Origin of the sequence: Streptomyces sp. NPDC044571, from assembly GCF_040647115.1 — a bacterium.
Taxonomy (GTDB): Bacteria; Actinomycetota; Actinomycetes; order Streptomycetales; family Streptomycetaceae; genus Streptomyces.
This window is the reverse complement of sequence record NZ_JBEZBN010000021.1, coordinates 54,488-105,619: the sequence shown is the minus strand read 5'-3', so window position 1 is coordinate 105,619 and position 51,132 is coordinate 54,488. Positions and strand designations below refer to the sequence as shown.

The 51,132-nt window shown below is 73.0% G+C and carries 44 protein-coding genes (1 of these 44 running past the window's edge); 21 read left to right on the top strand and 23 right to left on the bottom strand.

The window, feature by feature from the left end; translation table 11 throughout:
• Nucleotides 1-358: 358 nt before the first annotated feature.
• From AB0B01_RS14190 to AB0B01_RS14170, 5 genes are all read right to left on the bottom strand, one after another.
• Nucleotides 359-844, bottom strand: a complete 486-nt coding sequence (locus AB0B01_RS14190; protein WP_361717393.1) for a hypothetical protein — start codon at nucleotides 842-844, stop codon at nucleotides 359-361.
• A gap of 179 nt (nucleotides 845-1,023) precedes the next feature.
• Nucleotides 1,024-1,866, bottom strand: coding sequence for an arylamine N-acetyltransferase (locus tag AB0B01_RS14185; RefSeq protein ID WP_361717390.1), 843 nt, complete (start codon nucleotides 1,864-1,866; stop codon nucleotides 1,024-1,026).
• Complete coding sequence (locus AB0B01_RS14180; RefSeq protein WP_361717387.1) at nucleotides 1,863-3,254, bottom strand: FAD-binding oxidoreductase; 1,392 nt, start codon at nucleotides 3,252-3,254, stop codon at nucleotides 1,863-1,865. Before AB0B01_RS14180 ends, AB0B01_RS14185 begins: the two co-directional genes overlap by 4 nt.
• A gap of 26 nt (nucleotides 3,255-3,280) precedes the next feature.
• Entirely contained in the window at nucleotides 3,281-4,495 is a 1,215-nt protein-coding gene (locus tag AB0B01_RS14175; protein ID WP_361717384.1) for an MFS transporter, read from the bottom strand.
• A gap of 80 nt (nucleotides 4,496-4,575) precedes the next feature.
• Entirely contained in the window at nucleotides 4,576-6,243 is a 1,668-nt protein-coding gene (locus tag AB0B01_RS14170) for a carboxylesterase family protein (RefSeq protein ID WP_361717381.1), read from the bottom strand.
• Between the two features lie 252 nt (nucleotides 6,244-6,495).
• On the opposite strand from AB0B01_RS14170, the gene AB0B01_RS14165 reads away from it, so the two are divergent.
• From AB0B01_RS14165 to AB0B01_RS14150, 4 genes are all read left to right on the top strand, one after another.
• Nucleotides 6,496-7,296, top strand: coding sequence for an arylamine N-acetyltransferase (locus tag AB0B01_RS14165; protein WP_361717378.1), 801 nt, complete (start codon nucleotides 6,496-6,498; stop codon nucleotides 7,294-7,296).
• 102 nt (nucleotides 7,297-7,398) lie between these two features.
• Nucleotides 7,399-8,502, top strand: coding sequence for an AMP-binding protein (locus AB0B01_RS14160; RefSeq protein ID WP_361717375.1), 1,104 nt, complete (start codon nucleotides 7,399-7,401; stop codon nucleotides 8,500-8,502).
• Nucleotides 8,502-9,893, top strand: coding sequence for an aldehyde dehydrogenase family protein (locus AB0B01_RS14155; RefSeq protein WP_361717372.1), 1,392 nt, complete (start codon nucleotides 8,502-8,504; stop codon nucleotides 9,891-9,893). The genes AB0B01_RS14160 and AB0B01_RS14155 overlap by 1 nt, the downstream gene beginning before the upstream one ends.
• Nucleotides 9,894-10,023: 130 nt before the next feature.
• Nucleotides 10,024-11,235 (top strand): acyltransferase, encoded by a 1,212-nt coding sequence (locus AB0B01_RS14150; RefSeq protein WP_361717369.1) that lies wholly within the window; start codon nucleotides 10,024-10,026, stop codon nucleotides 11,233-11,235.
• A 65-nt stretch (nucleotides 11,236-11,300) separates the two neighbouring features.
• Here the strand turns inward: AB0B01_RS14150 and AB0B01_RS14145 are convergent, their stop codons facing one another.
• The 9 genes from AB0B01_RS14145 to AB0B01_RS14105 form a co-directional block, all read right to left on the bottom strand.
• Entirely contained in the window at nucleotides 11,301-12,521 is a 1,221-nt protein-coding gene (locus AB0B01_RS14145) for an FAD-dependent oxidoreductase (protein WP_361717366.1), read from the bottom strand.
• On the bottom strand, nucleotides 12,518-13,939 hold the full coding sequence (locus tag AB0B01_RS14140; protein ID WP_361717363.1) for an FAD-dependent oxidoreductase: 1,422 nt from the start codon (nucleotides 13,937-13,939) through the stop codon (nucleotides 12,518-12,520). The genes AB0B01_RS14145 and AB0B01_RS14140 overlap by 4 nt, the downstream gene beginning before the upstream one ends.
• On the bottom strand, nucleotides 13,936-16,083 hold the full coding sequence (locus AB0B01_RS14135) for a molybdopterin oxidoreductase family protein (RefSeq protein WP_361717360.1): 2,148 nt from the start codon (nucleotides 16,081-16,083) through the stop codon (nucleotides 13,936-13,938). Before AB0B01_RS14135 ends, AB0B01_RS14140 begins: the two co-directional genes overlap by 4 nt.
• Nucleotides 16,076-17,464 carry a nitrate/nitrite transporter gene (locus AB0B01_RS14130; RefSeq protein WP_361717357.1) on the bottom strand — a complete coding sequence of 463 codons (1,389 nt, stop codon included), beginning with the start codon at nucleotides 17,462-17,464 and terminating at the stop codon, nucleotides 16,076-16,078. Before AB0B01_RS14130 ends, AB0B01_RS14135 begins: the two co-directional genes overlap by 8 nt.
• A 108-nt stretch (nucleotides 17,465-17,572) precedes the next feature.
• Entirely contained in the window at nucleotides 17,573-18,988 is a 1,416-nt protein-coding gene (gene pcaB, locus AB0B01_RS14125; protein ID WP_361717354.1) for a 3-carboxy-cis,cis-muconate cycloisomerase, read from the bottom strand.
• The gene (locus tag AB0B01_RS14120) at nucleotides 18,985-20,973 is read right to left on the bottom strand and encodes an FAD/NAD(P)-binding protein (RefSeq protein WP_361717351.1); all 1,989 of its coding nucleotides are present in this window, start codon (nucleotides 20,971-20,973) and stop codon (nucleotides 18,985-18,987) included. Before AB0B01_RS14120 ends, pcaB begins: the two co-directional genes overlap by 4 nt.
• The gene (locus AB0B01_RS14115) at nucleotides 20,970-22,187 is read right to left on the bottom strand and encodes an FAD-dependent oxidoreductase (RefSeq protein ID WP_361717348.1); all 1,218 of its coding nucleotides are present in this window, start codon (nucleotides 22,185-22,187) and stop codon (nucleotides 20,970-20,972) included. The genes AB0B01_RS14120 and AB0B01_RS14115 overlap by 4 nt, the downstream gene beginning before the upstream one ends.
• The gene (locus tag AB0B01_RS14110; protein ID WP_361717345.1) at nucleotides 22,187-23,779 is read right to left on the bottom strand and encodes an AMP-binding protein; all 1,593 of its coding nucleotides are present in this window, start codon (nucleotides 23,777-23,779) and stop codon (nucleotides 22,187-22,189) included. Before AB0B01_RS14110 ends, AB0B01_RS14115 begins: the two co-directional genes overlap by 1 nt.
• A gap of 57 nt (nucleotides 23,780-23,836) precedes the next feature.
• Nucleotides 23,837-24,388: an SRPBCC family protein gene (locus AB0B01_RS14105; protein WP_361717342.1), complete on the bottom strand. Its 552-nt coding sequence runs from the start codon at nucleotides 24,386-24,388 to the stop codon at nucleotides 23,837-23,839.
• A gap of 164 nt (nucleotides 24,389-24,552) precedes the next feature.
• Here AB0B01_RS14105 and AB0B01_RS14100 point away from each other — a divergent pair, with 164 nt between their 5' ends.
• Nucleotides 24,553-25,209, top strand: coding sequence for a TetR/AcrR family transcriptional regulator (locus tag AB0B01_RS14100; RefSeq protein ID WP_361717340.1), 657 nt, complete (start codon nucleotides 24,553-24,555; stop codon nucleotides 25,207-25,209).
• Between the two features lie 39 nt (nucleotides 25,210-25,248).
• On the top strand, nucleotides 25,249-26,766 hold the full coding sequence (locus AB0B01_RS14095) for a hypothetical protein (protein ID WP_361717337.1): 1,518 nt from the start codon (nucleotides 25,249-25,251) through the stop codon (nucleotides 26,764-26,766).
• A 28-nt stretch (nucleotides 26,767-26,794) separates the two neighbouring features.
• Here AB0B01_RS14095 and AB0B01_RS14090 read toward each other — a convergent pair whose 3' ends face one another.
• Complete coding sequence (locus AB0B01_RS14090; protein ID WP_361717334.1) at nucleotides 26,795-27,688, bottom strand: pirin family protein; 894 nt, start codon at nucleotides 27,686-27,688, stop codon at nucleotides 26,795-26,797.
• 267 nt (nucleotides 27,689-27,955) lie between these two features.
• Here AB0B01_RS14090 and AB0B01_RS14085 point away from each other — a divergent pair, with 267 nt between their 5' ends.
• The 6 genes from AB0B01_RS14085 to AB0B01_RS14060 all read left to right on the top strand — a co-directional run bounded on the left by AB0B01_RS14085 (nucleotide 27,956) and on the right by AB0B01_RS14060 (nucleotide 35,229).
• Nucleotides 27,956-28,534: an NADPH-dependent FMN reductase gene (locus AB0B01_RS14085; RefSeq protein ID WP_361717331.1), complete on the top strand. Its 579-nt coding sequence runs from the start codon at nucleotides 27,956-27,958 to the stop codon at nucleotides 28,532-28,534.
• Between the two features lie 171 nt (nucleotides 28,535-28,705).
• Nucleotides 28,706-29,689, top strand: coding sequence for an NADPH:quinone reductase (locus tag AB0B01_RS14080; protein WP_361717328.1), 984 nt, complete (start codon nucleotides 28,706-28,708; stop codon nucleotides 29,687-29,689).
• 79 nt (nucleotides 29,690-29,768) lie between these two features.
• Entirely contained in the window at nucleotides 29,769-31,235 is a 1,467-nt protein-coding gene (locus AB0B01_RS14075; RefSeq protein WP_361717325.1) for an MFS transporter, read from the top strand.
• Nucleotides 31,236-31,463: 228 nt separating this feature from the next.
• Nucleotides 31,464-32,768 carry a hypothetical protein gene (locus tag AB0B01_RS14070; protein WP_361717323.1) on the top strand — a complete coding sequence of 435 codons (1,305 nt, stop codon included), beginning with the start codon at nucleotides 31,464-31,466 and terminating at the stop codon, nucleotides 32,766-32,768.
• Nucleotides 32,769-33,009: 241 nt separating this feature from the next.
• Entirely contained in the window at nucleotides 33,010-34,902 is a 1,893-nt protein-coding gene (locus AB0B01_RS14065; RefSeq protein ID WP_361717320.1) for a C1 family peptidase, read from the top strand.
• Between the two features lie 18 nt (nucleotides 34,903-34,920).
• On the top strand, nucleotides 34,921-35,229 hold the full coding sequence (locus AB0B01_RS14060) for a protease inhibitor I42 family protein (protein ID WP_361717317.1): 309 nt from the start codon (nucleotides 34,921-34,923) through the stop codon (nucleotides 35,227-35,229).
• Here AB0B01_RS14060 and AB0B01_RS14055 read toward each other — a convergent pair.
• A complete protein-coding gene (locus AB0B01_RS14055; protein WP_361717314.1) occupies nucleotides 35,213-36,391 on the bottom strand; it encodes a DUF418 domain-containing protein in 1,179 nt (392 codons plus the stop codon). The genes AB0B01_RS14060 and AB0B01_RS14055 overlap by 17 nt on opposite strands.
• Before the next feature lie 168 nt (nucleotides 36,392-36,559).
• Between AB0B01_RS14055 and AB0B01_RS14050 the strand changes: the two genes are divergently transcribed.
• Together AB0B01_RS14050 and AB0B01_RS14045 are read left to right on the top strand one after the other, a co-directional pair.
• On the top strand, nucleotides 36,560-37,240 hold the full coding sequence (locus AB0B01_RS14050) for a GntR family transcriptional regulator (RefSeq protein ID WP_361717311.1): 681 nt from the start codon (nucleotides 36,560-36,562) through the stop codon (nucleotides 37,238-37,240).
• Entirely contained in the window at nucleotides 37,230-38,582 is a 1,353-nt protein-coding gene (locus tag AB0B01_RS14045; RefSeq protein WP_361717308.1) for an MFS transporter, read from the top strand. The genes AB0B01_RS14050 and AB0B01_RS14045 overlap by 11 nt, the downstream gene beginning before the upstream one ends.
• An 85-nt stretch (nucleotides 38,583-38,667) precedes the next feature.
• Here AB0B01_RS14045 and AB0B01_RS14040 read toward each other — a convergent pair whose 3' ends face one another.
• Nucleotides 38,668-39,498 carry a maleylpyruvate isomerase family mycothiol-dependent enzyme gene (locus AB0B01_RS14040; RefSeq protein ID WP_361717305.1) on the bottom strand — a complete coding sequence of 277 codons (831 nt, stop codon included), beginning with the start codon at nucleotides 39,496-39,498 and terminating at the stop codon, nucleotides 38,668-38,670.
• A gap of 158 nt (nucleotides 39,499-39,656) precedes the next feature.
• Between AB0B01_RS14040 and AB0B01_RS14035 the strand changes: the two genes are divergently transcribed.
• The 4 genes from AB0B01_RS14035 to AB0B01_RS14020 all read left to right on the top strand — a co-directional run bounded on the left by AB0B01_RS14035 (nucleotide 39,657) and on the right by AB0B01_RS14020 (nucleotide 42,286).
• A complete protein-coding gene (locus AB0B01_RS14035) occupies nucleotides 39,657-40,436 on the top strand; it encodes a carbon-nitrogen family hydrolase (protein WP_361717302.1) in 780 nt (259 codons plus the stop codon).
• 79 nt (nucleotides 40,437-40,515) lie between these two features.
• Entirely contained in the window at nucleotides 40,516-40,842 is a 327-nt protein-coding gene (locus tag AB0B01_RS14030; RefSeq protein WP_361717299.1) for a hypothetical protein, read from the top strand.
• A gap of 81 nt (nucleotides 40,843-40,923) precedes the next feature.
• Nucleotides 40,924-41,730, top strand: coding sequence for a hypothetical protein (locus AB0B01_RS14025; protein ID WP_361717296.1), 807 nt, complete (start codon nucleotides 40,924-40,926; stop codon nucleotides 41,728-41,730).
• A gap of 28 nt (nucleotides 41,731-41,758) precedes the next feature.
• Nucleotides 41,759-42,286 carry a DUF4240 domain-containing protein gene (locus AB0B01_RS14020; protein WP_361717293.1) on the top strand — a complete coding sequence of 176 codons (528 nt, stop codon included), beginning with the start codon at nucleotides 41,759-41,761 and terminating at the stop codon, nucleotides 42,284-42,286.
• Here the strand turns inward: AB0B01_RS14020 and AB0B01_RS14015 are convergent.
• A complete protein-coding gene (locus tag AB0B01_RS14015; RefSeq protein WP_361717291.1) occupies nucleotides 42,283-42,594 on the bottom strand; it encodes a Uma2 family endonuclease in 312 nt (103 codons plus the stop codon). The two genes, AB0B01_RS14020 and AB0B01_RS14015, sit on opposite strands and share 4 nt — an antisense overlap.
• Between AB0B01_RS14015 and AB0B01_RS14010 the strand changes: the two genes are divergently transcribed.
• The gene (locus AB0B01_RS14010) at nucleotides 42,593-44,422 is read left to right on the top strand and encodes an NHL domain-containing thioredoxin family protein (RefSeq protein ID WP_361717288.1); all 1,830 of its coding nucleotides are present in this window, start codon (nucleotides 42,593-42,595) and stop codon (nucleotides 44,420-44,422) included. The genes AB0B01_RS14015 and AB0B01_RS14010 overlap by 2 nt on opposite strands.
• Nucleotides 44,423-44,461: 39 nt before the next feature.
• Here AB0B01_RS14010 and AB0B01_RS14005 read toward each other — a convergent pair whose 3' ends face one another.
• From AB0B01_RS14005 to AB0B01_RS13990, 4 genes are all read right to left on the bottom strand, one after another.
• A complete protein-coding gene (locus AB0B01_RS14005) occupies nucleotides 44,462-45,286 on the bottom strand; it encodes a hypothetical protein (protein WP_361717285.1) in 825 nt (274 codons plus the stop codon).
• A gap of 178 nt (nucleotides 45,287-45,464) precedes the next feature.
• The gene (locus AB0B01_RS14000; protein WP_361717282.1) at nucleotides 45,465-46,757 is read right to left on the bottom strand and encodes a M18 family aminopeptidase; all 1,293 of its coding nucleotides are present in this window, start codon (nucleotides 46,755-46,757) and stop codon (nucleotides 45,465-45,467) included.
• 103 nt (nucleotides 46,758-46,860) lie between these two features.
• The gene (locus tag AB0B01_RS13995) at nucleotides 46,861-47,607 is read right to left on the bottom strand and encodes a hypothetical protein (protein ID WP_356852122.1); all 747 of its coding nucleotides are present in this window, start codon (nucleotides 47,605-47,607) and stop codon (nucleotides 46,861-46,863) included.
• 255 nt (nucleotides 47,608-47,862) lie between these two features.
• A complete protein-coding gene (locus tag AB0B01_RS13990) occupies nucleotides 47,863-49,689 on the bottom strand; it encodes an acyl-CoA dehydrogenase (protein ID WP_361717279.1) in 1,827 nt (608 codons plus the stop codon).
• A gap of 206 nt (nucleotides 49,690-49,895) precedes the next feature.
• On the opposite strand from AB0B01_RS13990, the gene AB0B01_RS13985 reads away from it, so the two are divergent.
• On the top strand, nucleotides 49,896-50,360 hold the full coding sequence (locus tag AB0B01_RS13985; RefSeq protein WP_361717276.1) for an SseB family protein: 465 nt from the start codon (nucleotides 49,896-49,898) through the stop codon (nucleotides 50,358-50,360).
• Nucleotides 50,361-50,523: 163 nt separating this feature from the next.
• Here the strand turns inward: AB0B01_RS13985 and AB0B01_RS13980 are convergent, their stop codons facing one another.
• Nucleotides 50,524-50,904: a hypothetical protein gene (locus AB0B01_RS13980; RefSeq protein ID WP_361717273.1), complete on the bottom strand. Its 381-nt coding sequence runs from the start codon at nucleotides 50,902-50,904 to the stop codon at nucleotides 50,524-50,526.
• 161 nt (nucleotides 50,905-51,065) lie between these two features.
• Here AB0B01_RS13980 and AB0B01_RS13975 point away from each other — a divergent pair, with 161 nt between their 5' ends.
• Nucleotides 51,066-51,132, top strand: partial view of a pirin family protein gene (locus AB0B01_RS13975; protein ID WP_361717270.1) — the start only. 890 nt of this gene lie beyond the right edge of the window; 67 of the gene's 957 nt are visible here — the first part of the coding sequence; the start codon lies at nucleotides 51,066-51,068; the stop codon falls past the right edge of the window.

Here is a 51,132-nt window from a genome sequence, read left to right as displayed (position 1 = left end):
GCACGTACCAGGCGAGGGACAGGGTCAGCGTCACCAGCGTGGCGGTACGCAGGGCCGTGGGGGGGGGGGGGGGGGGCGGCCCGGGGGGGGGGGGGGGGGGGGGGCGGGCGGGGGGGTGCGGCCCGGGCGCGCCCCGCCCCCCCCCCGCCCTCACCCCGCACACTGCGGCGGCGGGGCCCGTCACCTGGTGACGGGCCCCGCTCGCGTTCCCGTACGCACAGCCGCGCACCGCACAGCCGCGCACCGCGCCGCGCCCGCACAGCGCGCGTGCACGCCGAAACAGCCGTACGGGCCCGGCGGGGGGAGCCGGGCCCGTACGGGCGCTGGGGAAGGGGAAAGGGGGGAGGTGCGAGGGGGCCTAGCGCGGCTGGACGGCGATGCGGGTGGCCTTGCCGGTGGAGGCGCCGCCGGTGACGAACGTGCCGTCCAGGTTGTTGATCTGGAAGGCGAAGTCGAAGTTGGCGGTGTTGCGGCCCGTCACCGTGATGTTGGCCTTGAAGGTGATCGTGGAGTTGGCCTTGCCGTCCGTGCCGATCAGGAAGGCGGTGTCGGTGTCGGAGTAGGTGCCGCAGCCGGTCTGCTTCCACTCGCCGTGCGAGGCGGTCGTGGTGTTGTTCGGCGAGGTGAAGTTGACGACGCCGGAGGTGGCGGTCGCGCTGCCGTAGTAGCTGCCGAGGAAGGTGTCGTGGGTGTTGTCGTCGACGACCTTCCAGCTGCCCGGCAGGGTGTAGCAGCTGCTGCCGCCCTCGACGGCCGCGGACGCCGAACCCGTGACGGCCGTCGCGGTGGCCAGCGCGGCGACACCGGCGAATACGGCGACCTTGAGACGGGTGCTCTTCAGCATGTGATTCTCTCCTTGAAAGGGAATGGGGGCGGCTTTCCCTTCCATGATGCCGCCCCTTTCTCCGTGGAGGTATGGACCAGTTGTCGATTCGTCAGGTCGCCCCGGGGGTGGAAATGCAGAAATCCCCGCACCGTACGGTGCGGGGATTTTGCAGGGAATGGAAGAGATAAATGAAAGGGTCAGTCGATCTGCATGACGATGCGGATCGCCGGGTCGATGTCCGGCTGCTTCGGCATGGCGGCCGGGTCGATGACGATGCCGAAGTGCTCCTCGTAAGCGGCACGCAGGGCGGCGTCGTCGGCCAGTTCGACCGTCGTGGTGCCGCCGGCGTCCGTGCGCGTCAGTTCCCGGCCGTTGACGGTGACCCGGCCGGACTCGTTCTGGATCGAGCAGATGAGGTTGTGCAGGAACACCGAGTCCGGTGCCGTGCGGTACCACCACAGGGTCGGGTGGAAGTCGCCGATCCGCACCGGCCGTTCGTCCAGCCGGTACTGGATGTTCCCGTTCAGCTCGACCTGGACGAAGCCGTCCTCGGTCCGGACCACCCGGTAGTCCCCGTGCGGGTCCTTCTGCACCTCGGCCGAGTCGATCTGCAGCGGGAAGCGGCTGTTCTTGCCGAAGCCGGCGTCGACCAGCCAGTCCTGCCCGTCCAGCCGCACCCGCAGCGCCAGGTGGCACAGCGGGGCGCCGAAGGCGCCGCCGAGGAAGACCTGGCCGGCCAGGATCTCCACGGAGAAGCCGAGCGCCTCCAGCAGGTGCCCGAAGGACGGGTTCAGCTCGTAGCAGCCGCCGCCGCGGCGGCGGGTGACGATCTTGTCGTAGAGGAAGTCCTGTTCGAGGCCCAGCTCGGCGCCCTCGACGTGGTAGTCGATGTTCTCGAACGGAACCGACAGCACGTGCCGCTCCTGCAGGTGCCGCAGCGCGTGCAGGTCGGCCCGCTCGGGCCGGCGCGCGCCGATGCGCTCCAGGTACGCGTCCACCATCGCTTCGCTGAGCATGTTCTTCTTCGTCTCCTGTGTCATCGGGACTGCCATCCGGTGGGCGGGATGTTGTGGTTCACGCGGAACACGTTCTGCGGGTCGTACGCGTCCTTGACCGTGACGAGCCGGGCGTACGTCTCCTCGTCGTACGCCGACTTCAGGTGCTGCGGGGAGCTCTCCAGGGCGCTGATGAAGCTCAGGAACGGGCCGCCGATGCGCCAGGGCTCCATCGTCTCGATCAGCCGCTCCTGGAACTCCCGCACGTCCTGGATGTGTTCGGGCCACACGGGGGCGCCGGCGAACAGCGTGTACGCGGTCTCGCGGTGCGGCAGGGCGTTGGCGTGCTCGGGCTGCCGGCCCAGCGCCCCGCCGAGGTGGCGCAGTTCGATGCCGGGGCGTACGGCATCGGCGCCCTCCTTGATCAGCGGCAGCAGGGTGTCGATCGCCGCGTCGTCGAGCTCGCGGATGCGGGTGGAGCGCTCGTAGTAGACGAACGGCACCGTCGGGTCCATGTTGATCTCGGCGACCCGCGTGTACGGCATGTCCGCGACGGTGTCGAGCACCGGCTCGGCGATCTCGCGCAGCGGGCGCACCAGCGCCTCGCCCTCCTCGTTCGAGCCGTTGAACGCGATCCGGATGTGCGCGAGGAAGCGGCCGCGGACCGGCTCCGGGAGCACGTCGATGTCGGGGAAGCGCATCACGGCGATGGAGGACTGCATCTGGTCGGGGACCGTCCGCGTCCAGTCCCGCCAGGTGCGCAGGATCGTGTCGATGTGCTCGCCGGGAAGGAACAGGCCGCCGCCGTAGAGCCGGGCCACCGGGAAGAGGCCGATCTCAAGGGAGGTGACCACGCCGAAGTTGCCCTTGCCGCCGCGCAGCGCCCAGAACAGGTCCGGGTGCTCCTCGGGCGAGACGTGCCGCAGTTCGCCGTCCGCGGTGACCAGGTCGATGTTCTTGACGTGGTCGGCGGAGTAGCCGTACGAGCGGCCCAGCGGGCCGAGGCCGCCGCCGAGGGTGTACGAGACCACGCCGACCCCGGGGGAGGCGCCGTTGAGCGGTGCCAGGCCGAAGGCGGCGGCCTCCTCGATGACCCGGCTCCACTGGACGCCGGGCTCGACGCGGGCGGTGCGCCCGCGCGGGTCGATCCGTACGCCCTTGAGGTTGCGGGTGTTGATCAGTACGGCTCCGTCGGCGGGCAGCGAGACGCCGTGGCCGGTCGCCTGGACCGCGACGGCGATGCCGTGGCGGGTGGCGAAGCGCACGGTGGCGAGGATGTCGGCGGTGCCGTCGGCCACGACCACGGCGGCGGGCCGGCTGTCCGGCAGGATCCGGTTGAAGCCGAGCGTCTCCTCCTTGTAGGCGTCGGTGCCGGGCAGCAGCAGCGGGCCGCGCAGCTCTGCTCCGAGGGCGGAAAAGTCGGGGCTGGTCACAGCGGTTCCTTTCGGTAACGGGGTGCTCACCGGGCGGCCTTGCCGGAGCTGCGCAGGCTCGGGAGGGTGAGCGCGGTGAGCAGGACCACGACCCCGCCCAGCCAGGCCACGGTGATCAGCTCCACCTGGTCGACGATCAGGCCGCCGACGAGCGCGCCGAGCGCGATGGCGAGGTTGAAGACGGACACCCACAGCGCGGAGGCGGCCTCCATCGCGTCGGGCGCGGACTTCAGCATCCAGGTCTGCAGGCTGACGGAGACACCGCCGAAGGCCAGGCCCCACAGGACCAGCAGCGCGATGCCGCCGGCCTGGGTCTTGCCGAGCAGCGGGAAGAGCAGCATCGCGGCGGCCAGGGCGACGATGATGACGGCCATGGTGCGGCCCAGGTTCTTCGCGACGGCCGCGCCGGCGACGAAGTTGCCGATGATGCCGGCGACGCCGAAGCCCAGCAGCAGGACGCTGATCAGGTCCTCGTCGATGCCGGAGACCTGCTGGAGCATCGGGCTGACGTAGGTGTACGCGGCCAGGTGGCCGGTGACGATGAGGGCGGTGGCGATGATGCCGGCCCGCACGCCGCGGTTGGCGAACTGGCCGATCAGCTCGCGCACGCCGACGGGGGCGGTGGCGGGCAGCGCCGGCAGCAGGGCCAGCAGGGCGACGAGCACCGCGAAGGCGAGGACGCCGAGCGTGGCGAACGCGGTGCGCCAGCCGGCCAGCCCGCCGATCAGGGTGCCGGTGGGCACGCCGAGGACGTTGGCGGCGGCGACGCCGCCGAAGATGAGCGCGGTCGCCCGGGGGATCGCCGCGGGCTGGACCAGGCGGAAGGCGAGACCGCCCGCGATGGCCCAGAAGCCGCCGATGGTGATGCCGACGAGCACACGCGAGGCGAGCAGCACGCCGAAGTTGGGCGCGAGGACGGTGACCAGGTTGGCGACCGCCATCACGGTCATCAGGCCGACCAGCAGGAAGCGCCGGTCCAGGCGGCCGACGAGCACCGGGATCAGCGGCGCGGACAGTGCGGCGACGAGGCCGGGCACCGTCACCATGAGTCCGGCGGTGCCCTCGGAGACGTGCAGGGCGGAGCCGACGGAGGTGAGCAGGCCGATCGGCAGCTGCTCGGCGGTGACCAGGGTGAAGATGCCGACCGCGACGGAGACGACGGCGAACCAGGCCTTCAGCGGGGTCCGCTCCGCCACCTCCTGTTCTGCGGCGGTCTCGGCGGTTGTTTCCAGGGTTGCCATGGCAAGAACCTCATTCGTGTCTCTGGGGGCGGGTGCGGCCGCCGCGTCGGGTTTGCCGTCGGGGCGGCCGTCGGAGCAGGTCAGGGGCGGGGGACCCAGCCGGACTCGTCCCAGAACCGCAGCTGCCGGAGCTTCGACGTGGTGGCGGTCCGTGCGATCCGCTCACCGCCGAGGACCAGGGTGCTGGGCCGCTCGGGATCGAAGACCGGCCACTCGGGGGCACCGGGACCGGCGGGCACGCCGTCGCGGGCGAAGGCGGCCACCAGGTCCATGAAGGTCTCGGAGACGGCGCGCTCCTGCGGTCCGTCGTGGAAGAGGGGCGTGCTCTCCGGGACCGGGTAGGTCGCGGCGATCGCGGCGGTGTCGGCGTACGTGCCGAAGAGGAACGGCGAGGTCGCCTCGTGCGGGGTGCCGTGGTGCGGGGCCCGGACGGGCTGGGCGAACTCCATGACCCACTGCGGGGAGCGGCCCTGGCGGGCGTGCCGTTCCGAGAGCCGCATGATCTGGTAGCGGAACAGCGCGTCGCCCCAGATCTCCGTCCACAGCGACAGCGGGTCCTGCGGCAGCCCGTCGGCCTCGGCCGCCTCGCGGTAGGCGGTGATGCAGGCGTCGACGAGCTCGTACGAGACCTTGGCCATGCCCTTCTCCAGCACGCCCCGGACGGCCTCCCGCAGTTCGGTCGCGTCGGTGGGCGGCGGGGTCGGGGTGGGCTGCGGCGGGCACGGGCCGGTGTAGAAGGAGCCCTCGGTCCGGGTGTGCACGGCCAGGATCGGCACCTCGGGCGTGGGCAGTTCCCAGTCGAATGCGCTCATCCAGCGGCCGTCGACGACCGGCCCGCGGAACTCGCGTCCGCTGCCCACCGCGCGCTCGCCGGGCAGCCCGCCGAACAGCTCCTCCCAGGCCTCCATCAGCGCGGAGGCGGGCACCTCGCGCAGTCCCGGCACCGTCGTGGCGAACCGGCGCGCGAGCAGCTCGTACGCCTGGCGGGAGTCGGCGGGGGTCAGCGAGGTGGAGGGGTCCCACACGTGGCAGGCGCTGATGGGGACGATGCGGCGGATGATGTGGCCCAGTTCGGGCAGGAGCGCGAGCTGCCAGGTGCTCGCGCCGCCCGCCGAGGTACCCGCGACGGTGATGTTGCCGGGGTCGCCGCCGAAGGCCGCCGCGTTCGCGTGGACCCAGCGCAGCAGGGCCGCCTGGTCCTGGAGGCCCCAGTTGGCGAAGTCGCCGGTCTCCGGGTCGGCGAGCTCCTCGTGCAGGCCGAAACCGAGGGCGCCGAGCCGGTAGTTGAAGGTGACGACGACCAGGTCGCCGCGGTCGGCGAGGCGGGCGCCGTCGTAGACGGGCAGACTGCCGCCGCCGACCATCCACCCGCCGCCGTGGATGTAGACGAGCACCGGCCGGCTGCCGTCGGTGGCGGGCGTCCACACGTTGGCGTAGAGGGAGTCCTCGCCGCTGCCGGGGATGATCGGCTGGAGCGACTCGGGAGCGAAGGCGGTGGCGTCGCGTACGCCGCTCCACGGGACGGGCGGGCGCGGCGAGGCGAAGCGCAGCCTGCCGACCGGCGGGGCGGCGTACGGGACTCCGCGGAAGACGGACAGCCGTCCGGCGCGCTGCCCGGCGACCACGCCGGCGCCGGTGTGGACCAGCACGGTCCCGGCTCCGGCCGCGGCTGCGCCTGCGGCCGGGCCGTCGGTCTCGATTCCGGTCTCGTTTTCCGGCGAGGGGCTGGTGGCGGCGGAGAGGGACATGGCCGTGAGTACTCCATCGTCATCGACGGGCGGTCAGTCACGCCGACTCCACGGTGTTGCCCATTCGAACCGAATGCGCCGCGTCGGATGACTCTGGACCATCCGATGCTGGTTACCGCGCAAGAAGGCGGCAACAAAGGGGAGTGCACTGTGTCAGGTGTCCGGTTGTCCGTCAGCTCGGGCCGGAAGCGGGCCGGTGTCGTGTTTTCATTCGGCGTACGCTGCCGGGTTCGAATCGTCAGGGAGAATGCGATGCTGGACGAAGCGGAAGTGGCCGAATACCTCGACAGGATCGGCGCGAAGAAGCCGGACACGGCGGATCTCGAAGGGCTGCGCCACCTCCAGGAGCGCCATGTCCTGTCGGTGCCCTTCGAAAACATCGACTACCACCTGGACCGGACGATCCATCTCGGCGAGCAGGTCGTCGACAAGATCGTGCGCGGGCGCCGCGGCGGCGGCTGCTACGAGGTGAACTCGGCCTTCGCCGTCCTGCTGGCCTCCCTCGGGTACGCCGTCGAGATCCTGCCGGGCCGGGTGTACCGGCCGGACGGCCTGGGGCCGGCGATGTGCCATCTGGCGGTGCGCGTGACCGTCGGCGGCGAGCCCTGGCTGGTGGACGCCGGATTCGGCCGCAACAGCCGCCATCCGCTCCGCCTCACCACCTCTGACGTGCAGCGGGACCCGCACGGGGAGTACCGGATCAGCCGCGCGCAGGGCGGCGGCCACGATGTGGAGCTCGACGGCAGGCCGCTGTACCGGCTCGACGACCGGCCCTGCCGCCTGGACGACTTCGGCCCCACCCTGTGGTGGTGGCGCACCAGCCCCGACTCCCCGTTCCTCCAGGAGCTGTTCTGCTCCATGCCGCTCGCCGACGGCCGGGTCACGCTCAAGAACAACCGCCTGGTCAGGGTCGAGGGCGGAGTCCGCACGATCGAGAAACTCGATGGCGAGGAGGCGGTTCTGGCCGCTTATCGCACCCACTTCGGAATGATGCTCGACGAACTTCCGCAAGGCGGTGGCGTGAACCGGACCGTCGGGATCCAGCTGACCTGACACAGACAGTTGACGTACTCATCGGAAGGGCGTGGACCCGATCACGGGACTCCCCGCACGATGCGAAGAGTACGGCGTTACCCCGTACCCGGAAGGAGCATTGTGTCCACCGTTGATCCCTTGCTGGAATTTCCACTCGACACCCAGCCGGACCCCGACGAATTCCTGCGCGCCGCCCTGCGCTGGCATTTCTCCCCGGAAACGGGTTCGCCGTTCTGGCTGGAACGCGCGGGAAGCCTCGGATTCGACCCGCTGACCGACGTCGGCGGATTCGCCGACCTGGCCAAGTTCCCGAACCTCGCGAACGAACTGCGCCACGTACGCGCCGAGGACCTCATACCGCGCGGCTACGGGGAACACCCCGAGGTCGTGGGCGTCTACGAGAGCGGCGGCACGACCGGCGCCCCCAAGCGCATCGTCCTGCTCCAGGAGTGGCTGGACCGGCTGCTCGCCTGGAGCAGCGCGCAGCTGGACCGCCACGGCGTCCCGCAGAACGTGAACTGGCTCGTCGTCGCCCCGACCGGCCCGCACATGGTCGGTGACGTGATCAAGCGTCAGACCGCCTTCCGCGGCGGCCTCGCCTTCACCGTCGACCTCGACCCGCGCTGGGTCAAGAAGCTCATCTCCGAGGGCAAGACCGCCGAGGCGGGCGCCTACGCGGAGCACATCGTCGACCAGGTGGCCTTCCTGCTCCAGACGCAGGACATCGGTGTCCTGATGTGCACCCCGCCGGTCCTGGAGCGGCTCGCGCGCCGCGAGGACCTCGCCAAGCTCATCGACGACAAGGTCAAGGCGATCAACTGGGTCGGCACCCAGATGGACGCCGACACCCGCTACCTGTACCGCACCGAGGTCTTCCCCAAGGCGCACCTCTACAGCGGCTACGGCTCCACGATGATCCTCGGCAATGCGAGCGAGCGCCCGGGCCTGACCGACGACGACCCGTGCATCTACGACCCGTTCTCCCCGCACATGGTCTTCGACGTGGTCGACCCCGAGACGCGCCAGACCGTCCCGTACGGCGAGCGCGGCCAGGTCGTGATGCACCACGTCAGCAAGAGCCTGTTCATGCCGAACAACCTGGAGCGCGACTACGCGACCCGCGTGCCCGCGCCCGAGGGCGTCTGGCAGCTCGGCGACTCCGTGGCGGACATCGCCCCGGTCCAGGAGTTCGACAACGAGACCGTCATCGAAGGGGTCTACTAATGAGCGCCGGGAGCGCCGGGAGCGCCGGTCTGATCACGCTGGACGCGCTCGGGCCGGCCGGGCCCTTCCGCGCGCGCAAGCGGATGACCGTCACCGATGTGACGGGCGCCCCGGCCGCCGAACTCAGCCTGGTTCCCAAGCTGTTCGTGACCCGGGCGATGGACGCCCTGCGCAAGGCCCGCACGCTCCCGCTCGACGAGCGGACCGCCGCACTGGCCCGGGCCGGGAAGATCTTCGCCGAGGAGACCATCGACGGCCTGTCGTTCGCGGAGTACGAGCGCACGGTCGCCCGGGTCTCCGGGGTGCCGCTCGGTGTCGTACGGGCCGCGACCGCCGCCATCATCGAGGCCACCGAGCTGTCCCGGTTCGCCGCCTACCAGGCGCGGCCGGCCGGCGCGGTGGAGGACTGGCGTGCCGACGGCACCCGGAACGGCAGCGCGGTGTGGACCCGTCGCGGCGACGTGTTCGCGGTGCACGCGGCCGGCAACCACCCCGGACCGCACTCCCTGTGGGTCGAGGCCCTCGCGCTCGGCTACCGGGTCGCCGTACGGCCCTCGCGCCGCGAGCCCTTCACCCCGCACCGGCTGATCTCGGCGCTGCGGGCCGCGGGCTTCGGCAACGACCAGGTCGTGCTGCTGCCCACGGACTACGACGCGGCGGACGAGATCCTGCGCAGCGCCGACTTCGGCCTCGTCTACGGCGGCGACGACGTCGTGCGCAAGTACGCGGGCACCAACGTGCTCCCGCAGGGTCCCGGCCGCTCCAAGATGCTGATCCCCGCCGGCGTCGACTGGCGCGACCACCTCGACACCATCGTGGACTCCATCAGCCACCAGGGTGGTGTGGCCTGCATCAACGCCACCACCGTGCTCGTCGACGGCGACCCGGCCCCGCTCGCGCAGGCCATCGCCGAGCGGCTCGCCACCATCCCCAGCCTGCCCCCGGAGGACGAGAAGGCCGTCCTCGCGGTGCAGCCGGTGGAGGGGGCGCGGGCCATCGAGAAGTTCCTGCTCGCCAAGGCGGCGGGGACCACGGCACACCTCGGCGGCGACGGCATCGTCGAGGAGCTCGGCGACGGCAGCGCCGTGCTGCGCCCGGCCGTGCACCAGCTGGAGCGGCCGGACGCCGAACAGGCCGGCATCGAGCTGCCCTTCCCCTGCGTGTGGGTGGCCCCGTGGTCGCCGGCCGACGGGATCGGGCCGCTGCGCAACTCCCTGGTGCTGACGGCCTTCACGGACGACGAGGCGCTGATCGACGAGCTGATCGCGGAGCCCACCATCAGCAACGTCTACCTCGGCGACCACCCGACGTACTGGATCCGTCCGGGGGTTCCGCACGACGGCTACCTCGGCGAGTTCCTGATGCGGACCAAGACCGTCATCCGCGACTGAGTCCCTTCCCGCCGCAAGGCCCGGTGGGTCCGGTCCGGGGCGTGCACAGCGCCCCGGACCGGGCCCGCGCTGCTCATCCCGTCCCTCGATTCCGCACGCATCCCGTCACTCACCAAGGAGCATTTTTGTCATGCCCATGAACGGAACGGGCACTTCCAGACCCGCGAGAGCGCCCAGGCTCGACTCCCTGACCGGTCTGCGCTTCCCCGCGGCCCTGCTGGTCTTCTTCTTCCACGCCTCCCTCGGCGTCCCGTGGATCAGGCTGTTCCAGGAGGACTCGGCCAACAACGCCTTCGCGAAGTACGCCTCGCAGGCGGGCGCCCTCGGCGTCACGTTCTTCTTCGTGCTCAGCGGCTTCGTCCTGACCTGGTCGGCCCGGGACCAGGACACGATGCGGGCCTTCTGGCGCCGCCGCTTCGTCAAGATCTACCCGAACTACGTGATCACCTGGGCGCTCGCCCTGGTCACCTTCGCGGCCGTCATGACGAAGCCCTGGCAGGCCGTGGTCAACCTGCTCATGCTCCAGGTGTGGGTGCCCGACTTCGCCACCAACTTCAGCGTGGACCCGCCGAGCTGGTCCCTCGGCGCGGAGGCGGTCTTCTACCTCTCGTTCCCGGTGCTGTTCCTGCTGGTCAAGAAGATCGCGCCGGCCCGGCTGAAGTACTGGATCGCCGGTGTCGTGGCCGCCGTCCTCCTCACCCCGACGCTGACCTATGCGGTCATCGAGAACACCGGCATGCAGATGCCCGGCGCCGAGGGCACCTCGACGGTGCAGTACTGGTTCGCGTACGTCCTGCCGCCCGTCCGGCTGCTGGACTTCGCCCTCGGCATCCTGGTCGCGCGCGCCGTGATGGCGGGCCGCTGGCGCAACATCGGCATGACCTGGTCGGCGCTGCTGCTGGCCGTCAGCTACGCCGTCGCCATGTACGTGCCGCACCTGTACGGCCAGCGCTCGGTCACGCTCATCCCGATCGTGCTGCTGATCGCGGCCGTCGCCTCCAGGGACGCCGAGGGCAAGCCGACGCCGTTCAAGAGCCGGTTCATGATCTGGCTCGGCGAGATCTCCTTCGCCTTCTACCTGCTGCACTACATCGTGCTGGCGTACTCCCGCTCCCTCCTGGGCGACCAGCTGTTCTCGACGCCGGTCGGCATCGCGCTGATCGCCGGCCAGATCGTCGTCGCCGTCCTGCTGGCCTGGGCGCTGTACGCCTGGGTGGAGGCGCCGATCACCCGCCGGTTCTCCAGTTCCCGCAAGGCCAGGGCGGCCAAGGCCGCGCGCGCCGAAGCCGCCCGCGCCGGCGCTTCGCCGGAGGCCGAGGGCCGCACCCTCGAAACCGTCTGACGCAGCGCACCGACCCGCTCCACGAGCCGCCCTCCGGGAACCCCACGCCCCGGCGGGCGGCCCCTTCATGTCGCGGGAGCCAGCAGCCGGTGTCCCGCGGCCGGCAGGCCACGGCCCACGAACGGCCGTATCTCGCCGTAGGCGCGGGCGTCGCCGACCAGGATCCCGCCGAGCAGGGTGTGGCAGTCCGCGGCCAGCACCAGCTTCGCGTACGTGCCCGCCGCCTCGTCCAGGCGGCTCAGCTCCACCGCCCCCTCGCTGCTCGCCTGGGCGTCGCCGAAGCTCGCCACCTCCACCCCGAGCAGCTTCAGCCGGGTCGACAGGTCCGCCTCCCCGAACGGCTCCGCGGGCAGGTCCAGCAGCTGCCGGGCGACCGAGGAGGCCATCCGGTAGCCCGGCGCGGCCAGCCCGTGGCAGCACCCTTCCACCGCCGCGCACTCGCCGATCGCCCAGATCCGCTCGTCCCCGGTCCGGCACAGCCCGTCCACCAGGAATCCGCCGCGCCCGCCCGTGGCCAGGCCCGCCGGACCGGCCAGTTCGTCCCGGGGCCGCACCCCCGCCGAGAACACCACCACGGCCGCCTCCAGGGACGTACCGTCGGCCAGGGCCACCGCGGCGGCCCGGCCGTCCGGTCCCGCCTCGACCGCCGCCGTCGCCGTACCGCAGTGCACCCTCAGCCCCTGCTCCCCGACGCGCCGCCCGAGCACCCCACCGCCGGCCGCGTCCACCTGTACGGGCATCAGCCGCGGGGCGAGCTCCACCACGTGCGGCTCCATGCCGAGCAGCCGCAGCGCGTTCGCGGCCTCCAGGCCCAGCAGCCCGCCGCCGATCACCACGCCGGGGCGGCCCGGTACGGCGGCCTCGCGGATCGCGTCGAGGTCGTCGAGGCAGCGGTACACATGGCAGCCCGGCAGGTCGTGCCCCGGCACCGGCGGGACGAACGGCCGCGAGCCGGTGGCCAGCACCAGGGCGTCGTAGCCCACCACCTCGCCGGAGGCGGTGACCACCGAGCGCGCCGCCCGGTCCACCGAGGCCACCGGGGTGCTCAGCCGCAGGTCGAGCAGCGGGTCGTCCAGGAAGCCGGGGGCCGCCAGGGTCAGGTCGGCCGCGCTCCTGCCGTCGAGGTACGAGGAGAGCGCGACCCGGTCGTACGCGGGGTGGCGCTCCTCTGCCAGGACGACGATCCGCCAGGCTCCGGCGGGGTCGAGGGAGCGCAGCTCCTCCACGAGGCGGTGCGCGGCCATGCCGTATCCGGCGACGACCAGAGTGCGCTGTGTGCGGTTCACGAGGTGCTGCTCCCTTCGGTGCGGGCCGCGGCGCCGCACAGCGCGCGCACGGCGTCCGTGCAGCCGCCGCAGCCGGTGGTGGCGCGGGTCGCCGCGGCGATCTGCGCCACATCGGCGGCGCCGGCCCGGCAGGCTTCGGTGATGGTGTGCTTGGTGACGGTGTTGCAGCGGCAGACCACCGCGTCGCCGGGCAGTCCGTCACTCCCGGGGGCGGCCGGCGCGATGCCGAGGAGGAACTCCAGCCGCCCGGACGGCACCGGCAGGTCCTGTTCGTAGAGCCGGCTCACGGCGGCGACGGCCCGCGGCAGTCCGAGCAGCACCGCCCCGGTGATCCGCCCGCCGGCCAGGGTCAGCCGGGCGTACCGGCCGCGCGCCGCGTCTGCGAAGGAGACCACCTCCGAGCCCGCCGCGGGCGCCGCGCCACCTCCCAGCCGGACCAGGTCCAGGCCGGGCACCCGCAGCCGGGCGATGTGCCGGGTCCCGGGGTGGGGCGCCGGGTCGCCGGCCAGCTGCCGGGCCAGCGACTCGGCCTGCGCCCACGCCGGTTCGAGGTGCCCGGCGGTGTCGGCGGGGTGTTCGGCGCAGTCGCCGATGGCGTGGATGCGCGGGTCGTCGGTGCGCAGCAGGTCGTCCACCACCACGCCGGAGCGGACGGTGAGCCCGGCCCGGCGGGCGAGTGAGGTCTCCGGGACGGCGCCGGTGCACAGCAGCAGCAGGTCGGCCGCCAGCACCCGCCCGTCGTCGAGGGTGAGCTTGCCGGAGCAGTACCCGGCCGCCTCCCGCCCGGTGTGGACCTCCACCCCGAGCTCCTGCAGGCGCCGGGTCAGGAGCGGGCCCCCGGTGGTGTCCAGGTGCCGGTCCAGCGGATGCGGACCGCGGTGGACGAGGGCCACCTCGTGGCCCGCCCGGCGCAGCGCGGCGGCCGCCTCCACCCCGAGCATCCCGCCGCCCAGCACCACCGCCCGGCTCGGCTCCTGGGCGCTCAGACGGGCGACATCGGAGAGGGTCCGCGGGGCCGCCACCCCGTCCTGCGGGGACGGCACCCCCTCCTGCAGGGACGGCACCCGGGCCAGTCCGGGGATCCGGGGGACGGCCGGCCGGGCCCCGGTGGCCAGCACCAGCGTGTCGTACCGGTGCACGGAGCCGTCGGCGGTGTGCACGCGCCGCCCGGCGCGGTCGATGCGGGTCACGGTGACCCCGGTGCGCAGGCGCGTCCCGGGGGGCAGCGCGGGCAGGGCGAGGGCGTCCGGGCCCAGCGTGCCGTCCAGTACGGAGCCCAGCAGCACCCGGTGGTACGGGGCCTGCGGCTCGGCCCCGAGCACGGTGACCGGGCCGCGGTGGCCGTGGTGGTGCAGCCGTTCCACGAAACGGTGGGCGGCCGGTCCGCCGCCTACGACCAGTACCTCGCCCGCGCTCACAGTCCGGCCTCCGCCGGCTCTATCCGCACCGCGCAGACCTTGAACTCCGGCATCCTGCTGCGCGGGTCGAGGGCGGCACCGGTGATCAGGTTGGCCCGGCCGGCCCCGGTGAAGTGGAACGGCAGGAACACCGTGTCCGTACGCAGCGAGCCGACCAGGCGGACCCGGGCGAGCGTGGCGCCGCGCGCCGAGACCACCCGGGCCGCGGCCCCCTCGCGCAGCCCGTGCCGCTCCGCGGTGTCCGGGTGCACCTCGACGAAGGCCTCCGGGGCGGCCGCGGCCAGCTCCGGCACCCGGCGGGTCTGCGCGCCCGACTGGTAATGGGCGAGCACCCGGCCGGTCGTGGCGTACAGCGGGAAGTCCGCGTCGGGGGTCTCGGCGGCGTCGCGGTGCTCGACCTCGGCGAAGCGGGCCAGCCCGTCCGGGTGCGCGAAGCCGTCGAGGAACAGGCGGGGCGTGCCCGGGTGGGCGTCCTCGCCCTCCGCCGTGTCGGGGCACGGCCAGTGCAGGGCCTCGCCCGCGTCGAGCCGTTCGTAGCTGATGCCGGAGTAGTCGGCCTTTCCTCCGCGCGAGGCCCGGCGCAACTCCTCGAAGACCTCGCGGGGCGCGGTCGGGAAGCGGCCGGGGTCCTGGCCGAGCCTGACGGCGATGCCGTGCAGCACGTCCAGGTCGCTGCGGGCCTCTCCGGGCGGTGCCAGCAGCCGGCGCCGCCGCAGCACCCTGCCCTCCAGGTTGGTCATGGTGCCCTCCTCCTCCGCCCACTGGGTGACGGGCAGGATGACGTCGGCCAGTTCGGCGGTCTCCGAGGGCACGAAGTCGGCGACGACCAGCAGGTCCAGCGACTTCAGCCGGTCGGCGATCCGGGCGGCGCGGGGCGCGGAGACGACCGGGTTCGAGCCGAAGACGAGCAGGGCGCGCGGGCCGCCGTCCGTGCCGAGCGCGTCGAGGAGTTCGTACGCGCTGCGCCCGGGGCCCGGCAGCTCGTCCGGCGACACCCCCCACACGGCGGCGACATGGGCGCGCGCGGAGGGATCGGCCAGCATCCGGTAGCCGGGCAGCTGGTCGGCCTTCTGGCCGTGTTCGCGGCCGCCCTGGCCGTTGCCCTGGCCGGTCAGGCAGCCGTAGCCGCTGCCCTCGCGGCCGGGCAGGCCGAGGGTGAGGGCGAGGTTGATGAAGGCGGCGACCGTGTCGGTGCCCTTGCTGTGCTGTTCGGCGCCGCGCCCGGTCAGGACGTACGCCCGCTGCGCGCCCGCCAGCAGTCGCACGGCCTCGCGCATCTCGGCGACGGGGACCCCGGTGACGCGCTCCACCCGCTCGGGCCACCAGGCGGCGGCCCGCTTCCAGGCGGCCTCGAAGCCGGTGGTCCGCTTGTTCAGGTAGCCGTGGTCGGTGTGGCCTTCGGTGACGGCGAGGTGCAGCAGGCCCAAGGCGAGGGCGAGGTCGGTGCCGGGGGCCGGCTGGAGGTGCAGGGCGGCGGTCTCGGCGGTCGGGGTGCGGCGCGGGTCGATGACGATCAGCTGCGCGCCGCTCAGGTGGCGCATCAGCGGCGGCATCGTCTCGGCCGGGTTGGCCCCGGCGAGCAGGATCACCTCGGCGGACCCGAGGTCGGTGACGGGGAAGGGCAGGCCCCGGTCGAGTCCGAAGGCGGCGATGCCGGCGGCGGCCGCGGAGGACATGCAGAACCGGCCGTTGTAGTCGATCTGGCTGGTGCCGAGCGCGACCCGGGCGAACTTGCCCAGCTGGTAGGCCTTTTCGTTGGTGAGCCCGCCTCCGCCGAACACGCCGACCGCGTCCGGTCCGTGCGCGGCGCGGATCTCCCGCAGCCGGCCCGCGATCGTGTCGAGGGCCGCCTCCCAGGTGGCGGGGGCGAGTCGGCCGTCGGAGCCGCGCACCAGGGGCTGCGTCAGGCGTCCGGGGGTGTCGAGCAGGGCGGCCGCCGTCCAGCCCTTCTGGCACAGCCCGCCCTGGTTCACCGGGAACTGCGCGGGTCGGACCGTCGTGCGGCCCCCGCCGTGGGCGAGCCGGGTGCCGCACTGGAGCGCGCAGTAGGGGCAGTGGGTGGCGACCTCGGTGACCTCGGCGGCCGTGGCGACCTCGGCGCCGGCGAGGGCGACGGCGGCGGTGGTCTCGGCGTGCTCAGACACGGGAGGCCTCCGCACGGACCGGCGCGGCGTCCGCGGCGGCGGACCCGCCCGGACGCCGGCGCAGGTAGACCGCCCAGGTGACCAGTACGCACACCAGGTAGAAGCCGAGGAAGGCGAGGAAGGCGGGCTCACCGGAGGCCGAGGGGCCGCTGTAGGCGCTGCGGAAGGCCAGGTTGACGCCGACTCCGCCGAGCGCGCCGACCGCGCCCGCGATGCCGATCACCGCGCCGGAGAGCCTGCGGGCCCGCGCGAAGGCCTCGGCCGCGTCGTGGCCCGAGGTGACCGCGTCCTGCGCCTGCCGGGCAAAGGCGGCGGGGATCATCTTGTAGGTCGAGCCGTTGCCCGTGCCGGTCAGCACGAACAGGGCGGTGAAGCCGGCGATGAACAGCCCGTACGAGCCCTGCACGGAGGCCACCAGCAGTACCCCGGTCCCCGCGGCCATCGCGCAGAACGTCACGAGGGTGACCCGCGCCCCGCCCCACCGGTCGGCCAGCAGCCCGCCCACCGGCCGGAACAGCGAGCCGAGCAGCGGCCCGAGGAAGGTGTGGGAGGCGGACTGGAGCGGGGTGGCGCCGAACTGGCTCTGCAGGACCAGGCCGAAGGCGAAGCCGTAGCCGATGAACGAGCCGAAGGTGCCGACGTAGAGCAGGGAGATCCACCAGGTGTGCGGGTTGCGGGCGGCCTCGCGCTGGGCGCCCGGCGCGCTGCGCACGGCGGTGAAGTTGTCCATCTTCAGCGCCGCGAGCAGCGAGGCCAGGGCGATCAGCGGGAGGTAGACGGCGATGACGTACGCGGGGTGGGTGCTGCCCGCGGTGGCGATCACCAGCAGGCCGATCAGCTGGATCGCGGCGACCCCGAGGTTCCCGCCGCCCGCGTTGATGCCGAGGGCCCAGCCCTGCAGGCGCTGCGGGAACAGGGCGGTGATGTTGGTCATCGAGGAGGCGAAGTTCCCGCCCCCGACGCCGCCGGCCGCGCCGATCAGCAGGAACACCCACAGCGGGGTGCCCGGGCGCTGCACGAAGAAGAAGGCGGCGAGGGTGGGGACGAGCAGGACCGCCGAGGCGAACACGGTCCAGTTGCGGCCGCCGAAGCGGGTGACCGCGTAGCTGTAGGGCAGGCGCAGGGCCGCGCCGACGAGGGTGGGAACGACGACGAGCAGGAACTTCTGCGAGGGGGTGAAGCCCAGGCCGATCGCGGGTGACATGAAGAGCACCAGGACCGACCACATGCTCCACACGGAGAAGCCGATGTGCTCGGAGAGGACCGAGAGGATCAGGTTGCGGCGGGCGGTCCGCTTGCCGGAACGCTGCCAGAACTCCTCGTTCTCCGGGTCCCAGTCCTCGATCCAGCGTCCGGTGGCGGGCCGTGCGGGCGGCGTCATGGCTCCTCGGCTTTCTACTCGGGTGGGTCGACTTCCTGAACTATACAGTTCAGTTCAGTCTGACTCAATGGGTCAGACCCCCCGAGTCGGTCAGACCCCCCGAGTCGGTCAGACCCCCCGAGTCAGCGCCCGGTCCACCAGCGCGCCCGCGCCGCCGGTGTACGTCGCCGGGTCGCACAGCGCCACCAGCTCCTCCGTGCTCCAGTGCCCGTCGAGTACCGGCTCCCCGGCGAGCAGTTCGTGCAGCGGGCGCCCGCTCTCCTCGGCCACGGCCGACACCCGGGTCAGCAGCTGCTTCGCCGCCGTCTTGCCCAACTGCGGTGCGAGCACGGCCGCGATCCGCTCGGAGACGATCCGGCTGCCGGTCAGCAGCAGGTTGGCGTGCATCCGCCCGGGCCGCGCCTCCAGGCCCTCGGCGAGTTCGACCGCGGTGTGGGCGGCGCCCCCGGCGAGGCGCAGGCATTCGCGCAGCAGCTGCCACTCGGCGTGCCAGGCACCGGCCGAGCGCTCGTCCTCGGAGACCAGGCACTGCACCAGCCCGGTGGCGAGCACCGGCACTTGGAGGGCGGCGCTGCGCAGCAGGGTGCTCAGGACCGGATTGCGCTTGTGGGGCATGGCCGAGGAGCTCCCGCGGCCGGCCACGGCGGGTTCGGCGACCTCGGCGACCTCGGTGCGGGACAGGTTCTGCACGTCGACGGCGATCTTGCCGAGGGCGCCCGCGGTGAAGGCGAGGGCCGCGGCGAGGTCTGCCATCGGCGTGCGCAGTACGTGCCAGGGCAGGGCGGGCCGGGCGAGTCCGGTCTCGGCGGCGAAGGCTTCCTCCAGCCGGTCCAGGTACACCCCGGGCTCGGGCCGGCCGCCGGCGTCGTCGAGGCGGGCGTACTCCAGGTATCCGGCCAGCGTGCCGGCCGCCCCGCCGAGCGACACCGGCAGGCCGCCCTCCTGGACCCGGGCCAGCCGCTCGTCCGCGTCCAGCACCAGCTGCCGCCAGCCGGCCGCCTTCAGCCCGAAGGTGGTGGGCACGGCCTGGAGGGCGAGGGTCCGCCCCGCCATCGCCGTGTCCCGGTGCTCGCCGGCCAGCCGGCCCAGCGCGGCCGCGGTGCGCCGCAGGTCGGCCCGGACGAGCCGCAGCGTGCGGTCGGCGACCAGCATGGCGCCGGTGTCGAGGATGTCCTGGCTGGTGGAGCCGCGGTGCACGTACTCGGCGGCCCGCGGGTCCTCCTCGGCCACCACCCGGGTCAGCGCCTGCACCAGGCCGACCACCGGGTTCGCGGTCTCCCGGGCGGCCAGGGCGAGGGCCCGCAGGTCGAGCCGGTCGGCGCGGGCCGCCCGGGTGATGGTGTCGGCGGCCTCCTTCGGAAGGGTGTCGAGCGACGCCTGGGCCCGGGCCAGGGCGGCCTCCGCGTCGAGCATGGCCTGGAGCCAGGCCAGGTCGGACACGGCCTCCTCGGCGGGGGTCCCGGCGCGTACCGGCGAGAGCAGTCCCGCGTCGGTCAGGAGGTCCTGGCGGGGCAGGGAGCTCATACCAGGACCCCGGTCAGGTCGGTCTCGGCCGGCAGCGGGGCGACCCCGGAGGGGACCGTGGTCGCGGCCGGGAGGGCCAGGACGGAGCGGGCTATCGCGTCGGAGTCCCCGAGGGTGACCGAGTCGACGCCCGGGCGGATGCCGGCCGCGGTGACCCAGTGCACGGACTCCGTGGGCACCCCGTACGCGAAGCGGCGCGGGTGGGCGCGGCCGCGGGCGTCGAGCAGCCGGTACGGGCGCTCGGTGACGGCGAGGCCGCCCGACTCGTAGCTGGTGCCGTCGGATCCGGCGATCCGGTACGTGGTGCACTGCTCGGTGTCGAGCAGGTGACGCAGCAGCGGGTCGTCGGTACGCCGCAGGTCCGGCTCGGGCAGACGGGCCTCGATCAGCACGGTGGCGCGGACCACCGGGCCCGGGACGGTGCGGGAGCGGGCGAGGAAGGTGGCCTGGTCGCCGGCGGCGGTGTCGACCCGGATCTCGGTGCCCGGACCGGTCAGGACCAGCACCCCCGCCTCGATCAGGGCGATCATCTCCTCGATGCGGGAGGCCGGCGGGCCGATGGAGAGGAAGGCGTTCAGCGGGGTGTACCAGCCCTCCAGGTCGTCGCGGTGCGAGTCGCCGTCCAGACCGCCGTGGTCGACGGCGAGGCGGATCTCGTTGCGCAGGTCGCGCATGACGTCCAGGGCGGCCTTCAGGGGACCGCTGAGATTGCCGGCCCGGGCCTCCGCGACGTCCTGCTCCAGGTAGGCGACGAGCCACCGCCGGAAGTCCTCGCGGCTGGTGAACTCCCGGTCGCCGTAGGGGCGGGAGAGCTTCTCCCAGTTCCAGCGCTGCTCCTCCTCGATGCCGTAGACGTCCAGAAGGGAGGCCCGGTCCTCCTCGTCCTCCAGCGACAGGAAGCGGGTGGTGAAGCCCTCGCGCTCACCGCCGCGGCCCCGGGTCTCCAGCAGGGTGCCGTAGTAGACGCTCTCCGTCTCGCGGGAGATCAGCGGCCACAGGTCCGCGGAGAAGCTGATGCCCTCGCCGCCCCGGGAGCGGGCACGCAGGCCGGCGATGGCCTCGGGGGTGAGCAGTCGCGGCAGGTGGCGGCCGTACGCGCCCTTCTCGTTCTCGCCGCGGGCGTGGTAGGGGATGCCGCGCCGGGAACTGGCGTACATCACCGGCTCGTTGCCCGAAGGCCGGTAGGACAGCCGGCCGTCCTCACCGCGGACGAAGGCGCCGCCGCGGCCTGCGGTGAAGAGCGCCATGTGGTCGAAGAAGTTCAGCCCGAGGCCGCGCAGCAGGACGTTCTCGCCGGGCTTCACCGTCTTCAGGTCCAGGTCGGCGGGGTTGGCGGGCGTGATGTAGGTGAGGTGGTGGATGCGGGCGAGGCTCGCGGTCTTCGCCTCGCGGGGGGTCAGCCGGGCGGGTACGTGGCCCTGCGCCATCACGATGGCGTCGAGCTTGTTGAGGCGCGTGCCGTCCTCCAGCCGGACGCCCTGCTTGCCGCCGGGCGTGCCGTGGGTGTCGGCCATGGCCACGGCGCGGGAGCGGTGCACCTCGACCGTGACGTGGTCCGGGGCGCCCTGGACGACGCGCTCGAAGGTGGCACGCAGGTAGCTGCCGTAGAAGGCGCGGGTGGGGTAGGTGTTCGGTCCCAGGCGGCGGGCCTCCGCGAGGGTCGCCGCGTCGGCGTCGCCGCTCCCGGCGATGTCCTGGGCCCACTCGTACAGGCTGGGACCGGGCTCGATCGGGCCCTCGGTGCGGACGCTGTCGTCGGTGTAGACGGTGATCTGCGAGGCGACCGTGTTCATCAGCAGGTGCTGGGACTGGTCGGGGCGCCAGACCTGGCCGGCGCCGGGAGCCGAGGGGTCCACCACGTGGACGGTGACCGCGCTGTGGGCCGGGCTGCGCCGCTCGTTGGCGCACAGGCGCTCCAGTACGGAGAGACCGCGCGGTCCGGCGCCGATGATGGCCACCTGGATCCGCCCCTGGTTGCCGCTCATCGCTGGACTCCGTTCCGGTCGGTGGCCGCGTCGGCGGCCTCGTCGGTCGTGCGGGCGCCGTGCATCCAGGCCACGTAGTCGTGGAGCTGGTCGGGGGTGAGGGCGGACAGGGCGGCGTTGCGGTCGGTGGCGGCGGCGCCGGAGGTGTGCCAGAGCTTGATGCTCTCGCGGGCGAGGAGCTGGATCCGTCCGGTGCGCTCGCGCCGGTCCGCGTTGAACTTCTCGAAGCGCTGCGGGAGTTCACCGGTGGAGCAGTCGAGCAGGTCGCCGAGGATCACGGCGTCCTCCAGGCCCTGGCAGGCGCCCTGCGCCACGTAGTGCAGCATCGGGTGGGCGGCGTCGCCGAGGAGGGCGACCCGGCCGTCGGTCCAGGTGTCGACCGGGTCGCGGTCGACGAGCACCCAGGACTTCCAGCCCTCGCCGAGGGCGAGCAGGCGCTGCGCGTCCTCGCCGAGGGAGGCGAACTCGCGGCGGATGTCACCCTGGGTGGCGGGGAGTCCGGCGTGCGTCTCGGTCGCCTTGTTGTCGCTGCTGGCCGCGAGGTTGAGGTACTTGCCGCCGGCGATCGGGTAGTGCACGAAGTGGCAGCCGGGCCCGGTCCACCAGGTCACGGAGGTCAGGTGGCGCAGCTCCTCGGGGACCTGCTCCATCGGGATGACGGCGCGGTAGACGGTGATCCCGGAGTTGCGGGGAGCCCCGTCGCCGACGAGTTGGGCGCGGATCGCGGAGTGGATGCCGTCGGCGCCGATCAGGGCGTCGCCCGTGATGCGGTCGCCGTTCTCCAGGACGACGGTGACGCCGTTCGCGTCCTGTTCGTAGCCGGCGGCGCCGGCGGCGCTGCGCAGTTCGACCGCTTCCTCGGCCCGGCAGGCCTCCAGCAGCGTGGTGTGCAGCTCGGCGCGGTGGACGACGGCGTACGGGTTGCCGAACCGCTCGCGGTAGCGCTCGGTCAGGTCCATGCTGACCACGTGCTCGCCGGTGACCCCGTCCATGAACCGCAGGGCGTCCATCCGTACGGCGGTGGAGCGGACGGCGTCGCCGAGGCCGAGGCGGTCGAGCGCGTGCAGGCCGTTGGGGGCGAGCTGGATGCCGGCGCCGATCTCGGCGAACTCGGGGGCGCGTTCGAGGACCAGGACGCGGTGTCCCTGCCGGGCGACGGCGAGGGCCGTGGCCAGCCCGCCGATTCCGCCGCCGACGATGATCAGCTTCGACATCAGACCTTCTCCTCAATGCCGGCGGGGGAGGGGGCGCCGGCGGTGAGCAGCCGGGCGAGCTCCAGCCGCTTGATCTTGGTGGTGGCCGTCTGCGGCAGGTCGGACTGGCGCCACTGGACGGGCTCGGCCATCGGGGGGAGGCCGGCGGTGGCGGCCTTCCAGGCCTCCGGGTCGAGCGGCTTGTCGTCCTTGGTGCAGACGACGGGGACGGCGCGGCCGGTCTCGTCGGGGATGATGATGACCTCGGCGAGCTCCTCCAGCCGGGTGAAGAGGGTGTCCTCGGCGGCGAGGGTGGAGCCGAAGCCCTCGATCAGGTCGACCTCGCGGTCCAGCAGGTGCACGCAGCCCCACTTGGTGCGGTAGCCGACGTCGCCCATGCGCCACCAGCCGTCGTTGACCTGCTTGTCGTAACGTTCCTGCTCGCCGAGGTAGGTGACGATCCGGCCGTCGCTCCTGACCTCGATGAAGCCCGGGTTGGTCTCGGACGGCGGCAGGCCGTTGCGGCTGACGACGCGGACGTCGGTCATGCCGGGGAAGGGCATGCCCACGCAGCGGCCGTCGGCGTCGAGCCCGCGGCGCTTGGAGAAGGAGCGGGCGACGGCGGGGCCTATCTCGCTCTGCCCGTAGAGCTGGCCGAAGACGGCGCCCTTGCGCTTGGTGGCGGCGAGCAGCCGTTGCACGGTGCGCGGGTGGATGGCGTCGAAGGTGCTGCTGAAGAGCTTCACGTTGGCCAGGGGGCCGCGCGGGTCGTCCGCGAGTTCCTCCCACTCCATGAAGGAGTTCGGGTGGGCCTCCAGGATGCCGGGACGCAGCCGGGCGAAGAGGTCGGCGGCGTGCTGGGGGTCGGAGTCGGCGAGGACGACGATGGGGAAGCCGCGGAAGAGGGAGATGGCGAGGGCGGTGATCAGCCGCGAGTGGACGAAGGAGACGTGCATGGCGATCGTCTCGCGGCCCGGGAGCAGCGGCCTGGTGATCGTCGCCTGCGGGCGGTAGCGGGCCTGCAGGGTGGCTCCGGTGTGCACGGCCAGCTTCGGGGTGCCGGTGGTGCCCGAGGTGTGGGTGATCAGGGTGGGGTGCTCGGGCGGCATGGTGACGGCGGGGACCCGGGGGGCGCCGGCCAGCGAGGCCAGTTCGGTGGCCTGCTGGTAGCTGCCGGAGGTCAGCAGCACCTGCGAGGCCTCCGCGAAGACCGAGGCGGGCAGCTCGGTCTCCAGCTTGTTCTGGTCGGTGATCAGGTAGGGCTGGTCGGTGCGGCGTACGAGTTCGGCGACGGTCTCGCCGTCGAGCTTCGGCGACAGCAGCACCGGTACGGCGCCGATGCGGGCCACCGCGCAGGCCAGCAGGGTGATGTCGAAGCCGTCGGACTTGTAGACGACGACGCGGCGGCTGGGGCGGACGTCGGCGGCCCAGAGTCGGGAGGCCATGTCGTCGATCAGGTCGGCGACCTCGGCCACGGTCGCGCGGCGCCCCAGTGAGGGGGCTATGTCGAGGTCGTGATCGAGGATCACGACGTTCGTCGGGTGCTTCGCGGCAGCCCGTTCGAAGAGCGTTCCGAGCCGGATGCCCTTGTTCCCGATGCGCTGGAGAATCATCGTCTGGCCTCTCTCAAGTGCCTTGCGGTGGAGTCGGTCACGGGGTGGGGCGGGTGCTCAGGCGGACTTCCCGGCGAGGTCCTTCTCGATGACGACCTTGATGCGCTCCAGGGTCTCGGCGAGGTCGCCGGCCACCTTCTCGCCCCACTCGGCGAAGAACTGCTGCTTCTGCGCCTCGTCCATCTCGGCGGTGATCCCGCGGATCCCCTCGGTGGCGGAGCCCATCCGGAAGTGGTGGGCGAGCAGGCTGCCCCCGCCGTCGGCCTCGATGGAGAAGCCCCAGACGCTGTCCTGCTTCTCGCCGGAGCTGTTGTGCATGGCCCACTGGAAGGTCCGGCCGGGCTCGGCGGCGACGACCTCGGCGTACGTCGTCCACTTGCCGCGCACCACCGGCGCCCAGGCGACGACGTCCTCGCTGCGCTCGTTCTCGCCCTTGAACACCGAGCCGACCGCGCCGGGGGCGCCGGAGCTCCACTCCCCGCCGAGGCACTCGGGGCTCCACTCGCCGCTGCGCGCCAGGTCGCTGACGACGGCGTAGACCTCGGCCGGGGTGGCGTCGACGTGGACCTGGGCGCGCGACCGGAAGAGGGGAGTCTGGGTGGCGCTCATGGATGGGTCCTCCTGTTGCGTCTTCGGATGCTTCAACTGCCGTGCTGTTGCGCCCCTTTCGGCGCCTCGGCTAGATGAACCATACAGTTCAGTTCAATTGAACGCAACGGTACAGTTCAGTTGGGTTCTAGACTGGCCCCTGCAGCCGAGGAGTAGGGATCGACATGAGCGCACGGACCGGCACCACCGACGCCCCGCAGGCCGTCCCCACGGGGGCGCGCGCCGCGCGCAAGCGCCAGGCCATCCTGGAGGCGGCGCGCACGGTCTTCCTGCGCGAGGGCTTCGGGGCGGGGGTGGACCAGCTGGCCGCCGAGGCGGGCGTCTCCAAGGTCACCATCTACAACCACTTCGGCAGCAAGGAGAACCTCTTCAACGCCGTGATCGGGCAGACGCTCGACGAGGCGCTGGAGGTGGCCCAGTCGGTGATCCAGGCCAAGCTCGCCGAGTCCGACGACGTCCGCACCGACCTGCTGGAGGCCTGCCGCACCTGGGTCGCCGGCCTCACCACGCCGGAGGTCCTGGCCCTGCGCAACGTCATCGCGGGCGAGCGCCACCGCTTCCCCGAGCTCGGCACCACCTGGCAGGAGGAGGGCCCCGGCCGCCAGCACGCGGCCCTGGCGACGGCCCTGGGCCGGCTCGACCAGCGCGGCCTGCTGCGCATCCCGGACATGGAACTGGCGGTGCTCCAGCTCTCCGGGCTGGTCCTCTCCCCGCACCTGGTCTACGGCGCGTACGGCACGGCCCTGGACGCGGACCTCGCGGAACGGCTGGTGCAGGGCGGGGTGGACATGTTCCTGAACCAGTACGGGGTCAAGAGGTAGCCTGCCCAGGGGAGTTGACGACCGAGGGGGCAGGTCCGCATGCGGCTGTACGTCTTCGTCCGCGAGGGTGACTGGACCGCGGTCCGGCACAGCACGTACAGCGGCCGGTCGGCCTGGATCCTCTCGGACATGGCGAGGCGGGGCTTCGGGCCCGACGCGGCCGGGGACGGCGAGCGGGGCGCGGACGGTGGGCCCGGCGGGCCCGGCGGCTCCGGCGAGGACGGCGGCGACGCCGGTCTGGCCCGGTGGCGGGCCGCGGACCGGCGGATGCACCAGGGGGCCTTCGAGATCTCCGTCCCGGACGCCGGCTCCCTCACCGTCGGCGCCCTGAAGGACCGCTGCCTGGCCGAGGCCCGCCGACGGGGAGCGGCAGCCCCGGAGCCCGCCGCCCCGGACCCGGGGGCCGCGGGCCCCTCGTTCTTCGGTCCGGACCGCATCGTGGACGTCTGGCTGACCGACGCGGCGACCGACGACCGCCTCCCGGACGAACTGCGCCTGGCCGATACCGCGTTGGCCGCCGGGGACCTGGTCGTCCTCTGCGTCGAGCACACGCCCTTCGCGATGTACGAGATGGGGGCGGCCGCCACCGCGGAAGAGCTGCTCGGCTGGCTCCCGCTCGCGCAGACCACGGCAGCCCCCGACGGCAGGCCCCGCCTGTGGGGCGTCCTGCTCTACACCCGCGCCGACGCCGAGCTGGCCACGTACGTACGGACCCACTTCGACGACCTGAACGTGCTGTCCGGTCCCGCCACCCGGGTCTTCGCCGTGGAGCGGCGCGCGAGCCGGTCCGCGGCCAGGAAGTACTGGCGCCGCCACCTGGAGCCCGACCTGTACCGGGTCCTGTCCGCGGTGCGCTGGCTGCGCTGGACTCCGTACGATCCGCAGGGCGCGTACGAGGTCGCCGCCACGCTCGGCATCGCACCCGAGCGCCTCCCCTGCCTGGTCTTCTGCCACGCGCTCGACGGTCCGGTGCCCGAGGGGGAGAAGATCGTCTTCCCGATCGAGCAGACCTCCACGGCCTACTTCCGGTCCCTCTTCGGAGGCATCAACCGGGTCCTGTCCGCCGCGGCGGACGAGCACCACGAGAGCCCGCGCGCCGCGGACGCGGCCGCCTTCGCCGCGGTCCGCCGGGCCGAGGCCGCGATCAAGGCCGCGCTGCGCCCGGCCGTCCCCACCGCAGGCAACGTCGTCGTCATCTCGGGAGCCGGAGTGTCGGAGAACTTCTACTTCCAGGGCGAGAACACCACGTTCATCAACCGCCCGCAGGACACGGTCGTACGGGACTTCCAGAACTCCTACGCGGCGGTGTCCGGCGGCGACGAACTCACCCGCCTCCTCCAGCTCGTGCTCACCAGCCGTGACGTGCCGGACGGGGACCGGGAGGAGGCGGCGGACACCATCCACGCCCTGGCCCGCCTGGCCGCATCCCCGGAACCGGACGCCCCGGCTGCCGCCACCCGCCTGGAGCGCCTGCGCACCCTGCTGGCCGCCGGAGCCGACATCGCCCAGCCGGCCCTGGCCATCCTGGCCTCGCTGACCGCGTTCTTCGCGGGCTGACGGGCCCGGCGGGAACGCCCGCGGCGGCTCAGTCCTCGTAGCGGCCGAGGCGGTCCGCCGCGTAGTCGTCGAAGGCCTGGTCGATCTCCTCCGGGGTGTTCATGACGAACGGGCCGCTGCGGACCACCGGCTCGCCGATCGGCTCGCCCGTCAGGAAGAGGAGGTCCGCTCCGACCGGGCCGCCCTCGACGAGGACGCTCTCGCCGTCGTCGGCGAGGACCGCCAGCTCACCGTCGGCCAGGTCGCTCGACGCCACCGCCGCACTGCCGGACAGTACGTACACCGCCGCGGTGCGGCCCTGCGGTGCGGGCAGCTGCGCGCTCGCGCCCGGGGCGAGGGAGGCGTGGATCACCGTGATCGGGACCTGGGTCTCGAAGGGGCCGGTCACGCCCAGCGCCGAGCCCGCGATGACCTTGAACCAGGAGCCTTCGAGGGTGCGGACGACGGGGATGTCCGCCGCGCCGTGGTTCTGGGTGCGCGGGCGCAGGCCCTTGAGGGAGGCCGGGAGGTTCACCCAGATCTGGAGGTTGTGCTGGAGGCCGCCGGCCGCGCGGAAACCGTCGGTCGGCTGCGCGGAGTGCACGACGCCCGCGCCCGCGGTGAGCCACTGCACGGCGCCGGGGGGCACGACCCCGCGGTTGCCGGTGGAGTCCGCGTACTCGATGTCGCCCTCCAGGACGTACGCGATGGTCTCGAAGCCGCGGTGCGGGTGGTCGGGGGCGCCCTTGGGCTCACCCGGGCCGAGGTCCACGGGGCCTACCTGGTCGACCATCAGGAAGGGGTCGAGATGCGGGATCCGCGGGGTGGGGAAGGGGCGGCGGACCGGGAAGCCCTCGCCCTCCAGGGTGTGGACGGGCTGGAGGACGTCGACCACCGAACGCGTCGCGGTGGCGGTGTCGATAACGGAGTCGAGGGTGGTCATGATGCCTTCTCTCGTCGAACGCGGTCGGGGGCCGTCGTGTTCCGGCTCTGTGAACTATACAGTTCAGTTCATTTATACGACAGGGCCATGCCCGGATCAAGTAGCTGACACCCGCCCGCCGTTCGCTAGCTGACAGATACCGCCCCGCACGGTTGTAGCCGCCCGCCCCGCGCGCCCAGACTCCTGCTCATTCACCGACGTTCACCTCGCAGGGGCCTGCCGGGTACGGCATTCGCTGCGCATGTCACCTTTGCGGAAGGACAGTTCATGCCCGAGCTCAAGATCCTGGCCATTTCCGGCAGCCTGCGTGCGGCCTCGTACAACAGCGCCCTGGTCCGGGCCGCGCAGAAGCACGCTCCCGGTGACCTGGCCATCGAGATCTACGAGGGTCTGCGCGACATCCCGCCCTACGACACCGACCAGGACACGCAGGACGCCCCGGCCGCCGTCGTGGACCTGCGCCGCCGCATCAGCGAGGCGGACGGTCTCTTCATCGCCACCCCCGAGTACAACTACGGCATCCCGGGTGTCCTGAAGAACGCCCTGGACTGGGCGAGCCGGCCCGCCCTGGACTCCTCGCTGACCGGAAAGCCGGTCGCGATCGCGGGCGCCGCACCGACGAACTTCGGCACCGTCCGCGCCCAGCTCGCGCTGCGCCAGATGTTCCTGTGGACCGACTCCAAGGTCGTCGGCAAGCCCGAGCTGCAGATCTTCCGTGCGCACGAGCGTTTCGACGAGAACGGCAACCTGACCGACGAGACCACCATCGAGCTGCTCCAGCAGCTGCTCGGCGCGCTGGGCACGAAGATCCGCGAGACCCGCGCCATCGCCAACGCCGCCGTCTGATCCGGCAGGCCGCCCCCGGCCGGCCGATCCCCCCTCTCCGAAGGGCCGCTTACACCCCCGTAGCGGCCCTTCGGGCATGTCCGGACGTACGCGGTACCCCGCGCGGCGCGGAGTTGACGGAACCGGCACGACCCGATCCCCGAACGCCACCCGCGTTGGGAGGATCGGATCATGCGTGCAGCTTTCATCGAAGAACTGGGCCCCGCCGAGAACATCCGCTACGGCGAGCTGCCCCCGCCCGCCCCCGGCCCGACGGACGTCCTGGTCGACGTCGAGGCGGTGTCGGTCAACCCGGTGGACACCTTCGTGCGGTCCGGGCTCTTCCGGACCCCGGTCGAGTTCCCGTTCGTGGTCGGCCGCGACCTCGTGGGCACCGTCGTGGCGGCCGGTCCCGGCGCCGCCGGCTTCACCGTCGGCGACCGCGTGTGGTGCAACAGCCTCGGTCACGGCGGCCGGCAGGGCGCCGCCGCCGAACGGGCCGTGGTCCCCGTCGACCGCCTCCACCACCTGCCCCCCGGCGTGGACGCCGCCGAGGCCGTGGCCGTCCTGCACCCCGCCGGCACCGCCTACCTCGCCCTGTTCACCCACGGCCGGGTGCGCCCCGGCGAAACCGTGCTCGTCGGGGGCGGCGCCGGCAACGTGGGCAGCGCCCTCATCGTCATGGCCGTCGAGGCGGGCGCCCGGGTCCTCGCCACCGCCGGCGCCCGGGACGCCGAGTACTGCCGCTCGCTCGGAGCCGAGGCCGTGCTCGACTACCGCGAACCGGAACTGTCCGCCCGTATACGTGAGTTCAGCCCGGACGGCATCGACGTCCACATCGACACCTCCGGTACGAACGACCTGTCCGGCGCCGTCGAGGTCCTCGCCCACCGCGGCCGGATCGTCCTGCTCGCCGGAGCCCGCACCCAGCCGGCCCTGCCCGCCGGGCCGCTCTACATGAAGGACGGCGCCGTCGTCGGCTTCGTCATCTCGCACGCCACCACCGCCGAACTCGCCGAGGCGGCCGGATCCATCAACCGGCTCCTGGCCGACGGCCGGCTGCGCGCCCGCACCATCGAGCGCGTACCGCTCTCACAGGCCGCCCGGACGCACCAGCGCATCGAGGCGGGCGAACTGCACGGCAGCCGCGTGGTGTTGCTTCCCAAGGAGTCGTAGACCCGGGGGTACCCGGCCGACCTGACGGACTGGCATGCGGCCCCGCACGGCTCGTGTCAGCTGCTGCCAGACTGCGCGCATGGACGAACTCCCCGAGGCCCCGGCCGTCGCCGCCCCGCGGACCACCCGGGTGCGGTTCGCGCTGCTCGGCGCCGTTCAACTGCTGCTCAACGCATCGGTCTCGGTGACGTTCGCCGCCGGTCCGGCCATGCAGCGGGAGCTCGGCCTCAGCCGGATCGACCTCATCCTTGACAGCGCCGCCTACGGACTGGCCTTCAGCGGGCTCCTGCTGCTCGGCGGACGGCTCACCGACCGGGTCGGGCAGCGCAGGCTCTTCACCCGGGGCACCGCCCTGTTCGCCGCGGCCTCCCTCGCGGCGGCACTGGCCCCCACCTCGCACACCGTCCTCACCGCCCGCTTCCTCCAGGGCTGCGGGGCCGCGCTCGCCGCCCCCGCCGCCATGGCGCTGCTGCGGGTCGTCTTCCCCGAAGGCAAGGCCCGCGCGACCGCGTTGGCCCGGTGGGGCCTGCTGGCCAGCCTCGGCGCCGCCGTCGGGATCGTGCTCAGCGGGGCGCTCGTCGCCTGGCTGTCCTGGCGGTGGAGCTTCGGAGTGCTCGCGGCGGTCGCCCTGGCCGTACTGGCCCTGACACCCCGGGCGCTGCCGGCCGGCGCCCCGCCCGTACGGGTGCCCGTGGACCTCCTGGGCGCGGTGCTCGGCACCCTCGCGCTCTCCTCCCTCGGCTACGGCTTCGTGATGGTCGGCCCGCACGGCTGGGCCGCGGTACAGGTCCTCGCCCCGCTCGCGCTGGGCGCCGTCCTGCTCGCGGTCTTCGTCGCGGCCCAGCAGCGGGTGCGGGCCCCGCTGCTGCCGCTCGCCTTCCTCGCGTCCCGGCGCCGCGCGACCGCCCTGGTCTGCGCCCTGCTCGGGCCGGCGATCGGTGCGAGCACCGCCTTCCTGCTGGCCCTCTACTTCCAGCAGGTGCGCGGCTATTCGGCCCTGCAGAACGCCCTCGCCTTCGTCCCGTACAGCGCGATGCTGCTCGGCGTCGGCTTCGTCGCGGGCCGGATCGTCGCCCGCCACGGTGTCCGCGCCGTTGCCGTGGGCGGCCTGGCGGTCATCGCCGCCGGGCTGTTCCTCATCGGCGGCGTGGGGATGCGTACGGGCTCGACGCCGACCGTGCTCGCCGGCCTGGTCATCCTGTCGGCCGGGATCGGCACGCTGATGTCGGCGGCGGTCGTCGGGGCCGCCGGCGGTGTCCCGGAGGAGCAGTCCGCCCTCGCGGGGGCCGTGGTGAACACGGCCATCCTGGCGGGGCCCACCATCAGCCTCGCCCTGATCACCTCGGCCGCCGACGCCCGTACGGCCACGCTGCTGGCGGCCGGGGATCCGGCCGCCGCCACGGGCGGGTACGCCTTCGCTTTCGAGGCGGCCTGCGGGGTCTTCCTGCTGGCCGTCGGCCTGGCCCTGTGGGGCCTCGCCCCCGCCGGGGGCACCGGCCGAATCCCTGCCGATCGGCAGGCGGAGCGCTCCTCCACTCCGGCCTGACCAAGGGGGGCAGGCCGGGGTGGGGGTCACGAGGGTGCAGCACAACCGAAGGGTGAACCGATCCGTGCAGGTCACCGCCGTCGGACCGCCGGATGCGCCGCGTGTTTGCGGGGGGTGGTGGGCGGTCTCGGGTTGCGGCCGGTGACGAGCTGTCCGTGAGTGGACTGGGGCACGTCCGGATCCGGACGCCCCGTCCCCACCCCCGCTGTCACAGACAGGAGAGATACGTTGCGTCGCTTCACCCGCTATACCCTCCCCGCTGCCCTCTGCCTCACCCTGCTGGGCGCGTCTCCCGGCCTCGCCGGAGCCGTCGGCACACCTGAGCGGCCGCCTGCCCCGGCGGCGCCGAAGGCCATCCCGGATTCGGAAGCGCTCCAGACCCAGGTGCAGTCCCTCGGCGCCATCGGCGCGCTCCTCCAGCCCGTGACCAACTTCCTCGGCGAGGTGCTGAAATCGCCCGACGGGAAGCTGCCGGAGGCGGATCTGGCCGCGCACAGGGAGAAGATCGACGCGGCGCTCGCGGAGGTGAGGAAGACCCTTCCGGTCGCCGCTCCGGCGACGCCGCAGACGCCCGCCAAGCCCCCGGCCGAGGCGGTGAAGCCGCCCGCGGCGGACGCGCCGAAGCTGCCGATCAGCTTCCCGGCGAAGCCCCCGGCGGACGAGGTGGACCCCCCGGCGGGCACGGCGAAGCCCCCGGCTGACGCGGCGAAGCCCCCGGCTGACGCGGCGAAGCCCCCGGCCGACGTCGTGAAGCCTCCGGCCGAGGCGGTCAAGCCCCCGGTGGAGGCGGTGAAGCCTCCGGCCGAGGCGGTGAAGCCCCCGGTGGAGGCGGTGAAGCCTCCGGTGGAGGCGGTGAAGCCTCCGGCCGAAGCGGTGAAGCCCCCGGTGGAGGCCGTGAAGCCTCCGGTGGAGGCGGTCAAGCCTCCGGCCGAGGCCGTGAAGCCTCCGGTGGAGGCGGTCAAGCCTCCGGCCGAGGCCGTGAAGCCTCCGGTGGAGGCGGTCAAGCCTCCGGCCGAAGCGGTCAAGCCCCCGGCCGAGGCCGTGAAGCCCCCGGCCGAAGCGGTCAAGCCCCCGGCTGAGGCGGTCAAGCCTCCGGTCGATGCCGTGAAGCCTCCGGTGGAGGCCGTGAAGCCGCCCGCCGACGCCATCAAGCCCCCCACCGAGGCCGTGAAGCCCCCGGCTGCGCCGGTCAACCCGCCCGCGGAGGCCATGAAGCCGGTCACCCTCCCGGCCGTCGCCCCCGTCCGCGCGGTCTCCCGCGTCGACCTCCTCACCACCGCGGTCGACCAGCTCAAGGCCTCGGTCGACGGCGTCCTCAATGCGGCCGGTGCCTGCGGCTGCTCGACCGACGCCAAGGCCAAGGCCGGCGAGGTCGTGACCGGCATGGTCAACACCGTCGCGGCACTGCTGGCCCAGGGCAACCTGCCCGCGCCCAACCTGGCCGGCCTGCCCAAGCAGTCGGCGGCCGCCCCGGTCGCCCCGGCTGCCCCGGCGGCCCCGGAGCTCTCCGCTCCCGTGGTCTCGGACGAGTAGCGAGTTCGAGCAGCGAGCAGCCCGACCAGCCCCACCCGGGCTTCGTACGCAGGCCCCGGCACCCCGCTCGACGGGTGCCGGGGCCGGCGCACGCCCGGCGCCCGTGACCAGCGTCTACGGGCCACCCGTACGCTCCCCGTGCGACCGCGCGACCTTGCGGACCCCCTTGACGCGCCCTGGCACCGGGGGGACGCTCCGCGGGTCTCGCATCCGTACAAGGTGGACCAGCTGGGGGGCCGGTATGCCGGAGCAGTCTGTCCAGACGGCGGGGGAGTTGCGCGCGCGGCTCGTGGAGCAGGGCGCGCGCTGGTCCGTCATCGAACACCTCGCCGACGACGAGGCCGTGCCCCGGCCCGCCCTCGGCCTGGAACCGGGGGCGAACCTCACCCGCGCCGAGGACGCCGGACGGGTGGACCTGCGCGCGCTGATCGGCCGGGAGAGCGGCAATCCGCACCTCACCCGGCGCCGCGCCGCCCACGGCCTGCTGCCCGGGAGCGGGGGCTCGGCGGTCGCCGCGGCCCGGCCCACCGCCGTGGACTGGCGCAGCCGTTGGGGGTGGCCGTGGATCACCAGGGTCAAGGACCAGAACCCGTGCGGCTCCTGCTGGGCCTTCGGGGCCGTCGGACTGGTCGAGTCCATGGCCCGGATCGAGCACGACGTCTGGGCGGAGCGGTCCGAGGGCGACGTGCACGACGGCCTCAAGTTCACCTGCGGGCAGGGCTCCAACCCGGAGACCGCCCTCGACTGGATCAAGGCGAACGGCGGCCTCGCCGATCCGGACTGCTGGCCGTACTCCCCGCCGCCGGCCACCGTGCCCGCCGACCGCCGCGACGGCTGGCGCGCCGAGTACACGCCGAGCTGGGACCGCTCCGGGCGCACGGTGCGGATCACCGACTACGTCCGCCTCGGCGACGTGGAGCAGCAGAAGGTCTGGCTCGACACGGTCGGCCCGCTGACGGCCTGCTTCGACGTGTACGACGACTTCTTCGGCCTCGGCTCGGGTGTCTACCACCGCACCAGCGACCACCTGGCGGGCGGCCACTGCGTGCTCATCGTCGGGTACGACGACGCGGCCGGCTGCTGGCTGTTCAAGAACTCCTGGGGCACGGGCTACCACGTCGGCGGGTACGGGCGGATCGCGTACGGCGAGGTGAAGATCGACTACTGGGCCAAGTGCGGCCTGCGCGGCACCAGCACCGACCCGTGGACCAAGCGCCGCCTGCACTCCGGCAACGTCTACGAGAGCGGCAACGGCCGCGCCCACCGCAATTTCGAACTGCTCGCCACCACCACCGGCGGCCGTCTCCAGCACTGGTGGCGCGAAGGCGACGCCCCCTTCGCGTGGGCCCGCGCCGCCGCCTTCGCGAACGACGCCTCCGGCCAGCCCGCCTTCACCGGGACCACGTACAACCGGAACATGGAGTCGCTGCACGTGACCACGGGCGGCCGGCTGCGCCACTGGTACTACGAGCAGTCCGGCGAGGCCTGGCGCGACGGCGGCGCCTTCGGCCCGGGCGACGCCGCCATCGGCTCGACCCCGGCGTTCATCCAGAGCGACTACGGCAAGCCCGGCAACTTCGAGGTGGTCGTCCGCACCGCCGACGGCCGCCTGAACCACTGGTGGCGGATCAACGGCGCCCCCTGGACCTGGAACGACGGCGGCCGCTTCGCCTCGGGCATCGCCCACTACGGCCCCGCCCTCGTGCAGACCCGCGGCCGCCACCTCGACCTCGTCGCCACCCGGACGGACGGCCGCATGCAGCTGTGGTGGCGCGACGACCCGAACGGCTTCGCCTGGCGGCCCGGGGAGGTCTTCGGCAGCGCGGCCACCTCCGCGCCCTGCCTGATCGAGGGGCAGTACGGGGCGGCCGACGAGGACACCGCCGGGAACTACGAGCTGTGCGTGGCCGTGGCCGGCGGCCGCGTGGAGCACTGGTGGCGGGGCAATGCGGCGGGGTCCGCCTGGAGCCGCAGCGCCGTCTTCGGCCACGACGTGCTCGCCGTGACCGGGATGCTCCAGGGCAGCTTCGGGTTCAACCTGGAGGTCATCGTCCTGCGCACGGACCGGCAGCTCCAGCACTACTGGCGTGACGGCGCGGGGTGGCACGAGGGGCCGGTGATCGGCCCCGCCTGAGCGCGGAGGGCGGCGCCGGTGGAGGTACGCGAGGTGGCCCTCGGCGCCGGGGAGTCGTACGAGCTGCGGCTCACCGGGCGCGGGGCGTGCGGATACGTCTGGACCTGGCAGGTCAGCGGTGACGCGGACGCGGTGTCGGTGAGCGAGGCCGCGCCCGCGCCGGCGGAGGCGGTTCCGGGCGCCCCCGTCGAGCGCGGCTACCTGGTCCGGGGCCGCCGCCCGGGCGGCCGGGCGCGGATCCGCTTCGCGCAGGTCCGGCCGCCCTACCCGGACGAGGCGCCGTACGACGAGTTCGTCCTGGAGGTGGAGGTCACCGCCGCGCCCTGAGCACCCGGTGCTGTACGGCCTCCAGCGGGCCCCGCCCGAAGCGGCGCAGCCACAGCGCGGAGCCGGCGGCGAGGGCCAGGGACACCGTCGCCCACAGGCCCATCACCCACCAGGGCCCGGTCCCGCCGAGCCGGTCGGCCAGACCCAGGCCGATGCCGTAGCAGAGCAGCATGCAGAGCAGGTTCTGGCCGACGTAGCAGGACAGGGCGGTGCGCCCGACGCAGCCGAGGGTGGTGGCCCCGGGCACCGCGAAGCGGTCGAGGGCGGCTCCGATCAGGCCGATGTAACCGAGGGCGATCAGCGGGGCGATGCCGTAGCGGCCCAGGACGAAGAAGTCCGGGCCGCCGAGCGCGGCGACGGCGCCCAGCGGCAGGCCGAGGCCCAACCCCCAGGCGGCCATCCGGCTCCGGATCCGCCGCCCCGCGGCGGTCGGGGCGAAGGCGCCCGCACGGTACAGCCGGACCCCGAGGAGGAAGAGGAAGACCAGCATGCCGAAGGAGAAGACGGGCTCGATGCGCAGCGCCAGGGCGTGGTCGAGGCGGAAGCGGACCTGCTCGGCGTAGCCGCCGCGGGCGTAGAGCCGGACGGCCTCCGGACCGGGAGCCGAGGGCCCCTCGGCACCGGACTCGGCCAACTCCCCCAGCGTCACCAGGGAGACCAGCGCGAGGTGCGTCCCGCCCGCGGCCCACATCACCCGGCGCCGCACCCTCTCGGAGGCGGCCAGCAGCCGGGCGACCAGCAGTGCGGTGACGGCGTACCCCATCAGCACGTCCCAGGCGAAGACGAGGAAGAAGTGGACGGTCCCCTCCAGGAAGAGGAACGCGGCGCGCCGCCGGTACCGGCCCGGCCAGGGCTCCCCGCGGCGCGCGGCCGAGTCGTACTGGACGGCCAGGCCGACCCCGAACAGGATCGTCAACAGAGACAGGAACTTCCCGTCGGCGAGGAAGCGGAAGACGGATTCGGCGACTGCGGCAGCGGAGGGCCGGGCGAGCGGGTCGGGCAGGTCCAGGCGCCCGTGGAGCACGCTCCACTCGGAGCCGGGCGCGGTGAAGATCCAGACGTTCGTCATGAGCGTGCCGAGGACGGCGGCGCCGCGCAGGACGTCGAGGAGGGGGATGCGCGCCGTGATCGCGGGGGTCGTGTGCAGGGCGGTGTGGGCCATGACCTCAGCGTCCCGGCGCCCGGGGCGCGCCACGTCCTGCGGGCGGACGAAGCGGGCGTACATCCTTCGATGCAGCGGAGCGGGGACGAGGTCCGCCGTACCGTCCGGAACCCGTCCGCATCCTGGACGGGAAGACGTGTGCACACCTCATGTATCTATGCTGTGCGCATGCCTGCCGCGACCATGACCGCCAGCGCCGCCGACCGTGTCTACCAGCACGTCAAACAGGGCGTGCTGGACCGCCGCTACGAGGGCGGCACCCTCCTCACCGAGGGCGAACTCGGCGACGCCGTCGGCGTGTCCCGGACCCCGGTGCGGGAGGCGCTGCTGCGCCTGGAGACCGAGGGGCTGCTGAAGCTGTACCCGAAGAAGGGCGCGCTGGTCCTGCCGGTCTCCGCGCAGGAGATCAGCGACGTCCTCGAAACCCGGCTGCTGGTCGAGGAGTTCACCGTCCGCCGGGCCGTCCCGGCACCGCCCTGCCTGCTGGAGCGGCTCGCCGCGCTGCTGGAGGAACAGCGCCGGCACGCCGCCGACGGCGACCTCGCCGCGATGGCGGCCGCCGACCGCGATTTCCACGCCGAGATCGTGCGCAGCGCCGGCAACCAGATCCTGTGCCGCCTCTACGACCAACTCCGCGACCGGCAGCTGCGGATGGGCGTGGCCCTGCTGCACGCCCGCCCCGGGGGGACGCCCGCGGACGGAGCCGGGGGGAGGGTGCAGCGGACGCTGGACGAGCACGCCGAGATCCTCGACGCGCTGCGCGCCGGGGACGCGGAGGCGGCCGCCGCGGCCGTCCGCGGGCATCTGGACCGGGTCGAGGCGCTGGTGCGGGGTCGTCATGACCGCTGAACCGGTCCCGGCCTCCGTCTGGCGGGACCCGCCGGGAGGCCGGAAGGCCGTCGCCGTCTGGTCCATCGGCGTCGCCGTCTACTTCGTGGCGGTGATCTTCCGCACCAGTCTGGGCGTGGCCGGCCTGGAGGCGGTGGACCGCTTCCACGTGAACGCCTCCGCCCTGTCGACCTTCTCCCTGCTCCAACTGCTGGTCTACGCGGGCATGCAGGTCCCGGTGGGCCTGATGGTGGACCGGCTCGGCACCAAGAAGGTGCTGACCCTGGGCGCAGTCCTCTTCACCGCGGGCCAGCTCGGTTTCGCGCTGTCCCCCTCGTACGGGATGGCTCTGGCCGCGCGCGCCCTGCTGGGCTGCGGCGACGCCATGACCTTCATCTCCGTGCTGCGCCTGGGCACCCGGTGGTTCCCCGCGCGGCGCGGCCCGCTGATGGCGCAGCTGGCCGGCCTGGTCGGGATGGCGGGCAACCTCGTCTCCACGCTCGTCCTCGCCCCCGTCCTGCACGGCGTCGGATGGGTCCCCGCCTTCGCGGGCAGCGCCACGGCGGGTCTGGTCGTCCTCGTCCCGCTGGTGCTGTTCCTGCGCGACCACCCGGAGGGGTACGAGCCGGCGCCGACCGCCCCGGGTGCGGCGCAGGGCTTCGTACGCCGTCAGATCCGGGACGCCTGGCAGGAACCCGGCACCCGGCTCGGCCTGTGGGTGCACTTCACCACGCAGTTCCCGGCGATGGTGTTCCTGCTGCTGTGGGGGATGCCGTTCCTGGTGGAGGCGCAGGGCCTGGCCCGTACCGCGGCGGCGGGGCTGCTGACCCTGGTCGTCGCCTCGAACATGGGCTTCGGCCTGGTCTACGGCCAGCTCATCGGCCGCCGCCAGTCCGCCCGGATCCCGCTGGCCCTGGGCACCGTGGGCCTCACCGCCCTGCTGTGGGCCTCGGTTCTGGCCTGCCCGGGCAGCCACGCCCCGATGTGGCTCCTGACCACGCTGTGCGTGGTCCTCGGCACCTGCGGCCCGGCGTCGATGATCGGCTTCGACTTCGCCCGGCCGGCCAACCCCGTCGAGCGCCAGGGCACCGCCTCCGGCATCACCAACATGGGCGGCTTCCTCGCCTCGATGACGACCCTGCTGGCCGTGGGCATCCTGCTGGACGCCACCGGCGGCAACTACCGGATCGCCTTCTCCTCGGTGTTCGTGGTGGAGGCCCTGTGGATCGCCCGGATCCTCCGCCTGCGCGGCCGGGCCCTCGCCCGGGAGCGCGACCGGGAGGCCGCCGTCCTCGGCCCGGCGCCGGACCCTGCGCTCCCCGAGCCGTCGCGGACCGACCTGTCGCGGCCGGCCCCTGCGTAGAGCCCGCCCGTATGACCGGGCCCGGGCGGGACAGACCCGTCCTTCTCCGCCCGGCCGCCGCGGGGTCCGCCGGGGGCCAGCGCCGTTACGGGGTGACCGCGAAGTTCGCCAGGATCGCGTCGGCCAGTTCCGCGTCGCCCTCGATCTTGACCCGGTCGGCCACCGTCCGGTGCCTGACCCGGCCCGCCGCCAGGCGGACGTACGTCTCCCAGTCCATGGCCAGCGTCACCGCCGGACCGAGCGAGGGCGCCTTGTCGATCGTGCCGCGACCTTCCGCGTCCACCCGTACCGTCCGCATGAACTCCAGCGGTCCGTGCACGTCCAGGACCACCGCCGAGTTCGCCGGGGCCCCGGCCTGCTTCGCGACCACCTTCGGCAGCCCGGCGAGCAGGAGGTCCCGCGCCACGTACGCGCCCGGCGAGTCCCAGTTGCCCGGCACGCCCAGCGCCGTCCGCAGGTCCTGTTCGTGGATCCACACGTCGAACGCCCGCAGCCGCAGCGCGAGCTCCAGCGTCACCTGGTCGCCCAGCGGCCCCCGCACCATCGTGTCCGGATCCCGCTTCTCGTTCCGCAGCTGCCGCGAGCGGCGGATGATCGTGTACTCCAGCTCCGAGGTCATCTCGGGCGCCGTGTGGTGGCGCCGGACGTCGACCTGCACCTCCATGTACCGGCTGAACTCGTCGACCACGTGCCGCAGGTCCCGCGCCACGGTGTGGATCGGGCGGGGATCGCCGAGCATTTCGCACTCGATGCCGATGATGTGTGACACCACATCACGTACGGACCAGCCCGGGCACGGGGTCGCCCGGTTCCACTCGCCTTCCGTCAGGGGGAGGACCAGCTCGGATATCGCCTCGATGGAGTGCGTCCACGCGTCGGCATAGGGCTGGAGGCTGGGATGCGGCTGGACGGTCAACGGGACCCCTCGCGGTGCTGTTCAGTGGCGCGTGGCGCGTTTTTTCGGAAGCGTGTGGACTGGTTCCAAAACTACGCTGCCGGTGAGCACCCCGGCAGTGCTTTCGTGTGACGATCGTAGGCCCGAGTCGAGGGCTTGAACGCCAGGACGGTGGTAGTGTGCGCGCCTCTCTGATCCAAATCGCGGTCCACGACGGCGAGTCGGTGGCCGCCCGGCGGTCCCGGGCGGCCGATCTCGTCCGGGACCAGGCCGGTTCGGACCTCGTCGTCCTGCCCGAACTGTGGACGGTGGGCGCCTTCGCCTACGAACTCTTCGAGACCGAGGCGGAACCGCTCGACGGTCCCACCTACGAGGTCATGTCCAAGGCGGCCCGCGACGCCGGGGTCTGGCTGCACGCCGGCTCGGTCGTGGAGCGCGCGGGCGACGGATCCCTCTACAACACCACCCTCGTCCTCTCCCCGGCGGGCGAGCTGGCCGCCACCTACCGCAAGATCCACCGCTTCGGTTTCGACCAGGGCGAGGCCGTGCTGATGTCCGCCGGGGACACCCTGACCACCGTCGCCCTGCCGGAGCAGACCCTCGGCGTCGCCACCTGCTACGACCTGCGCTTCCCCGAGCTGTTCCGCGGCCTCGTCGACGCCGGGGCCACCACGATGGTCGTGGCGGCCGGCTGGCCGGCCCGCCGCAGGTCCCACTGGACCCTGCTGAACCGGGCGCGCGCCGTCGAGGACCAGGCGTACGTCCTCGCGTGCGGGCTGGCCGGCACGCACGCCGGCGTCGAACAGGCCGGCCACAGCCTGGTCGTCGACCCGTGGGGCGAGGTGCTGGCCGAGGCCGGACCCGGCGAGGACGTCCTCACCGTGGACCTCGACCCGGCGAAGGTCGCCCAGACCCGTGAGCAGTTCCCGGCGCTGAAGGACCGCCGGCTCGGGCGCTGAGCGTACGGTTTCGAAACCGCCGCAGCGGGTACACCGCGGCGGGAACAGGAACGGGCAGCCGAGCAGGGGGGACGGGGTCGTGTCCGAGCAGACCGAGGAAGCCGAGGCCGGAATCGAGGCGGCTCTGGAGCCGCACGAGCCCGCCCCCGGTGAGATCGCGGCCCGGGACCGGGTCCGGGCCGAGGCCACCGGCATGACGCACCACCAGGCGGCGGCCGCGCTGGAGAAGGCCCTGGAGGCCGTCGGCGACTGGTCGCAGGCCGATGCGTCCGTCCGCGCCGCCATCGCCGAATGGCAGCGCGTCACCGACCTGACCCTCGACCACGGCGGCCCCTACACCCCGGACACCGACGCCTACGTCCAGGGCCAGCTCACCGCGCGCAGCCGGCACCGTGGCCCCCGCTGACCGGCCCAGGGGACCGCTCCCTCTCCGTCGGCCGGAGCCGCCGCCCGGAGCCGCAGGCCGGGCCCGCGATAGGTTGCGGCCATGCCCCTCCTCTACGTGACCGACCTGGCGTACCCGGCGCGCGGCCGCCGCTACGGCGACGAGGACGTCCTCCTCACCGCCCGGCTGCGCGAGTCCTTCGACCTGGCCCTGTGCCATCCGCGGGACGCCGAGGCCCTCATACCCTTGGGCTTCGACGCCGTCGTCATCCGCAACAGCGGACCGGTCCTGCACTACCAGGAGGCGTACGACTCCTTCCGCGCGGCGGCGCTCGCCGCCGGGACCCGCGTCTACAACCCCCTCGGCGGCCGCGGCGACATGGCGGGCAAGCAGTACCTCCTGGACCTCACCGAGGCCGGCTACCCGGTGATCCCCACCATCGACGACCCGGCGCTGCTCCCCCTCCTGCCCGACGTCCCCGCGTACGCGGTCAAACCCAAGCAGGGCGCGGACTCCATCGGCCTCACCTTCACCCCGCACCCGACCGGCCCGGCGGGAAAGAACCTGATCCAGCCGCGGATCGACTTCGCGTACGAGGTGTCCTTCTACTTCGTCGACCACGCCTTCCAGTACGCCCTGTACGCCCCGGACCCGGCCCGCCGCTGGGAGCTGCGCCCGTACGAGGCGACGCCGGCGGACCTGGACTTCGCGCGGACCTTCATCGAGTGGAACACCCTCGACCACGGCATCCAGCGCGTGGACGCCTGCCGGGCGCCGTCGGGGGAGCTCCTCCTGGTCGAGCTGGAGGACCTGAACCCGTACCTCTCCCTGGACCTGGTCCCCCCGCAGACCCGGGACGCCTTCGTCACCGCACTCACCGCATCCCTGCACTCCTTCCTCACCGTCTGATGTCAGAGGGGGATGCCAGGCTTCCCCCATGGACACGCAGACGTTCTGGAAGCTGATCGAGACCGCCCGCGCGGAGGCCGGACCGGACCATGTGGCCCCGCGCGCCGCCCAGTTGCTGGCGCGCTTCCCGGCGGCCGAGATGGCCGCCGCCCAGCAGGTGCTGTGGGACCTGCTGGCGGAGTCCTACCGCGGCCCCCTCTGGGCAGCGGCCTATGTGATCAACGGCGGCTGTTCGGACGACGGCTTCGACTACTTCCGCGGCTGGCTCCTGACGCAGGGCGAGGCGGTCTTCACCCGTGCCCTGGCCGACCCGGACTCCCTCGCGGACCACCCGGCGGTCCGCGAGGCCGCGGCGGAGGGCCTGGAACTGTGGGACGAGGCCGCCCTGTCCATCGCCTGGACGGCCTACGAGTCCGCGACGGGCCACGCCCTCCCGGCGGACTCCTTCACGATCAGCTACCCGCCCCTGGACCCGGCCTGGGACTTCGACTTCGACGACACCGCCGAAACCGGAGCCCGCCTCCCTCGCCTGAGCGCCCTCTTCGCGGCTTCCTAGAGCCCGCTGGTGTCGAGGTCGATCCCGAACGGCTCGGGCAGCCGCACCGGCGTCCCGAACGCGTGCGGCCCGTCGACCTCGGCGTACCCGAGCCGCCCGGGCTCGGCGAACAGCGTGACGGACTTGTCCAACCGGTCGACGAGCAGGTACAGCGGTGCGCCGTACTCCGCGTACCGCTTGCGCTTGACGACGCGGCCGGTCTCGGCGTTCGACTCCGACGTCACCTCGACGATCAGGGCGGCGGGGTCGATCACCCGTCCGGGTGGAGCCGCCGGGCCGTTGAGGGCGAGATGGCAAGCTTGAAGCATGAACGATGCTGCCCCGGCGCCCACCCCCGCGCCCCGACGCGCCCGTCTCCGTGCCCCCGAGCTGATCGGCAAGGGCGGCTGGCTCAACACCGGCGGGAAGGACCTGACCCTCGCCGACCTGCGGGGACGCGTGGTCATCCTCGACTTCTGGACCTTCTGCTGCGTGAACTGCCTGCACGTCCTCGACGAGCTGCGCGAGCTGGAGGAGAAGCACCGCGACACCGTGGTGATCATCGGCGTGCACTCGCCGAAGTTCGTGCACGAGGCCGAGCACGCCGCCGTCGTCGACGCCGTCGAGCGGTACGAGGTGCACCACCCCGTCCTGGACGACCCCGAGCTGGCCACCTGGAAGCAGTACGCCGTGCGCGCCTGGCCGACCCTGGTGGTGATCGACCCCGAGGGCTACGTCGTCGCGCAGCACGCCGGTGAGGGGCACGCGCACGCCATCGCGCGCCTGGTCGAGGAGCTGGAGGCCGAGCACGAGGCCAAGGGCACCCTGCGGCGCGGCGACGGGCCCTACGTGGCGCCCGAGCCGGTCGCCGGCGACCTGCGGTTCCCCGGGAAGGCGCTTGTGCTGCCGTCCGGGAACCTGCTCGTCTCGGACACCACGCGGCACCAGCTGGTGGAGCTCGCCGCGGACGGTGAGAACGTCGCGCGCCGCATCGGCAGTGGCGAGCGCGGCTTCGGCCCGGACGGCTTCAGCGAGCCGCAGGGGCTCACGCTGCTGCCCGACGGGCGGGTCGTCGTCGCCGACACCGTCAACCACGCGCTGCGGACCTTCGACCCCGCCACCGGCGCCGTCGAGACCGTCGCCGGGACCGGCCGGCAGTGGTGGCAGGGCTCCCCGACCGCCGGGCCGGCCCTGGAGGTGGACCTGTCCTCGCCGTGGGACGTGGCCTGGTGGCAGGGCAAGGTGTGGATCGCCATGGCCGGCGTGCACCAGCTGTGGACCTGGGACCCGGAGGCGGGCACCGTGGCCGTCTCCGCCGGGACCACCAGCGAGGGGCTGCACGACGGGCCCGCCACGGAGGCCTGGCTGGCGCAGCCGTCCGGGCTGGCCGCGGCCGGGGACCGGCTGTGGTTCGCCGACTCCGAGAACAGCGCCCTGCGGTACGTGGAACCCGAGGGCGAGGGGTACGCCGTACGGACCGCCGTGGGGACCGGCCTCTTCGACTTCGGACACCGGGACGGCGACGCCGGGCAGGCCCTGCTCCAGCACCCGCTCGGGGTGACCGCGCTGCCCGACGGCTCGGTCGCGGTGTGCGACACGTACAACCACGCCCTGCGCCGCTACGACCCGGCGACCGGCCAGGTCTCCACGCTCGCCACCGACCTGCGCGAGCCCAGCGACGCCGTCCTGGTCGGCGAGGACATCGTCGTGGTCGAGTCGGCCCGCCACCGGCTGACCCGGCTGCGGCTGCCCGAGGAGGCCGTACGGGTGGACGCGGTCGCCCACCGCACGCAGCGCGCCGCCACCGAGGTCGCCCCGGGCACGCTCCGCCTCGACGTGGTCTTCCAGGCGCCGAGCGGCCAGAAGCTCGACACCCGCTACGGGCCGTCGACGCGCCTGCTGGTCTCCTCGACCCCGCCGGAGCTGCTGGCGGCGGGGGAGGGGGCCGGGACGGACCTGTTCCGGGAGCTGGTGCTGAACCCGGCCGTCACCGAGGGCGTCCTGCACGTGTCCGCGATGGCGGCCTCCTGCGACGACGACCCGGAGAACGAGTACCCGGCCTGCCACGTGCACCAGCAGGACTGGGGAGTCCCGGTGACCGTCACCGCGGCCGGCGCCACCAGGCTCCCGCTCGTCCTCGCCGGGCTCGACGCCTGACCGGGTTGACCGCCTGACCGGGTGCCCGGGGCCGGCCGCCTAGCCGCGGTCGTCCCGGGCCTCGTGGTCCGCACGGCCCTCGTGCTCCCCGCGGCCCGGCCCGTCCTTGCCGTCCTTCTCGGCGTCCGTGATGCGGGCGATCAGCAGGTTCGGGTCGGGCCGTTCGGCCGTGTAGGAGGCGCTGGGCACGTACACCTTGTGGTGGCGCACCGCGACCGACGTGGGGTTGGACAGCCCGTCCTGCGCCGTCAGCAGGACGGTGTGGGTGCCGTCGCGGCGTACGAGGGCGAGCTCGCTGCCGGCGTTCAGGGCGGCGAACTTGGCGACCGTGCTGTCCGCAGTGATCCGGTAGATGCCCGTCTCGGCCGTGCCGGTGTTGTAGGCGACGTAGAGGGTCCCGTCGTGGGTGCGGACGATGCCACTGACGACGGCGGCGCCGACGAGGGGCGTCTGCGGGTCCGCCACGGCGGGCAGCTCGGCGATGATCCGGGTGTCCCCGTTTGGATCGACCCGGGCGACCTGGCGCGCGAAGGAGAAGGTCAGGTTCGCGGAGCCGTCGGGTTCGAGGGCGATGTTCTCGGGCGTCTGCCCGGCGGCGAAGTCGAAGTGCGCGACGATGCGCGGGTCCTTCAGCGTGATCGACTCCGACGGGCCCTGTACCGATGGGCCCTGCGCAGGGGCAGCGGCAGCGGACGCAGGCGCCGGCTCGGCGGTGGCGGAGGCCGGCGCCGGAGCCGAGGAGAGCAGGGCGAGGAGGAAGGCCACCACGCCGGAGGCGGCGATGCGCGGCATGCGGAGCCGGACGGGGAGCCGGAGCCTGCGGACCTCTCGGTCCGCGCCTGCGGTGGGGGGCGTACGGAGCACGGGACTCTCCTTCTCGACCGGGCGCTGGTTGCCATGCGTGACGAGAGTCCAGCAGACCATGACGGAGTGTCACGATCCGTTCATCACACCGCAGTACCGGCCGGAGATCGCCCGCCCGGCCGGAGCCCGCCGGGTCTCCCCGGCGGGCTCCGGCCGTCAGCCGCGAGCCGGGTGGCCCTCAGCCCTCCAGGAAGGCCGCCAGCGCGTTCGCCAGCAGGTACGGGTCGTCCGCACCGCACAGCTCGCGGGCGCTGTGCATCGACAGGATCGCGACCCCGATGTCGACCGTCTGGATGCCGTGGCGGGCGGCCGTGATCGGGCCGATCGTGGTCCCGCACGGCATCGAGTTGTTGGAGACGAACGTCTGCCACGGCACGCCGGCCCGCTCGCAGGCCGCCGCGAACACCGCGCGCCCGCTGCCGTCCGTCGCGTACCGCTGGTTGACGTTGACCTTCAGGATCGGGCCGCCGTTGGCGCGCGGGTGGTGCGAGGGGTCGTGCCGCTCCGCGTAGTTGGGGTGGACGGCGTGGCCCGTGTCCGAGGACAGGCAGATGGTGCCCGCGAAGGCCCGCGCGCGGTCCTCGAACGAGCCCCCGCGGGCGAAGACTGAACGTTCCAGCACGTTGCCCAGCAGCGGTCCGTCCGCCCCCGTGTCCGACTGCGAGCCGTTCTCCTCGTGGTCGAAGGCGGCCAGGACGGGGATGTGGTCCAGCTGCTCGGCGGTCGAGACGGCGACCAGCGCCGCGACGCCCGCGTGCACCGAGATCAGGTTGTCCATCCGCGGCCCGGCGACGAGCTCCTGGTCGCGGCCCAGGTAGGCGGGCGGCTCGATCGAGTGGACCATCAGGTCCCAGCCGGCCACCGAGCCCTGCTCCAGGCCCTCTTCCTCCTCCAGGAAGGCGATGAGGTCGCCCTCCTGCACCTCGCCCAGGCCCCAGATCGGCTGCATGTGCCGCTGCTTGTCGAGCTTGAGCCCGTCGCTGTTGACCGACCGGTCCAGGTGCACGGCCAGCTGCGGGACGCGCAGCAGCGCGCGGTCCACGTTGACCAGCCGCTCGGAGCCGTCGCGCAGGGTGAGCCGCCCCGCCAGGCCCAGGTCCCGGTCCAGCCAGGTGTTGAGCAGGGTTCCGCCGTAGATCTCGACCGCGATCTGCCGCCAGCCCTGGGAGCCCGTGTCGGGCATCGGCTTGACGCGCAGGTTGGGGGAGTCGGTGTGCGCGCCGATGATCCGGAACGGGGTGTGCGCGACCGCGCCTTCCGGGACGAACCAGGCGACGAGTGCGCCGCCGCGGAGCACGAACCGGCCCCCGCTGCCCGCGTCCCAGGCGTCCGTTTCCGCCAACTGCCTGAACCCGGCCTTCTCCAGCCGCTCGGCCGCCTCGGCCACGGCGTGGTACGGCGACGGACTGGCCGTCAAAAAGGTCATCAGATCGTCGGTGTGGCCGCGATCGAAGCGGGCGGGAGAGCTCATGTGGTTCACCTTAACGACGGTCGTGTTCGCCATGGCCGGACTGCGGCGGATAGCCGATACGCCCGGTGGTGCGGGCTGTGTGGTCCGCTTTCCCGGCGGCGTCTCAGCCCGGCGGTCGCTCGAATCGGCGCTGCAGCTGCCTGCGCTCGCCCCGGCGGATGCGCGGGAGCATCTCCGGGGTCGTCGCGGAGCGCTGCGCGCGTCTCTTGCGTCCGGCGCAGAAGATACAGGCCTCCCCGGGCGGAGCGTCGGGGTCGATCGGCGCGCCGGGATGTTCGGAGCATCCCGAGGCGTTGCGCGGCCGGGACAGTTCGCGGGCCACGATGAACGCGCGGTGGAGATCGTCCGCGATGGCGACGAAGTCCTCGGCGGGCGAGGAGAAGCCGAGGTGGAACCGGCGGTCCTCCACGGTCCGCAGGTGGGCGCGCAGGGCGTGCAGGGTGTACGGCGGGTCCGGTACGGGATAGCCGAGCCGGCGCTGCTCCCCCGCCGGCGGGGCGGCGGCCGGGCGGGCGCCGCGGCCGCCCTGGGCGCGCAGGCCGAGCCGGCGCCGGTCGTTGCAGATCAGGCAGCGGCCCCAGCCGTCGGGCGCCTCGGGGTCGAGGGCGCCGTTGGGGTGCTCGGGGCAGCCGGTGTAGCTCTTGGCGGGGGCGAGCCCGGCGGCGGTCTGGAACGCGGTGTAGAGGGCGTCGGCCACGGCTTCGTACTCCGCGGGGTGGGAGCCGTCGTACAGCTCCCTCAGGTGGTCGCCGAGGCTGCCCAGGGCGGCTTGCAGCTCGCGGAGGGCGTACGGCCGCCCGGTCGGGACGGAGTACCCCCTGCTGTTGCCGTGCTGCTCCTGTGGGCTCATGCGAAAAGCGTCCCACGGACGACCGACAACCCGGGAATCCGGCTGTTGCGCGGCCCGTACGGCCGGGCGGCCGGCCCGGCCGCGTCCCCTGCCCGGCCGGCGTGATCGGCCGTGTGACCCGCCCGGCTGCGGCGGCGCGCCCGTCCCGGGCCGGGCCCGCAGGGTCGCCGCAACGGCAGCGGCCGGACCCCCGCACGGAGGTCCGGCCGCTGCGTGTACGTACACCGCGTACAGATGTGGAACGAGCGCCGCAGGCTAGAAGGCGGCCTCGTCGAGCTCCATCAGGGAGTTGTCGACGGCCTCGGCCAGGCTGCGCTGGACCGAGACGCCCGGCAGGACCTCCGCGGCGAAGAACTTCGCCGCCGCGATCTTGCCCTGGTAGAAGGGGACGTCCTTGCTGGAGGCGCCCGCCAGCTTCTCGGCGGCCACGGCCGCGCCCTTGAGCAGCAGGTATCCGACGACCACGTCGCCCGAGGCCATCAGCAGGCGGGTGGTGTTCTGGCCGACCTTGTAGATGTTCTTGACGTCCTCGCCGGTGGCGGTGAGGTCGACGATCATCTGGCCGACGATGGCCTCCAGGTCGACGGCGGCCTTGGCGAGCGCGTCGCGGGCACCGGCCAGCTCCTCGCCGCCGACGGCCTCGGCCAGGAACTTCTTGATCGTCTCGGAGAGGACGTTCAGCGAGGCGCCCTGGTCGCGGACGATCTTCCGGAAGAAGAAGTCCTGGCCCTGGATCGCGGTGGTGCCCTCGTAGAGGGTGTCGATCTTGGCGTCCCGGATGTACTGCTCGACCGGGTACTCCTGCAGGTAGCCGGAGCCGCCGAAGGTCTGCAGGGACTGCGCGAGCTGCTCGTAGGACTTCTCCGAGCCGTAGCCCTTCACGATCGGCAGGAGCAGGTCGTTCAGGCCGACCAGCGCGGAGGCGTCCTCGCCCGCGGCCTGCTTGAGCTGGATCTCGTCCTGGACGGACGCGGTGTACAGGACGAGGGCGCGCATGCCCTCGGCGTACGCCTTCTGCGTCATCAGCGAGCGGCGCACGTCGGGGTGGTGCGTGATGGTGACCTTGGGCGCGGTCTTGTCCATGAAGTTCGCGAGGTCCGGGCCCTGCACGCGCTCCTTGGCGTACTCCAGCGCGTTCAGGTAGCCGGTGGAGAGCGTCGCGATGGCCTTCGTGCCGACCATCATGCGGGCGAACTCGATGATCATGAACATCTGGCGGATGCCGTCGTGCTTGTCGCCGATCAGCCACCCCTTGGCGGGGTGCTGGTCGCCGAAGGTCATCTCGCAGGTGTTGGACGCCTTGAGGCCCATCTTGTGCTCGACGTTCGTCGCGTAGACGCCGTTGCGCTCGCCCAGCTCGCCGGTCTCCCAGTCGAAGTGGAACTTCGGGACCAGGAAGAGGGACAGGCCCTTGGTGCCCGGGCCGTGGCCCTCGGGGCGCGCGAGGACGTAGTGAAGGATGTTCTCCTCCATGTCGTGCTCACCGGACGTGATGAAGCGCTTGACGCCCTCGATGTGCCAGGAGCCGTCCTCCTGCTGGACCGCCTTGGTGCGGCCGGCGCCCACGTCCGAGCCGGCGTCCGGCTCGGTGAGGACCATGGTGGAGCCCCAGCGCTTCTCGACCGCGATCTGGGCGATCTTCTTCTGCGCCTCGTTGCCCTCCTCGAAGAGGACGCCGGCGAACGCCGGGCCCGAGGAGTACATCCAGACGGCCGGGTTGGAGCCGAGCAGCAGCTCCGCGTAGGCCCAGATCAGGGAGCGCGGCGAGGTGGTGCCGCCGATCTCCTCGGGCAGGCCCAGGCGCCAGTACTCGGAGTCCATGAAGGCCTGGTAGCTCTTCTTGAAGGAGGCCGGGACCGGCGCGGTGTTGGTGGCCGGGTCGAAGACCGGCGGGTTGCGGTCGGCGTCCGCGAAGGACTCGGCCAGCTCGTTCTCCGCGAGCCGGGCGATCTCGGACAGCACGCTCTTGGCGGTCTCGGTGTCCATCTCGCCGAACGGGCCGGTGCCGTACAGCTTGTCGCGGCCGAGCACCTCGAAGAGGTTGAACTCGATGTCGCGGAGATTCGACTTGTAGTGCCCCATGGCGACGGCTCCGTTAAGGCTCGGGGAGACAGATTCCTCGTACATACCAATCGGTAACAACATGATGCTACCCGCGGGTAATAACGGCAACCCTTCGGTGACGACTGTGACCAGTGTCAAATCGCGCGCACGAGCTTCGGTCTCGGAACCGTGGAGAACCCCTGGAGCGCGCCCGGCGGCTCCGTGCCCTCGGTAGGCTGACCGCCATGTACGGCTACGACCAGAACCCGGGTGCCCAGCAGCAGTACGCCCCGCCGCAGCAGCAGATGCCCGGCGCCGGGTACGGAGAGCAGCCGCTGTACCCCGAGCCCTCGCCGCCGTCGCTGGCCGACGCGGTGCGGGCCTTCACGACCGGGTCGCTGTCCGCCGAGGACTTCCAGCAGATCTTCGCCACCTCGAAGGTGTACTGCCCGCGCGGCGACACCCCGGGCTTCCTGGCGCTGCACAACACGCAGCAGCCGGTGATCCCGATGTTCACCACGCTCAAGGAGCTCCGCCGGTACGCGGGCAAGGAGTCCAAGTACTTCGTGATCACCGGCGCGGAGGTGATCGACCTGCTGCCGACCGGGTACGGCTTCGTCCTCGACATGGAGGGCGACCACCGCATGGTCTTCGACGCGAAGGCCGTGGAGCAGATGGTCGACTTCGCCATGCGCCGCATGTACGGCTAGCCGCTGCAGGCGCGTGGCCGCGCCGGTGGTGGAGGGCCCGCCCAGGAACCCGGAGCCCGCCCTGTGACCGCCGTGTGCGGCCGGGGCGGGCTTTCCGGTGTTCCGGGGTCTCAGGAGTGCGGCGCGTTCCGGGGTCTCAGGCGGTACGGCGGGAGCGGCCGGCTCAGGCGGTGCGGCGGGAGCGGCGCCACAGCACCGCCGCCGCCGCGCCGGCGGCCAGCGCCCCGGCCGCGTACGCCCACAGCGGCGTCAGCCCCGGCCGGTGGGCGAGCGAGAGCCGGATGCCCGCGAAGGCGAGGACGGCGACGACGTAGTCGGTGCCCTCGGCCCCGTCGCGGGCGGTGGCCCAGCGCAGCAGCAGGCAGCCCGCCAGGCACAGCGCGCCCCACGTGGCCAGGTACGGCCACGGCGAACCCGGCAGTGGGGTCATCGGCATCCCGGTGGCCGCCCACCGCCATGCCGCCCACCCGAGCGCGACGAGCGCCGCCGAGGCGCCCGCGGCTCTGCCCAGAAGCCTCACGAAGGTGCCGAAACGCTTGGCCATGCCGTCTCCCCAGGCGGTCGTTCGGGTGCTCTGCCCCCGGTAGGACGGCGTTTCGGGGTCGCTGGTTGTCCCGGGAATGACGGCGCGCGGTGCGCTGTTCTGTCGGGTGTGGCAGAAAGTTCGAGTTTCAACTAAACTCGGCGCAGAAGGAGGTTCCGACCATGCCTGCAGTGACTGTGGAGAACCCGTTGACGCTCCCCCGCGTCGCAGAGCCCACCCCGGAGACCG

Coding starts and splice junctions, on each gene's coding strand:
- AB0B01_RS14190 (WP_361717393.1), bottom strand. CDS start 844: ATGCTGAAGAGCACCCGTCTCAAGGTCGCCGTATTCGCCGGTGTCGCC.
- AB0B01_RS14185 (WP_361717390.1), bottom strand. CDS start 1,866: ATGACACAGGAGACGAAGAAGAACATGCTCAGCGAAGCGATGGTGGAC.
- AB0B01_RS14175 (WP_361717384.1), bottom strand. CDS start 4,495: ATGGCAACCCTGGAAACAACCGCCGAGACCGCCGCAGAACAGGAGGTG.
- AB0B01_RS14170 (WP_361717381.1), bottom strand. CDS start 6,243: ATGTCCCTCTCCGCCGCCACCAGCCCCTCGCCGGAAAACGAGACCGGA.
- AB0B01_RS14165 (WP_361717378.1), top strand. CDS start 6,496: ATGCTGGACGAAGCGGAAGTGGCCGAATACCTCGACAGGATCGGCGCG.
- AB0B01_RS14155 (WP_361717372.1), top strand. CDS start 8,502: ATGAGCGCCGGGAGCGCCGGGAGCGCCGGTCTGATCACGCTGGACGCG.
- AB0B01_RS14150 (WP_361717369.1), top strand. CDS start 10,024: ATGCCCATGAACGGAACGGGCACTTCCAGACCCGCGAGAGCGCCCAGG.
- AB0B01_RS14130 (WP_361717357.1), bottom strand. CDS start 17,464: ATGACGCCGCCCGCACGGCCCGCCACCGGACGCTGGATCGAGGACTGG.
- pcaB (WP_361717354.1), bottom strand. CDS start 18,988: ATGAGCTCCCTGCCCCGCCAGGACCTCCTGACCGACGCGGGACTGCTC.
- AB0B01_RS14120 (WP_361717351.1), bottom strand. CDS start 20,973: ATGAGCGGCAACCAGGGGCGGATCCAGGTGGCCATCATCGGCGCCGGA.
- AB0B01_RS14115 (WP_361717348.1), bottom strand. CDS start 22,187: ATGTCGAAGCTGATCATCGTCGGCGGCGGAATCGGCGGGCTGGCCACG.
- AB0B01_RS14110 (WP_361717345.1), bottom strand. CDS start 23,779: ATGATTCTCCAGCGCATCGGGAACAAGGGCATCCGGCTCGGAACGCTC.
- AB0B01_RS14105 (WP_361717342.1), bottom strand. CDS start 24,388: ATGAGCGCCACCCAGACTCCCCTCTTCCGGTCGCGCGCCCAGGTCCAC.
- AB0B01_RS14100 (WP_361717340.1), top strand. CDS start 24,553: ATGAGCGCACGGACCGGCACCACCGACGCCCCGCAGGCCGTCCCCACG.
- AB0B01_RS14095 (WP_361717337.1), top strand. CDS start 25,249: ATGCGGCTGTACGTCTTCGTCCGCGAGGGTGACTGGACCGCGGTCCGG.
- AB0B01_RS14090 (WP_361717334.1), bottom strand. CDS start 27,688: ATGACCACCCTCGACTCCGTTATCGACACCGCCACCGCGACGCGTTCG.
- AB0B01_RS14085 (WP_361717331.1), top strand. CDS start 27,956: ATGCCCGAGCTCAAGATCCTGGCCATTTCCGGCAGCCTGCGTGCGGCC.
- AB0B01_RS14080 (WP_361717328.1), top strand. CDS start 28,706: ATGCGTGCAGCTTTCATCGAAGAACTGGGCCCCGCCGAGAACATCCGC.
- AB0B01_RS14075 (WP_361717325.1), top strand. CDS start 29,769: ATGGACGAACTCCCCGAGGCCCCGGCCGTCGCCGCCCCGCGGACCACC.
- AB0B01_RS14065 (WP_361717320.1), top strand. CDS start 33,010: ATGCCGGAGCAGTCTGTCCAGACGGCGGGGGAGTTGCGCGCGCGGCTC.
- AB0B01_RS14055 (WP_361717314.1), bottom strand. CDS start 36,391: ATGGCCCACACCGCCCTGCACACGACCCCCGCGATCACGGCGCGCATC.
- AB0B01_RS14050 (WP_361717311.1), top strand. CDS start 36,560: ATGCCTGCCGCGACCATGACCGCCAGCGCCGCCGACCGTGTCTACCAG.
- AB0B01_RS14045 (WP_361717308.1), top strand. CDS start 37,230: ATGACCGCTGAACCGGTCCCGGCCTCCGTCTGGCGGGACCCGCCGGGA.
- AB0B01_RS14025 (WP_361717296.1), top strand. CDS start 40,924: ATGCCCCTCCTCTACGTGACCGACCTGGCGTACCCGGCGCGCGGCCGC.
- AB0B01_RS14020 (WP_361717293.1), top strand. CDS start 41,759: ATGGACACGCAGACGTTCTGGAAGCTGATCGAGACCGCCCGCGCGGAG.
- AB0B01_RS14010 (WP_361717288.1), top strand. CDS start 42,593: ATGAACGATGCTGCCCCGGCGCCCACCCCCGCGCCCCGACGCGCCCGT.
- AB0B01_RS14015 (WP_361717291.1), bottom strand. CDS start 42,594: ATGCTTCAAGCTTGCCATCTCGCCCTCAACGGCCCGGCGGCTCCACCC.
- AB0B01_RS14000 (WP_361717282.1), bottom strand. CDS start 46,757: ATGAGCTCTCCCGCCCGCTTCGATCGCGGCCACACCGACGATCTGATG.
- AB0B01_RS13995 (WP_356852122.1), bottom strand. CDS start 47,607: ATGAGCCCACAGGAGCAGCACGGCAACAGCAGGGGGTACTCCGTCCCG.
- AB0B01_RS13990 (WP_361717279.1), bottom strand. CDS start 49,689: ATGGGGCACTACAAGTCGAATCTCCGCGACATCGAGTTCAACCTCTTC.
- AB0B01_RS13985 (WP_361717276.1), top strand. CDS start 49,896: ATGTACGGCTACGACCAGAACCCGGGTGCCCAGCAGCAGTACGCCCCG.
- AB0B01_RS13980 (WP_361717273.1), bottom strand. CDS start 50,904: ATGGCCAAGCGTTTCGGCACCTTCGTGAGGCTTCTGGGCAGAGCCGCG.